Origin of the sequence: Blautia pseudococcoides (assembly GCF_001689125.2) — a bacterium.
GTDB classification, from domain to species: domain Bacteria; phylum Bacillota; class Clostridia; order Lachnospirales; family Lachnospiraceae; genus Blautia; species Blautia pseudococcoides.
The window spans coordinates 2,623,357-2,681,027 of record NZ_CP015405.2 but is presented as its reverse complement, the minus strand read 5'-3'; the positions used below and the strand labels follow the sequence as shown (position 1 = coordinate 2,681,027).

Below are 57,671 nucleotides of genomic sequence, written 5' to 3'. Positions count from 1 at the left end.
GATCGGAAACGAAGGGGAAGGCGTATCCAGGATGGTAAAGGAAAAATGCGATTTTGTGGCCTCCATCCCCATGAAAGGGGATATTGACTCCCTGAATGCTTCTGTGGCTGCAGGAGTATTGGCTTATGAAATTGTGAGACAGCGGCTTTTAGGATAAAATATGGATAATTACGAACGATTTACGGACGAAGAATTGATTGAACGGCTGAGAAGCGGCGAGCAGGAGCTGGAAGATTATCTCATGGAAAAATACAAGGGGATGGTCCTGAAAAAAGCCCATGCCATGTTCATTGTGGGCGGCGAGAGGGAGGATTTGATCCAGGAGGGAATGATCGGCCTGTTTAGGGCGCTGAGAGATTACCAGCCGGGGAAAAGCGCCACATTTGCAACCTTTGCCAACCTGTGTGTGGAACGGCAGCTCTATAAGGCCATTGAAATGTCGGGAAGGCTTAAAAATAAACCCCTGAATTCTTACATTTCCCTCAGCGAGGAGGAAAACCCTATCTTGGACAGCCTGGTCTTTGAGCAGCAGGATCCGGAGGCCATTGTCATTGACAGGGAGAATGTAAATGTCATACAGGAGAAGATCAGACAGCATTTAAGCCCCTTTGAAACCCAGGTGCTGGATTCTTATCTCAAGGGCATGACGTATACCCAGATTGCGGAGGCCATGGAGAAAAGCCCAAAATCCATTGACAATGCCCTGCAGAGAATCAGAGGGAAGATCAGAGAATTCTTAGAATAAAAATATGGAAAAAGGTGATCATGCATGGATTTTAGCGGTAACTGTAAGGGGACGGAACAGTTACGAAATGGTGATACAGGGTAAACACATGAGAAAATAATTATGAACAAGGGGCTGTCGGGTAATAGACAGCCCCTTACCTATAAATGAACTGCCGGATCGGATGTTGTAAAAGAAAAAGAACAGAGGCAGGCGGCTGCAGTCATGTTTGCCTATTATCTTCAGGTAGAAAGGAGTAATATGCCGATGAAAAAATTGAGTATCCGGCGGCAGGTGGCTGTGCTTGCAGGGATCATAATGGTCTTGTTGCTGGTTTCCTATATGATTACCGTTCTTTCCGCAAAACAGGTTATTCGTCAGAAAACAGCAGAAGCCAACAGAAAATTGGTTGAGCAGGTAGAGAACAGCATATCTGTATTTAACAAGGATATCGGAAAAATTGCGGATTCTCTCTTTTATAGTCCCACAATACTTGATTTTCTTCAGACTGAGGATTTAGGAGAAAGAATAGGGGAGTACAGCAGAGTTAAGAATGTCTGCGCAAATACCATGTCTTTGCAGGAAGGAATCGTGGGCATAGTGCTTCTTGGCAAAAATATGGAATACTATGGTGATGTGGGAGAATACCTGAGACCAGAAAAGCTGCCTGGAAAGTTTGAGGGGCCGGTATATTCAGGAAAAGAATTATCAGTTGTCAACAAAAGGCAGTTGTATCAGATTGCGTTTCCAATCTGGGATACACAAAGCCGTCAGAAGGGAAAATATCTTGGGGTTGGTATTTTTACCATGCAATGTAAAGGTCTGAAACCTTTTCTCAGCAACTCTCTCGTGACAAAGAATGCCAGGATGGCGTTGCTGGATCAGGAGGGAAATGTTTTGGCAGGAGAAGGGGTTGAAGAGAGTGCAAAACTTGACAGCAGTCTTTTTGACAATAAAAAATACCAGATTACCAAATTAAAGATTCCTGCCACAGGCTGGACATTGCTGAATGTGGTGCCGCAAAACGAACTTCTTCCGGAGATAAATACTATCCAAAAGTACAGTGTCGTGGCATACTTGCTGACAGCCTTATTTTTGGCAGTTTTTGCAGTCAGTATCAGCAAAGGTATTCTTGAGCCTGTCTGGAAGATTACACAGTTTGCCAAGAAGTTTCCCAAGGAAAAGGACGCTGACAGATTATCTGTAGATTATGAAAATGAGATGGGAGATCTGGCAAATAGCCTGAATCAAATGCTGGATGAGATTGAGAAGCAGGAATCACATATCCGGGAATCCCAGAAACGTATGTACGAAATGCGGCTGGATAAAAAGCAGGCAGAAATTATTTCTTATCGCAATCAGATCAATCCTCATTTTTTATACAATACTCTGGAATGCATTGGAGGTATGGCATCCTATTATCAGGCTCCCCGGATAGCTGAAATTGCGGAATCTCTCTCCTATCTTTATCGGTATGCCGTAAAAGGGGAACCTTTTGTTATGGTAAAGGATGAGATTGACTACATTATGGAATATGCGAAAATCATAGACTACCGCTTTATGGGAAAGATAAAAATCTGTGTGGATGCAGAGAGAAATACACTATGCTCTGACATGATCAAAATGCTTCTTCAGCCCCTGGTAGAAAATGCAGTTTTTCATGGCCTGGAGAGAAAAGTAGGAGATGGACAGGTGGATATTAGGATTACCATGGGTGATGGAGATAGGATCCAGGTTGAGGTCAAAGATAATGGTATTGGCATATCGCCTCAGGAACTGGGGAGTTTGATGGATTCCCTTGAACATTCAGAAAAGAAATGGCCCGCGTCCCAGCCGGGCAGGGGCATTGGAATGCATAATGTCTATCACCGCCTTCATCTTTTCTATAATGAGAAGGCTGAATTTTCCATGAAAAGCAAGTTGGATATTGGAACAGTGATCACTATGAGATTTCCGGCCAGACTGGAGCAGGAGGTTAAAAATGTATAGGGTAATGCTTGTGGACGATGAACCTTGGGTGATCTATGGACTGAAGATGATGCTGTCCTGGGAAGAATATGGATTTGAAATTGCTGCAGAGGCCGTCAATGGACTTGAAGCTTTGGACATCCTGCAAAATGAAAAGCTGGATGTTGTATTTTCTGACATCCGTATGCCTGGTATGGACGGGCTGAGGCTGACAGAAGAAGTTGCTATGGGAAATCTGGAGACAAAAGTAGTCCTTATCAGCGGTTACGGAGAATTTGAATATGCTCAGAAGGCTATTAAGTACGGGGTTTTTGAATATCTGCTGAAAAAAGTCAAGGCCGAGGATTTAAAAGCAGTATTAATCCGGCTGAAGCAGGAGCTTGACGCAAAAAATGAGAAGAAGAAACAGGATGAGGGACTGGAACGCCTGAAGGAGGCCATCAGTGTAGAAGAAAGAATATCTGCAGAGTCTCTTCTGACAGAGGCTGCAGGAAGGCATTTGGGTGATACTGTTACGCTTGCCTGTATAGATATGGGAACTTCACAGGCGGCAGAACATTTTATGAAATTTTCTGCTGGCAAATTATCATTGGCATATTTAGTGGGGGAAAGCAGGATATTATTGCTGTGCGGTGATGAATTTCCCGGTAGGTATATCCGGGAGAGCAGTACAGCCGGTTACAGCAGAAGAAACAGCAGCAGTGCCTGGCTTGCACAGATGTATCAGGAGGCTGATCTGGCATTAAAAACACAGCTTTTTACAGCGGAGCCAGGGTGCTGTCAGTATAGGATAGAGGATAATAACAGATGCGTTCTTGATTTTCTGCTGGAATGTGAAAGAATACTGGGAGAAAAGCAGAAAAGCGGTATGAGTTTGATCATAGATAATCTGGACAGAATGGTACGGGGAGGCAGGCTGTATATAAATCAATTGGCTGTTATCTATAATCAGCTGATAGCAATGTCCCATAAATTCTTCAAAACTTATATGACAGATGTTGAGCTGAACTTTATGACCACAGAACAAATGATCACAGAATACCACAATTGGGCAGAATTAAAGAAAAACCTGGAATTTCAGCTGGGGATTAGGGAAGAACAGGCTGTTGATAAAGTAAGCGGTCTGATTCACTATGTACTGGAAAACATAGATGAGAAATACGATTCGGATATCTCTTTGCAGGAACTATCTGAAAAGTATAACATTAGTACAGGACATCTCAGCAGTCTTATAAAAAGAGAAACAGGGCAGACTTATACAGAACATATTATCAGGCGCAGGATTCAGAAGGCCAAGGTGCTTCTGGAAAAAGGAAATATGTCTGTTAATGAAATTGCAGAAGCCGTGGGATACAGTGATTACTTTTATTTCACAAAACTGTTTACAAAGACAGTGGGACTAAGCCCAAGCAAATATAGAAGAAATTACATAAAGAAGCAATAACTGCAGAATATATTATAAAAGATGGGTTTCAGCTGGTACAGCTGGAACCCATTTTCCTATATAAAAAATAACACCAAAATAAAAAAATGCACACATAGAAGAACCATTCACATTTTCCTATAATATACTTATAAATTCGGTGCCAAAGCCAAAAGGCAGTGCATCACAAATGATATAACGGCCTGTGAGAAAAGAAAGAAGTTACAGACAGGCAAGAAGGAGGAACTAGAATGAAGGTAAGACAGTGTGCAGCCCTGCTTCTGGCAGGAACAATGGCAGCAGGAATGCTGGCAGGATGCGGAGGCGACAACGGGGAATCCGGAAAAACAACTGCTGATGGAAAGGTGAAACTGACGGCGTTGTTCAGCAAACACTCACTGACCCAGGATGTCAATGACATGCAGTGGCTGAAAGAGTTGGAAGAAAAATGCAATGTGGAGATTGAGTGGGAACAAATATCTGCAGACTGGGATCAGAAGAAAAGTGCAATGTTCGCCAGTGGAAATATCCCTGATTTGATTTTCAAAGGAACTGCAGATTCCGATTATGTACAATATAAAGGGTTATTTGAAGATATGTCCCCACTGATAGAAGAGCATGCTCCGAATATTCAGGCCATGTTTAGTGATCATCCTGAAATCAAACAGCTTGCCACCACCACTTCTGGAGAAATCTATGGAATACCGTCCTATAAGAGTGTATGGCCTTATTCCACAGCCAGTATGTTTATTAACAAGCAATGGCTGGATAATCTGGGATTGGAAGTACCTACCAACTGGGATGAACTGGAGCAGGTTCTCTTAGCGTTTAAAAATGAAGATGCTAATGGCAATGGAGATACCACAGATGAAATTCCTATGGATTTCAATATCTTTAACTGGGAGTATAGTCCAAAAATCCTTCTGGGAAGTTTGGGGATACAGCTTACCAACAACGCAACAGACGGATATTTTGCAGAAGATGGCAGAATTAAAAGTTACTTTACAGATGACAGGTTTAAGATCTTGCTGAAATATCTACAGAAGCTGAATAATGAAGGATTGATCAGCAAGGAGGCATTTACACAGGATTATTCCAAGTATCAGTCCGTAGCCAGAGGCAGCGGAACAGAAGCGAAGGTAGGATTTACCTGGGGCTGGGAAAGCGGAGACAGGTTTGGCAACGAAATAAAAGACCAGTATATCACCATGAAACCACTGGCATATTCAGCAGATTCTGACTATGACGTGAAGTATATCAATGACAAATACTATCAGAATTATCAGCCGAATGCAGTTGCTATGAGTGCTGACTGTAAAAATAAAGAGGCAGCAATGAAATTTATTGATGCTTTCTATAACCCGGAAGAGAGTATTCAAGTGCTTTGGGGAGGAATGAACGACACAGATAAAGGAATCAAGAAAAAGGATGACGGCTCTTATGAGGTACTTCCGCCGGCTGATTCCTCTCTGGATCCCGGTTCCTGGAAATGGACGAAAACCTTTGCAGATAATGGTCCTTACTATATCAAAGACGGAATGAATATTACTCTGGGGGAAGACATGCGTACCGTCACAGAGGAAAAACAGGTTTATGAAGAATATTGGGACAAGGTGGATTCAAAGAGTAATGAGTATCCCCAGACTTTTATGAAATACAGTGAAGAGGATACCAATACTCTGGCCATGAACCAGGCAAATATTATCAATATATTTGAACAGCAGACAGCAGGATGGGTAACGGGAAAAGGGGATATTGATAAAGAATGGGGGACCTATGTGGAATCCCTGAACAGCGCAGGAATGATTCAGAATTTGGAAATCAGGCAGAAAGCTTATGATGATTATCTGAAATCACTCAAATAAGCAGAAAGGTTTTTACAGCAGTGATGCGTGCCCTGATGTGCGTATCACTGCTGAATTTCATGACAGCAGAATATTTTGCTGTCTAAAACCAGATGGACGGGAAAGGAGATATAGATGGAAAAAACAAAGAATAGTTTACAAAGGGGATGGAAAAAAAACTGGCAGCTTTGGGTTATGATTTTGCCGGCAATCCTGTTTATTGCCATTTTCTGTTATGGCCCCATGTATGGAATACAGCTTGCATTCAGGGATTTTAATTTTCAAAAAGGATTAACAGGGGGAGATTGGGCGGGACTTAAATATTTCCAGCAGTATTTTCAAAGCCCTATGTTCTGGCCTACAATCCGCAATACGTTTCTGTTGGCAGTGACCAGTATCGTCTTCGGATTTCCCATTCCGATTTTGCTGGCACTGGTCATCAATCAGATTAAAAATAACAAATGTAAAAAATTAGTACAGACAACCATTTATATGCCCTATTTCATATCTACAGTTGTGTTGGTTGCCCTGATGAATATTCTCTGTTCCCCTACAACCGGACTTATCAGCCATGCCTTGCAGGCATTGCACCTTATTGGGCCGGATGCGAATATATTGGGGGATCCGGGCAAATTTATTCCTCTCTATGTGCTGTCGGGAATCTGGCAGTCCAGCGGATGGAACAGCATCATTTACATAGCAGCTCTGTCTTCTGTAGACACGCAGTTGTATGATGCGGCAAAAATTGACGGGGCAAACCGCTGGCAGCTGGTCCGTTATGTGGAACTTCCGGCCATTGCACCTACTATTATTATTCTGCTGATAATGAATATGGGTAATATTCTAAGTGTTGGGTTCGAGAAAACATTTTTGATGCAAAACAGTTTGAATAAAGGGATTTCGGAGGTTATATCCACTTATGTGTTCAACGTGGGTATTAAATCCAGCCAGTTTAGTTTTGGCGCTGCGGTAGGACTCTTTAATACTATGGTCAATTTTGTAGTTCTTATGGTTGTGAATGGCATTGCCAGGAAAAAATCAGATATCAGTTTGATGTAAGAAAGGAGTGGATTATAATGCATACAAAACAAACCAAACGTTTAAAATGGAAAGAGAAAACGGTATCTGATAAATTATTTGAAATAACTGTGATTTTTATTGCGGTTTTGGCTTTTGCCACAGTTGCCTATCCTTTATATTTTATCATTATTGCTTCTGTCAGTGATTCAACAATGGTGAATATGGGAAAAGTACTTTTGCTGCCTAAAAAGATAAATTTTTATGGATATGAACAGATCTTCGGTGACAGCCGTATCTGGAAAGGGTATTTGAATACTATTGTCTACTCTATCGGCGGAACGGTTGTCAACATGCTGATCACACTGCCTGCGGCATATGTATTGTCAAGAACAAGTTTTAAGCCCAGGAAAGTTATTATGCCGCTTTTTGTTTTTACCATGTATTTCAGCGGGGGAATGATTCCTACCTATCTTATGGTTAAAACGCTGCATTTAATTGATACTCCCTGGGCTATGATCCTGCCTACTGCACTGAGTGTCTATAACCTGATCATTGCCAGAACATTTATGGAGACATCCATTCCGGAGGATCTCTATGAGGCGGCGCGGCTGGACGGATGCTCGCATTTCAGGTATTTTTCTACCATTGTGCTGCCTCTGTCAAAAGCAGTGATATCTGTTTTGTTTCTCTATTATATGGTGGCGCACTGGAATGACTTCTTTACTGCCCTGTTATACTTGAACAAGGATTATCTGCAGCCTCTCCAGATGGTACTGAGAAATATTCTGCTGTCCAATCAGGCGTTTCAGGGAGGCGGAGGTTCGGTGGCGGGTGCCGGAAGTTATGCCCAGCAATATGCAGACCAGATTAAATTTGGTGTGATTATTGTATCTACTATTCCAATATTGTGCATTTATCCGTTTATTCAGAAATATTTTGAAAAGGGTGTCATGATTGGCGCTGTAAAGGGTTGATTTTTCAGGAGGAGAAACAGAATGAGATATATTTACAGACAGGGAAATACACTGCAGTATCGTCAGAACGGGGAATTGCTGCAGATTGAACCGTGGGGGGAGAACTCCCTGCGGGTGCGTAGTACTATGATGGGGAATCTGGAAGACACAGACTATGCTTTATTATGCGGGAAAAGTATACAGCCGGAAATAGAGGCAGATGAATGGACGGGAAGTATTACGAATGGAAAAATTACTGCATGTCTCCAAGTATCAGATTGGTCAAAGAGGTGCCGGGTACGTTTTTACAACCAGAATGGCAGACTTCTCCTTGAAGAGGCGGAAGATGGGGGATCGTTAAATCTGGACGCCAGGGAATTCAAACCTGTACTGGGAGGGGATTATAAGCTGACAGTCCGCTTTGCGTCCAAAGAACAGGAGAAGATCTATGGCATGGGGCAGTACCAACAGGATGTACTTAATATTAAAAACTGTACATTGGAATTAGCACATAGAAATTCCCAGGCAAGTGTTCCTTTTCTTCTGTCTGATCAGGGTTATGGATTTCTCTGGCATAACCCGGCAGTGGGCCGTGTCACATTTGCAAAAAATGAGACACGCTGGACAGCGGAGTGTACCCGTCAGATGGATTACTGGATCACAGCAGGGGATTCTCCGGATGAGATGGAACAGTCTTATGCGAAGGTTACAGGAACTGTGCCTATGATGCCGGAGTACGGGCTGGGATTCTGGCAGTGTAAATTGCGGTACTGGAATCAGGAACAGCTCTTGTCTGTGGCACGTGAATATCACAGAAGACAGATACCTGTAGATGTGATGGTGTGCGATTTCTTCCACTGGCCCAAGATGGGAGACTTTCGATTTGAAGAAGAATTCTTCCCAGATCCGAAGGCCATGGTGGAAGAATTAAAATCTTATGGTATGGAGCTGATGGTTTCTGTGTGGCCTCAGGTTGCCCTGGACAGTGAGAATTATGAGGAGATGAAGGAGAAAGGGCTGCTGGTAAAAACGGACAGAGGTGTGCCCATTGCTATGCGTTTTGGAGGTGAGAGTACTTTCTTTGATGCAACGAACCCGGAAGCGAGAGATTATGTATGGGAAAAGTGCAGACAGAATTACTATGAACATGGCATACGGCTGTTTTGGCTTGATGAAGCGGAACCGGAGTATACAGTTTATGATTTTGATAACTACAGGTATCACATGGGACCAAACGTGCGTATAGGAAATATCTACCCACAGATGTTCTCCCGTACATTCTGGGAGGGACAGAGAGCAGAAGGGCAGGAAAAAACAGTAAATCTGGTACGCTGCGCCTGGGCCGGAAGTCAGAGATATGGTGCACTTGTATGGTCCGGCGATATACACAGTGACTGGGAGACACTTCGCAGACAGGTATGTGCAGGGCTTAACATGGGAATTGCAGGTATATCTTGGTGGACTACGGATATCGGTGGATTTTCAGGAGGAAGACCAGAGGATCCGGCATTCAGACAGCTTTTGATCCGATGGTTTGAATGGGGGACCTTCTGTCCGGTCATGCGCCTTCACGGCGACAGGGAATGTGAAGACAGGCATGTATACCACAAGGATGGTACAGAGGCATTATTTACCGGAGGAGACAATGAAATATGGAGCTTTGGTGAGGAGAATACTCCCATATTTGAACATTATATCAAACTGCGGGAATCTCTTCGCTCATACACCAGGAATCTTATGGAAGAGGCACATACACTGGGCAGACCTGTGATAAGAACCATGTTTTATGAATTCCCTCAGGATACGGTCTGCTGGGAACTGAAAGAACAGTATATGTATGGAGGCGCTTTGCTGGTCGCCCCCGTTCTCTATGAAGATACTTACAGCCGAAAAGTATACCTGCCAAAAGATGAAACATGGTATTCCCTTTTGGATGGTAAGGTGTATGAGGGGGGCCGGTGGGTGACAGCAGAAGCTCCTATAGATAAGATTCCGGTATTTACCAGGGATGAAAATTTGAGGTTTTTGGAGATATAAAACAAAGGGAGTAACTGATGGACTTTTACATCAAGGAGCTGTCTGGTAACAGATAGACCTGAATCGGAGAGACAGTCACTCATGTGTTTGTCCTGAACGGTTATAAAAACAGCATTGACAGGCGCTCATTTTGGTGGTATTTTAATATACAATAAGGTGAAAGGATGTGATCGCGCACATGGAGGATAGCGGCGATAGTGATAGTGCATATAGCAGATTAGCTGCCCCATGTCGTATTATGGATAAGTAAGGCGTGGTCTGTATACGGAGAAATCCGGATACAGACTGTGCCTTTTTGTGTTTTTTTAAACCCCGCTTCCATGAGGGGAAATTCCATAGTACGATTTTAGGAGGTATATGAGTTATGATAGGAGCAATACTTTTACAAGTTATTTTGATTTTTTTGAATGCTACATTTGCCAGTGCGGAGATCGCAGTGATCTCCATGAATGAGACACGGCTGCGCAAGCTGACAACAGAAGGCGATAAAAGGGCTGTGAGGCTATCCGCCCTGACAGAACAGCCCGCCAGGTTTTTGGCCACCATCCAGGTTGCCATTACGCTGGCCGGACTGCTGGGAAGTGCGTTTGCTGCGGAAAATTTTGCCGGGCCATTGGTAGGAAAGCTTATAGCCGCAGGGGTGTCCATACCGGAATCAGTGCTGAAATCCATAGCTGTATTTCTGATCACACTGATACTGGCTTATTTCAATCTGGTATTTGGTGAGCTGGTACCCAAAAGGATCGCCATGAAAAAGGCCGATTCCATGGCGCTGTCCATGTCGGGCATGCTCTATACAGTGTCCAGAGCATTTGCGCCCCTGGTATTTCTGCTGACGGTCTCCACAAACTTGATTTTGAAACTTATGGGTATCAATCCGGAGGAAGAGGAGGAGAAGGTCTCTGAGGAGGAAATCCGTATGCTTCTCATGGAAGGAAATGCCCAGGGAACCATTGATACCCAGGAAAATGAGATGATCCAGAATATTTTTGATTTTGACGATATGGATGCGGAGCAGATCTGTACCCACCGCATTGATGTGGATGCCCTGTATCTGGAGGATGATATGCAGGAATGGGAGGACACCATATGCCGCAGCCGTCATTCTTTTTATCCGGTGTGCGGTGAGAGCTGTGACGATATTGTGGGAATCCTGGATACCAGGGACTATTTCCGCATGAAGGACAGGTCACGTGAGGCTGTCATGGAGCAGGCTGTGGATAAGGCGTGGTTTGTGCCGGATGGAATGAAAGCAGATGTGCTCTTTTCCAATATGAAAAAGAACAGGACATATTTTGCTGTACTGGTTGATGAATACGGCGGTGTTTCAGGTATTGCTACGCTTCACGACCTGATGGAAGCTCTTGTGGGAGAGCTTTATGAAGCGGAGGAGCCGCTGCGGCCGAAGGAAATTGAGAAAATCGGTGAGAAAGAGTGGAAGATACAGGGCTGTGCACCGTTGGATGACGTTGCCGAAGCGTTAGGGATCCACCTTCCCATAGACACTTACGACACCTTTAACGGATTTATCTGCAGTATTATCGGAAGGGTACCAAAGAACGGCGAGCGGTTTGAGTGCGAATTTTCAGGCGTACGGGTCAAGGTGCACTCTGTGGAAAACCATAGAATCGGCAATACCACACTCCATCTGATTGACGAAAATCCTCAGCCCTGTTAAAATAGAGGGAAGTAAAGTGTTACAGCAGAAAAGACGGGAGGTAGCAACATGAAGGAAAGAACAATTCTGGTAGTAATACCTGTGAGAGAAGATCATAGAGAGCTTTTGGAGGAGGCGGCACCGGGAAACCGTTTTGTGTATTCCTCCATCAAAGAGGTGAGCAGGGAGCAGGTGCAGGAAGCAGATATCATTCTGGGGAATGTCCCGGCAGATATAATCGGGGCTTCCAAAAAACTGGAGTGGCTGCAGCTGAACTCTGCGGGAGCTGATGCCTATGCCGGAGAAGGGATTCTGGATAAGAATACAGTTGTCACAACATCCAATGGAGCCTACGGAAAAACAGTATCAGAGCATATGTTCACCATGCTGCTGGCCATGCAGAAGAAGCTGCATCTCTACCGTGACAGCCAGAACAAGCATATCTGGGACGAACACGGAACGGTGACATCCATTGCGGATTCCACAGTGCTTATCTTTGGAATGGGGGATATCGGCCGTCATTTCGCCAAGATGGCACATGCCCTGGGAGCTTATGTGATCGGTGTTAAGAAGAATCCCGGAAATTGTCCGGAGTATATTGATGAGCCGCATCTGATGAAGGACTGCAGGGAACTGCTTCCCCATGCGGATGTGGTGGTTTCTTTTCTGCCAAGTACATCAGAGACGAGAGGTCTGTTCAATAAAGAGATGTTTCATCTCATGAAACCGGATGCGTTCTTTTTGAACGGGGGGCGCGGTGATGCAGTCTGTACGGAGGAACTCTGTGATGTGCTGGATGAGGGACGTCTGGCCGGCGTGGCCCTGGATGTGACAAAGCCGGAGCCTCTTCCTGCAGACCACAGGCTTTGGGATTATCCCAATGTATTTATAACACCTCATGTATCCGGCTTTTATCATCTTCCGGAAACCCTGGATAAGGTGGTGAATATCTGCACTGAGAATCTGAAGCGGTATATGCAGGGACAGAGACTCAGGAATGTCATGGATTTCCAGGCGGGATACTGCAGCGGAAATAAAAAATAAAGCGGAGTCGGTTTTGCCATAGAATACAGAAAAAATTCCTTGTTTTGAGCATGTTAAAGTTATGATCTATCAGCATTAGACATACCATAGAGGTTGGAGAAGATATGAAAATGGTCATTAATCCCTTTCTCGTCTCTGGTATGACTATGGAAGAAGTAGCGGCGGCGGGACAGGTGAAACCTATGCCGCCGCGGCCGGTTCCTGAAGCAGTAACTGGATACGACAAAAAAATTAAAAAGTTTTCAAAAATATCTTGACATTTGACACAACTTTTGATAAAATTCTTAATTGTGATGACGAGTTACACAGCGCATCACAAGGAATGCTGCCTTGGCTCAGTTGGTAGAGCGTCGCCTTGGTAAGGCGGAGGTCGGCGGTTCAAATCCGCTAGGCAGCTCGATGGAAACCCTTGAATTTTCAAGGGTTTTTTTGTTGTTTTGAGGGAAAGTGAAAACCGTCCGGGGTATTTAAAAGATAAAGTATGACATAAGAATCCCCTCTATGAGTATAAGTTCATCATAGAGGGGATTTTTTAATCCTGAAGCTTAAACCAAACTTCCACCGTCCTGTCCACAACCTCGTCAATCCTGTCTCTGTCCCTGTTCTCGATCACTTCATAGACCGCCATATGGGTATGATACACATACTCGCCGTTCTGGTGCTTATGGGTATTGGTAATGGATGCCTGCATAAAGTCCATGACAAAAGCATATATCCTGGCAGCGATCTGGTTATGGCAGGCCAGGCCCAGGAGACGGTGAAAATCCAGGTCATTTTCTGTTATCTTGGACTGGGCAGCTCCATTGTCGATCAGTGTCTTTAGTTCTTCCAGGTTTTCCGCAAGTTTTTTGCGTTCCACGGCATTCTCTTCGTAATGCTCCAGAACCAGTTGGAGAATATCAGTTTCAAAGATTTTCCGAAACTCATAGAGATTGGAAATGTCAGGGTTGGATACAAAAAAACTGAACAGAAGGGAATCAATCAATTCGTTTCCTGGTGTTTCACACACATAGGTCCCGTTTCCTACCCGAATATCTACCAGTCCGAACGCTGAGAGGATTTTCATAGCTTCCCTTACGGAGCCGCGGCTGACGCCTAAACCCTCGGAAATTTCCAGTTCATTGGGAAGCTTATCTCCCGGTTTCAGACGCCTTTCCATCAATAGCTGTTTGATGCTGTTTACAACTATATCTACAGCGGACTCGCGCTTGCTGGCCTCAAATAAATTACTCATATTTTCTACCACTCCGATTATCATTTATTTATTCTAATACTATCAAAAAAAAGATAAAACGTCAAACAAATGAATGGAAATCGTTATTTGCTGCCAGTCTCAGATAATATTCCGCCAGGTATTTTTCTTTATTCTCCCCAGAGATTCATGGCTGAGGATGGCTGTAGGATGGACCAGGTATCCACGGAATTGGTGATAACCTCATCAATCCTGCCGGCATCCCTGGATTCGATCAAATCCACAATATCACGATGAAGTTCATAAACAATTTCGCCGCTGCGTCCTTTATGGGTTGCGGCAATGGAAGGCTCCATAAAGTCTATGATGAAATTATAAACCCGTTCAGCCAGCAGATTTTTGGAAGCCTGACCTAAAAGTCTGTGAAATTCCAGGTCATTTTCTGACAGTTTTCTGCCGGAGTCAGCGACAGCCATCAGACACTCTAACTGCTCTAAATTCTCCCGAAGCGCTTTCCGCTCTTTTCCATTGTCATCGTAATGCTCCAGAACCATGGTGAGAATATCAATTTCAAAGATATGCCGGAACTCGTACAGATCATCAATCTGTGGATTGGAGATAAAGAAACTGAACAGAAGGGAATCCATGGTGGTATTTCCCGGGGTTTCACATACATATGTGCCGTTTCCCACCCGGATATCCACCAGCCCGAAGGCAGACAGGATCTTCATAGCCTCCCTGACTGAACCGCGGCTCACGCGCAGTTCCTCCGATATCTCCAACTCGCTGGGAAGCTTATCCCCTGGTTTTAATGTTCTTTCCATTAACAGTTGTTTGATACTGTTTACAACCAGATCGACAGCAGATTCCCGCTTGCTGGCCTCAAATAAATTACTCAAATATTCACCTCCAAACGGTTAGAAATTAGTAAGAGTCTCAAATAATTTAGCAGTTGTTAATATCTTATCATGGAGAAACATCATACGTCAAATATTAGATATAAGATATCTTGCATAATATTTCCTCGGTAAATTTATATAATTTTAACAAAATACACATATAAAACAAAAAAATTAAGGAATTTTATTGACAAATCAGTCGATAAATGATATACATAAAACATCAGATGTTTAACGAACGACAAATGAAATGAGAGAAAAGGAGATTCACTATGAAAAACAAGATTTTGGCAGCTCTGCTGACCATAACATTGGCAGGAGTTATGACCGGATGCGGAAACAGCAGCGGAGGAGGGAATACTGATACCTCTGCGGCACAAGCCTCAGGCAGCACAGCAGACAGCGGGACAAAAAGCGAAGACACCATGCTTGGGGCAGACAGTGCCACAGTGAGATTAAAGGTGGGAACCACCACAGCACCGGAAGGCCATTATGTAAAAGGCCTGCAGGAAATGCAGAAATTGCTGGAGGAATACAGCAGCGGGGAGATGACGCTTGATATTTATCCAAACTCTCAGTTGGGAAACGAAAGAGATATGATGGAAAATGTGGGAATGGGCGTACAGGAGATGTGTCTCATATCCACAGGCCCCATACCGAATTTTGTCTCTGATTTTGCGGTTCTGGACCTTCCTTACCTGTTTGAGGATGAGGAACATGCATATGAGGTGCTGGACGGTGAAGTGGGAACTTCCCTTCTGCAGCAATTGGACAGCCAGGGGATCAAAGGAGTTGGTTTCTGGGAAAACGGGTTCCGTGAGGTGACCAATGACAAAAAAGAAATAAAGACACCGGATGATCTAAAAGGCATGAAAATCCGTACCATGGAAAACAGCGTACATATGGAAACATACCAGTCATTAGGCGCAACAGCAACTCCAATGGCCTGGAGCGAAATATTCACAGCCCTTCAGCAGGGAACCGTGGATGGACAGGAAAATCCAATTGCCATCATTGAGTCGGCAAAAGTATATGAGGTACAGAAATACGTTTCCATGATTGACATTTTTTATTCCCCCTGTGTGCTGATGATTGCCCAGAGCACTTATGATGGATTTACGGACGAGCAGAAAGAGGCCTTCGACAAAGCAGCGGAGGAAGCGAAGGATTATCAGAGGGATTACAGCAGCAACTATAATAAAGAAGCAATAGAAAATATGAAAGATGCAGGCGTTACGGTTACAGAAGTGGATAAAGAGGTGTGGAAAGATGCAGCGAATGCTGTATACGACCGGTTAGACAGCCTGAAGCTGAACAAGGAACTGGTAGAAAAGATACAGTCATCTAATTAATATAGAAGGAGTGGACATTTTGGAAAAGCTGTTTAACGGACTTAAAAAGGCGGAAGAAGTGCTTCTGGTTGTGTTAATGATCCTCATGTGCGCAGTTATCTTTGTTGCCACGGTTGCGCGTTTCACTGGTTTGTTTGTGATTCCATGGGCAGAAGAACTTGCAAGATACTGTATGATCTGGGTGATCTTTCTGGGGATTGGCGTTGCGGCGTGCAATGGAGAGCATTTCTGCGTGGAAGCTTTGGAGCTGTTTTGCTCTAAAACGGTGCTGAAGGTGATATACATACTGGATTCGGTACTGGTAGTTGCATTTAGTTTCTTTGCCTCCTATTACGGGGTGACCATTTTGCAGAAGCAGACGGCAAGCGGGCAGGTTACGCCGAGTCTGCGCTGGCCTATGTGGATCATGTATCTGTCCATTCCTCTGGGACTGATTCTGATGGCCCTCTGTTATGCGTGGAATACATTTGTGAAGGTTACACAAAAAGAGAAAACAGAAGAGATTGGGCAAAAGGAGGAAAAGAAAGAATGATCATAGGAATGTTGTTCGGAGTTTTGTTTGTCATGCTGTTTCTGGGTATTCCCATTGCCATCTGTCTGGGTATTGCGGTATGTGTGGCGATTGTCGCCAGCGGGAATTTCAATCTGCTTCCAGCGGTTGCACAGAGAATGTTTACCCAGGCGGATAATTTTACCCTGATGGCGGTTCCGTTCTTTATACTAGCGGGTAATATTATGGAAAAAGGCGGAATTTCCAAACGGCTCATAGATTTTATTGAGATTTTAATGCGAAGGATTCCGGGCCGCCTGTCTTGTATCACAGTGGCCGCCTCCGCGTTCTTTGGAGCTATCTCCGGTTCCAATCCTGCAACCGTAGCCGCCATCGGCGGTATCACGGTTCCACGGATGAAGGAGAAAGGATATCCGGATGACGTGGCGGCAGCCGTGGCGGCCTCCGGCGGAACCCTGGGAGTTGTCATTCCGCCCAGTATTCCCATGGTAACTTACGCGGTGACGGCCTCTGTATCTGTGGGGACCATGTTCATGGCAGGTGTCATTCCGGGGCTTCTGCTTGCGGCAGTGCTGATCGCCACCAATATTGTCATCTGCAAAAAATACGATGCTGCGGAGAACAGCAAAGTTTCACTCAGAGCTTTTGCCCACTCTTTTAAAGAGGCACTTCTAGCGATTTTTATGCCGGTCATCATTCTGGGCGGCATTTATGGCGGCTTGTTCACACCAACGGAATCTGCGGCGGTGGCCTGTGTCTATGCATTTATCATAAGCGTATTTGTATATAAAGAGCTGACCATAAAAGACATTTATGAAATTTTCCGTAAGTCAACCGTGAGTTCAGCCGTTGTATTATTTGTAGTCAGCATGTCAGCGCCCTTTGCATGGTTTATGACCAACCAGAATATTCCAACTTTCATTGCATCCAGCGTACTGGGACTGTTCACCAATAAGGTGGCATTACTGCTGATGATCAATGTGATCCTGCTGTTCCTGGGATGTTTCCTGGAAACACAGTCCATCATTCTGCTGGTGACTCCTATTTTGCTGCCGATTGCAGCGTCACTGGGATTATCACCAATTGCATTAGGTATCATCATTATTATCAATACCTCCATCGGTATGATAACACCGCCGATGGCAGTGAATCTTTTTGTCGCTTCGGGTATTGCCGATACCAGTATAGGTAAGATCAGCAAACGGATCATGCCGTACCTGTGTATAGAAGTGGCAGCCCTGCTGGTCATGACTTTTATTCCGGCAATCATCACCTGGCTTCCCGGCATTATGGGAGTTTGATCGTAACTTATAAATATATAAAATTTAAGGAGGTTTTAGCATGAATAGCGCAGAACTGAAACAGGTGGCTGATCATCTTAGGATGACAGCCGTGGATATGGTATACAGAGGGAAGGACGGACATCCTGGACCCGCACTGTCCATTGCAGATATTATGGCAGCACTTTTCTTTGATGTGATGAGAGTGGACCCTGAAAACCCGGATTGGGAGGACAGAGACCGTTTTATCCTGTCAAAAGGCCATGCCTGCCCCATTTATTATGCGGCATTGTCAGAAAAAGGATATTTTGGAGAAAAAATAGAGGACTTCAAGCTGAGAGCACTGGGAAGCAGATTCCAGGGACACCCGGTTATGAACAAGACAAAGGGTGTTGATATGACATCCGGATCCCTGGGAAATGGCATTTCTATTGCCGGAGGCATGGCTATGGCCGGTAAATATAGAAAGAAGGATTACTATGTATATGCCATTGCCGGAGACGGGGAGCTTCAGGAGGGAGTATGCTGGGAGGGTATAAATTCCGCAGCAGCCCATAAACTGGACAATCTGATCGTATTTGTGGACAAAAACGGATGGCAGAGCGGTGCCTCTGTGCAGGATACCATTGGCTCCAATAATATAAAAGAGCGCTTTGAGGCTTTCCGGTGGGACGCGCAGGAGATTGACGGGCACGATTTTGACGCGATCAAGGCAGCCGTCGCAAAAGCGAAGGGAGCAAAGGGAAAACCAAGTGTGATCGTATGTGACTGTGTGAAAGGAAAAGGACTTTCTTTCATGGAAAATAACAATGCATGGCATAAGGGAGTACCAACAGAAGAACAGTACCAGCAGGCGGTAAGAGAATTAGGAGGTATGGAATAATGGCAGAATTTAAGGGGACGAGAGAGGCCTTTGCTGCTGCACTTATTGATCTGGCAGCAAATGACCATAAAATCATGTTTGTTTCACCTGACTCATTAAAAGCAATGCGTGCCACAAAGTTTGCAGAACTGTATCCTGACCAGTATGTGGAGGTGGGGATATCCGAGCAGAATGCAGTGGATACGGCGGCAGGACTGGCGGCAGCAGGATTAACCCCGTTTGTAGGCACTTACGCGGGATTTATGACCATGCGCGCCTGTGAACAGATGCGGACATTTGTGGCATATCCCAACCTGAATGTAAAGTTTGTGGGCATCAACTCCGGGCTTCTGGGAGGGGAGAGAGAGGGGGTTACCCATCAGTTTTATGAGGACCTGGGGATTCTCTCCAATATACCGAATTATACGATCCTGACACCGGCGGATGGATATCAGACATATAAAGCGGTACAGATGGCAGCAGAGATCAACGGGCCGGTATATGTCAGGGCCGGAAGCGGAAGAGAGGCAAATGTGTACGAAAAAGACGCACCATTCTCCCCGGAGGGAATTACTATCCTGAGAGAATACGGAGATGACACACTCCTTTTGTCCAGCGGTTTTGTACTGGAACGTGTTCTGGCCGCGGCGGACCTGCTAAAGGAACAGGGTGTGAATGTGACAGTGGGAGATATCAACATTTTATATGGAAAGAACCCGGAGAAAATAGTGGAAGCGATCAAAAAAGCGAAAAAGATCGTGACTGTGGAAGATCATAATGTGAACGGCGGTCTGGGGGCATACATAAGCAAGCTGGCAACAGAATATGCACCGAAATTTGTAATACGTATGGGGCTTACCACCTTCGGAGAATCTGGCCCTGCAAAAGAACTGGCGGATTTTTACGGATTCTCACCGGAGAATATTGCAAAAACGGTAAAAGAAAATTTATAACAACCATTGGTATAGTGATAATGGAATAATTGGAAAAGAGGAAAAACATGAGTAAGATCGTAGTAAGTGTGATTGGTGCAGGCGGTAAAATGGGAACAAGGACAAGCAACAATCTGGCAAAAAAACCGGATGCGTTTGAACTGCTTCTGGTGGAGGCCACAGATGCCGGAATAAAGAGCATCAAAGAACGTGGCTTTGAGCCGACTCCAGTGGAGGAGGCCCTTACAAAAGCTGATGTGGTGGTATTTGCCGTACCGGATACCCTGATCGGAAAGCTCTCGGCTATCTATGTGCCCCAGTTAAAACCTGGAACCGGATTTATCATTCTGGACCCGGCGGCGGCAGTTGCTAGGGAATTGACACTGAGAGATGATTGTACCTTTGGCGTGGCCCATCCCTGCCATCCATCTTATTTTCTGGATCAGGACACCTTTGAGGCACGGCAGGACCGTTTTGGCGGTATGGGCGGAAAACAGGATATTGTCATGTCTAAGATCCAGGGGAAGGATGACCGGTTTGCGCAGTGCGTGGAGGTTGCAAAACAGATGTATGCGCCGGTGGAACACGCGTATGTTATGTCCTCTGAACAGATTGCATTTTTAGAGCCCACACTTGTGGAGCTGCTGGGAGCCACCTGCCTGTACGCCATGGCAGAGACGGTGGAGGAAGCAGTAAAACGGGGAATACCTAAAGAGGCGGCAGTGTCTTTTCTCACCGGCCATATTTACAATCTGTCCGCCAACTTCCTGGGATACATTCCCGGAAAACCACCCGTATCGGATGCGTGCAAGGTAGCGATCGGACTGGGCAGCCGTCTGGTAATGAGGGAAAACTGGAAAGATATCTGGAAAGACGAAGTGCTGGACAAGGTCATTGCAACCATGCTGCATCCGGAGAATCCGCAGATTTAACAGGAATTAAAAGCTTTTGCAGAAAGGATAAAAAGAGAATGAAAATTGTTGTGTTAGACGGTTATACGGAAAACCCCGGAGATTTATCCTGGGGAGATATGGAAGCACTGGGAGAGCTGACGGTTTATGACCGCACATCCCTCACAGATATGCAGGAGGTGATTGACAGGATTGGTGATGCGGATGCTGTTATCACCAATAAAACACCCCTTCCCAAAGAAGTGTTTGATGCCTGCAGAAACATCAGATATGTGGGAGTCCTTGCCACAGGATATAACGTGGTGGATGTGGATACTGCCAGGGAGAGAGGCATTCCTGTCTGCAACATTCCAACATACGGTACCGCCGCGGTGGGACAGTTTGCCATTGCTCTGCTGCTGGAAATCTGCCATCATATCGGCCATCATGACAAAGCAGTCCATGAGGGAAGATGGGAAAAGAACTCTGACTGGTGCTTCTGGGATTATCCGCTGATTGAACTGGCTGATAAGACCATGGGGATCGTTGGATTCGGTAGGATTGGACAGGCTACAGGGCGTATTGCAAAAGCCCTGGGAATGAAGGTCATCGCCAATGACGAGTACCCCAATGACAGCGGAAGAGAGATTGCCCATTATGTATCCAGAGAAGAATTATTTGCCCGGGCAGATGTGATCGCCCTGCACTGCCCGCTGTTTCCATCCACTCAGGGGCTGGTGAATAAAGAGAGCATTGCAAAAATGAAGGACGGCGTGATCATTATCAACAATTCCAGAGGGCCGCTGATCGTGGAGGAAGATTTGAGAGATGCATTGAACAGCGGTAAAGTTGCCGGAGCCGGACTGGATGTAGTATCCACGGAACCCATCAGAGGGGACAATCCCCTTTTGCAGGCCAGGAACTGCATAATTACACCTCATATTTCCTGGGCCCCCAAAGAGTCCAGACAGAGGCTTATGGATATTGCAGTGGAAGATTTAAAAGCATTTACAGACGGTGCTCCAATCAATGTAGTTAATAAGTGAAAGTGAGTTTTTCCATGTTATGATACAGGAACATCAGCCTATATAGATTTATTATGATCACTCCCCTGGGTACTGCCATGTCCAGGGGAGTTTTCACCTGAATCAGTAGATACTGGATATTCCGCACGTGACCTGGGTGCTGCCATGACCAGGGGAGTTTTCGCCTGAATCATTAGATATTAGATATTCCGCACGTGACCTGGGTGCTGCCATATGTCCAGGAAAAGCAAAGGAGTTAAAGTATTTTATTGACTTTTTTTAAATACAGCCGTATAATATATTCATCGAAGCAGCCGACAGGTAGATGCACAATACCCGTCCCGGCAAATTAGTATAGTAAAATAGTCGTTCTATTCTTTGGCGGGAGCAGGACGGCTATTTTTTATGTATTTGAACCACCAGTGCTATGATACCTGTTATCATAATGATAGAGGTAAAGAAATCACCATATGTCATGTACATAAACAACACCCCTTTCCGCAAAACTCGGAACGGGATAGAGAGCCGCCTGTTCGGCTGCCTGGATAAATATATTCATTTTATGTCTTATTTGGATAATACAAGAAAGACAAAATGAGTTATTGGAAAGTATATGATGTAGAAGAGGCGATACCGAAATTGTTTATTGCAAGATTAAATTATTATACTATGCTTTTATGAAGAGAACAAGTATTCTAACGCTATTCTCAAATTTTCGGCATTATATACAAAAGACAGCGCGTTTTTTCAGACTGAAATTTAGTCCTGCAATTTTAATAAAATACCCGGCAGACTCAAAGCGGAGATGGGCCTGCCGGGTATTTCTATACTATTTTTATAGTTTATTGCATACAACAGTTCCTGTCTTGCCTTCAATTCCATCCTTTGCCTTTTGAAGGAGCGTGATCAGGGCTTTCCTTCCCGGCTTTGAGGAGGCAAAATCAATGGCTGCCTCCACTTTGGGAAGCATGGAGCCGGGAGCGAATTGGCCTTCCCGGGCGTATTTTTCAGCCTCGGATGTGGATATGGCAGACAGCCATGTCTCATCCTCTTTGCCGAAATTGATGGCTGCTTTTTCAACGGCTGTCAGGATGATGAGATAATCCGCGTCCAGCTCCTTAGCCAGAAGGCAGCTTGCAAAATCCTTGTCAATGACAGCGCTGGCACCCTTCAGATGATTTCCTTTCAGGGTGACGGGAATTCCGCCGCCGCCGCAGGCGATCACAACTTCGCCGGAGTCCACTAAGGAGCGGATAGCACCGATCTCCACAATCTCCTGAGGTTTCGGGGAGGCGACGAAGCGGCGCCAGCCTCTGCCTGCATCCTCACGCATAATGTGGCCGTATTTTTCTGCAATGACCTTGGCTTCCTCCTCACCTAAAAATTTTCCGATGGGTTTGGAAGGGTTAGAAAATGCCGGGTCATCTTCATTGACACGCACCTGTGTCACCATGGTGGATACCGGAATATTGTCAATTCCACGGTTCAGCAGTTCCTCCCGCAGAGCGTTCTGCAGGTCATATCCAATATATGCCTGGCTCATTGCAACACAGACGGAAAGCGGAGTGTTGGGCTGTGTGGTATCTTCCCTGGAAAGGGCAGCCATGGCATTGTTGATCATTCCCACCTGTGGTCCGTTACCGTGTGTGACGATAACCTGGTGGCCTTCTTCAATCAGGTCCACGATGGCCTTTGCCGTTACTTTTACGGCGGCCATCTGTTCCGGAAGCGTATTGCCCAGGGCATTGCCGCCCAGAGCGATGACGATTTTATGTTTCTGCAAAGTAAAAACCCCCTGTTCTTACATGAATGCGTATCTTATATTATTTGAATTTGCGCGGCTGGTCACGTTCTTCCAGTTTCTTTAAAACTTTAGCCGGGTCATCAAATTTGCTGAGCATGATCATGGCAGCAATAATGTATGGTTTGAAGCTGGCTTCCTTGTAAAGCGGTGTGCGGTAACGGTCAAATACAGAGGCGTCCACCTCACCGGATTCACAGCTCAGCCCTGTGATATCAGCAGGCAGGCAATGCAGATAGAGAGCTTTGCCGTCCTTTGTGGTCTTCATCAGATCTTCGGTGCAGGCCCAGTCTTTGTGCTGTGCATTCTGTGCCAGAAGCTCTTTCTCCAATTTATCAATACCTGCAAAATCGCCTTTTCCGTATAAATCGGTTCTCTCTTCCATAGCTGCAAAGGGTGCCCAGCTCTTTGGATATACAATATCAGCATCCTTGAATGCCTCTTCCATACTATTGGTGCGTTTGAAGCTGCCGCCTGTCTTTTCTGCATTTTTCTTAGCCACTTCCTCAACTTCAGGCATAACTTCATATCCTTCCGGATGAGCCAGCACCACTTCCATGCCGAAACGTGTCATCAGACCAATAACGCCCTGAGGAACAGACAGAGGTTTGCCGTATGAAGGAGAGTAAGCCCATGTCATGGCAAGTTTTTTGCTCTTTAAGTTCTCCACTCCGCCGAACTCGTGGATGATGTGGAGCATATCAGCCATACACTGAGTAGGATGGTCAATGTCACACTGAAGGTTTACAAGTGTGGGACGCTGTTCCAGGATGCCGTCCTCGTAGCCTTCTTTCACAGAATCGGAAACCTGATGCATGTAAGCATTTCCTTTTCCGATGTACATATCATCACGGATACCGATCACATCAGCCATGAAGGAGATCATGTTAGCTGTCTCACGTACGGTTTCCCCATGTGCGATCTGGGATTTGCCCTCGTCTAAGTCCTGTACTTCCAGACCCAGCAGGTTGCAGGCAGAGGCGAAGGAGAAACGGGTACGTGTGGAGTTGTCACGGAACAGGGAGATGCCAAGGCCGCTCTCAAAAACTTTTGTGGAAATATTGTTCTGGCGCATAAAACGCAGAGCGTCTGCCAGGGTAAATACAGCTTCCAGTTCATCATCTGTCTTTTCCCAGGTCAGAAAGAAGTCGTTTTCATACATTTCTTTGAAATTCAGTTTGTTTAATTTATCAATATGATCCTGTAATGTTTTCATGGTTTGATATTCCTTTCTATTTATGATCATAAATTCTTATTATTTGCAGTATTCAGTTGGAAGAGCAGCATACACAGCGGCGCATCTCACAAGGTCCTCTTTCCAGGTTTTCTCATTGGGGGCATGAGCCTGAGCCTCCTTGCCTGGGCCAAAACCGATGCATGGGATGCCGAAACGGCCCATAATGGAAACGCCGTTGGTGGAGAAGGTCCATTTGTCAATGCGGGGTTCTCCGTACAGTTCGGTGTAAGCGGCAGCCATAGCTTCTGTCACTTTATGGTCCTTTGGAATGACCCATGTGGGGAAGTAGCATTCTGTGGGATAGGAAAGTCCGGTCCAAGACGGGCGCTCGTAATTGTACATGGATACTTTTGCACCGTGTTTTTTCACGGACGGCAGGGCGCGGATCTCATCCAGACAGCTTTCCCAGGTTTCCCCTGCAGTCATACGGCGGTCAAGAGAGATGGCGCATGAGTCTGCAACTGCGCAGCGGCTGGGGGATGTGAAGAAAATCTCGGATGTGGTCACAGTACCGCGGCCAAGGAAACGGGCTTCCTTCCATTCTTTGTTGTATTTTTCATCCAGCATCTTCACAAGACCTTTGATCTTGGTGGAGTCCTTAGCGTCATTTTCATTGAGATCGCGCACTTCCTGGAGAATGTCGGCCATTTTATAGATGGCATTGTCACCACGTTCCGGTGCAGAACCATGACAGGAAACGCCTGTTACATCCACACGGATTTCCATACGGCCTCTCTGCCCTCTGTAGATGCCGCCGTCTGTAGGTTCTGTGGATACAACAAATTCAGGTCTTACTTTGTCTTCATTTACAATATACTGCCAGCACAGGCCGTCACAGTCTTCCTCCTGAACCGTTCCTGTCACCAGTACGGTGTAGCGGTCATCCAGAAGTCCCTGGTCTTTCATGATCTTGGCACCGTACACTGCGGAGACAATACCGCCGAGCTGGTCGGAAGTTCCGCGTCCGCCAATCTCCGTGTCAGACTCAAAGCCTTCATAAGGGTCAAACTCCCAGTTGCCGCGGTTGCCGATGCCTACCGTATCTATATGAGCATCAAATCCGATGAGCGTCTTGCCGCTTCCCATGTAGCCCAGAATATTTCCCATGGGGTCAATGACAACTTTATCAAATCCAAGAGCGTTCATTTCCTGTTCAATTCGTTTTACATGGCCTTCTTCGCCTACGCTTTCACCCGGAATCCTTACCAGGTCCCTTAAAAACTTTGTCATTGCCTGTTCGTAACCCTGTGCTGCTTCTTTGATCTTACCGTAATCCATAATGAAATCCTCCCAATACATATATTATTTAATTAAAATAGTTTCCTGCATCCGGCCCTTTTGGCAGGGCATCATTCATATTGTTTTCCGTCCCACACAATTTCTTTGTAGCGCTCCGGGTCTGTGTCGCCTTCTGTGGAGAAGAGGAGTACCTTTGCCGTGTCATCCAGCTTCAGGAAACTGCGCAGTTCCCTGTATTTATCCTGTTCCATGATGGCGCTTAAAAGCCCCATGCCCACAGCGCCGGATTCTCCGCTTGTCACCTGGGGGTCTCCTTTTACAGGAGCTGCCAGCATGCGCATCCCTCTGGCGGATACCCAGTCCGGGCAGGAGGTAAAGACAGATACATGGTTTTTCAGGATATCCCAGGAGATCGTGTTCGGCTCTCCGCAGGCAAGACCAGCCATGATGGTGGGCATATCGCCGTCCACAATTCGGATACCACCGTCGGCTGCTTTGGCTCCTTTATAGAGGCAGGCAGCGGTATCTGCTTCCATCACTACAACCATAGGCGGATTTTCAGGATAGCGGTTGGCGAAATAACCCTGTACCGCTCCTGCCAGGGAACCTACACCTGCCTGGATGAAAATGTGAGTGGGGCGGACGCAGCCGTATTCCCTTAGCTGCTCGTCAGCCTCGGAAGCCATGGTTCCATATCCCTGCATGATCCAGGAAGGAATCTCCTCGTAGCCATCCCATGCGGTATCCTGTACCATAACGCCGTTGGGTGTCTTTTCTGCCATGGTATTGGCACGGCGGACACATTCATCATAATTGACCTCTGTGATGGAGGCGTCTGCGCCTTCCTTTTGAATATTTTCAAGACGGGTCCTGGTGGAGCCTTTTGGCATGAGGACCACAGATTTCTGTCCCAGCCTGTTGGCAGCCCAGGCAACGCCGCGTCCGTGATTGCCGTCTGTTGCAGTGAAGAAAGTGGCCTGCCCGAATTCTTTTCTCAGTTCTTCTGAGGTGAGCACTGCGTAGGGCAGTTCGCTTACATCTCTGTGGGTCTGTTTGGCAATGTAGTTGGCCATGGCAAAGGAACCGCCCAGCACTTTGAATGCGTTCAGGCCGAAACGGTAGGATTCATCTTTTACATAGATTCCTCCAAGACCCAGGTGCTTTGCCATGTGGTCAAGCTTTGCCAGCGGTGTTTTGCTGTACTGCGGAAAGCTTTCGTGGAATGCTCTGGCTTTTGCTACATTTTCCAGTGACATAACCGGAAGAGACGTGTCTGCCGTCTTTGGCATTTTATTCTCTGCCCATTGGATTTCTTTCATTTTTTTTCTTCCCCCTTTTCTTTGTTCACATCGGTATAGCTATATAAAGTATATTTGGAAATGCCGAAATAATTTGCCACCTTGTCACCGGATTTGGTGATGAGGAATGCGCCGGAGTCATTTAAGAACTGGATGGCTTTTACTTTGTCTTCCTTGGTCATCAGCGCCACCGGTTTACCTACCAGACTGACGGACTCTTCAATAAGATGGTCCAGAAGGTCATTTACATTGTGGGTGATTTCCGGAGCCGCCTCTTTTTCCTTCTCCTCGTCTGTATCAGTCAGATTGTGGATGGCAGCTTCTAAGGTCAGGAGCTTGGTAATATCATAATTAATACCCAGAATGTAGTGAAGCTCCTCTGTTTCATCTTTTATGTAGAAGGTGGAAGACTTCAGAACTCTTCCGTCCGCTGTCCGGGTCAGGTAGCCTGCCCTGTCCGTCAGATTCTCCGGGTGAGTTTCTTTTAATGCCTTCAGTACCACGTTTGAGGGGCCGTCACCTAACTGTCTGCCGGAGACATGGCCGTTTTCCAGATAGACAATGGAGTGTTCCAGGTCCTGGGTCTTTAAGTCGTGGATCACGATCTCACAGTCCGGTCCGAACTGTCTGGCAAGACCGGCGGCCACCTGTTTCAGTAATTTTAATCTGCCCATAAGAAAGCTCCTTTCTGACAGGTTTTGTTTTTCTTGTTAATTCCATCATAGCATACTTTTTTGAGATTGCAAGAGGTTTTTACAAAAACTTTTAGGTTATCTAAATATTTTTTGGAAAAGTGCGTCCAATCCCTTGAAATAAGGGTCTGCAGGTGTTATAGTTAGGATATCAAGGAAGGCATGAATATGAGAGAGAGAACATTAAAGCTGGTGGTTACGTTCGGAACCACGACCAGGGCTATGGGGATGGAAAAGATGTGCAGGGAACAGGGACTTCCCGGGCGTCTGATCCCCCTGCCGAGAGCAGTGTCAGCCGGATGCGGCCTGTCCTGGTGTACGGAGGTTCAGGAGAAAGAGAGAACGGAGAAAATGATGCAGGAACACGGAGTCCTGTACGAGGGTATTTATGAAGTATTGGTGTAATGTATGGACGGATACCCGGAAACGACCAAGTTGATTGGATCGTTATGTATTGGTGTAGGAAAGGGGGACCATATAGATGGTTCCGGATGGGAGGGTTTTATGTATACGTTCTATGTTAATGGAAAAGAATGCGGAAGTGAGAAGGAGGGCAGGCTTCTGGACTATCTCAGGGATGAACTGGGACTTACAGCCGTCAAGGAAGGATGCAGTGAGGGGGCCTGCGGAACCTGCACGGTTCTGGTGGACGGGAAAAAGAGGAAGGCCTGTGTAGTCAAGCTGTCTAAAGTGGACGGCAGGCATGTGACTACAGTGGAAGGAATCCCGGAAGAGGAGATGAAAGTGTATGTACACTGTTTTGCTGAGGCAGGGGCTGTACAGTGCGGTTTTTGTATTCCGGGCATGATCATCTCTGCCAAGGCTTTGCTGGATGTAAACTTAAATCCAACCAGGCAGGATGTGAAGAAAGCGATCCACGGCAATATCTGCCGCTGTACCGGATATAAAAAGATAGAGGAAGCGATCCTCATGGCAGCGGATTTCTTTAGGGAAAAACGTGAGATTCCCGGGGAGGAAGAGGAGAGCGGAATCACACGCAGGTTCAAACGTGTAGATGCAGAGGAAAAGGTTCGCGGTACAGGCAGATATGTGGATGATATTGTACTGCCGGATATGGCTTATGCAAAGGCACTGCGCTCCCCTTATCCCAGATGCCGGATCAACCATATTAATATAGGAAAGGCACTGGCTCACCCTGACTGTGTGGCTGTCTATACGGCAAAAGATGTGCCGGAGAATATCTGCGGCCATATTAAAAAAGACTGGGACGTGATGATCCCGGAAGGCGGAATCACCAGATATGTGGGGGATGCGCTGGCGCTTGCAGTGGTGAACTACAGGGAGAACCTGGATGAAGTGTTAAGTCTGATCGAAGTGGATGCAGAAGAACTGCAGCCGGTGACAGATCCCAGAAGGGCGCTGGAAGAAGACGCGCCTAAGGTACATGAGGAGGGAAATCTGCTGGCTAAGAAGCAGTGTGTCCGGGGAGACGCAGATGCGGCCATCAGGAGTTCCAAATATGTGGTGACACGTCATTACAGTCTGCCTTTTACAGACCATGCGTTTATGGAACCGGAGTGTGCCATTGCCTTTCCGGAGGGGGAGGACGGAGTACATCTGTATACGTCAGGCCAGTCTGTTTATGATGAGCAGAGGGAGATATCCGGTATTCTACAGATTCCCCTGGAGAAAGTGAAGGTGGAATCCATGCTGGTAGGCGGCGGTTTTGGGGGTAAGGAGGACATGAGTGTGCAGCATCATGCGGCCCTGTGTGCCTGGCTGTTGAAGCGTCCGGTCAAAGTCCGCTTTTCCAGGGCGGAGAGCCTTATGTGTCATGTGAAGCGCCATGCCATGGAGATGGATTTTACCACGGCCTGTGATGAAAACGGATATCTGACAGGAATGAAAGCAGTGATTTACGCGGATACAGGAGCCTATGCCTCTTTGGGAAGTCCGGTGCTGGAGCGGGCCTGTACCCATGCAGCAGGGCCTTATAATTACCAGGATGTGGAGATTACCGGCTACGGTGTCTATACGAATAATATACCGGCAGGCGCATACAGGGGATTTGGCGTAACCCAGAGCTGTTTTGCTACAGAATTTAATCTGGACCTGCTGGCTGAGCAGGTGGGGATCACCCCGTGGGAGATCCGTTACAGGAACGCGATCCGTCCGGGACAGACGCTGCCAAACGGCCAGATCGCCACTGTAGACTGCGCGCTGGCGCAGACACTGGAAGCTGTAAAGGATATCTACGATGCCCATCCCTACGCAGGGATTGCTTCCTGCATGAAAAACAGCGGTATTGGTGTGGGAAACCCGGATGTGGGCAGGTGTAACCTGAGAATCCGGGAGGGAAAAGCAGAGGTACTCACCTCAGCCGCATGTATGGGGCAGGGCGTGGGCACTGTAGCCATACAGATCGTCTGTGAAACCACGGGGCTGAGAGCTGACCAGGTGGTACATAAGAAGGCCAATACCATGGACACACCGGACTCCGGCACCAGTACGGCATCCAGACAGACCTTGTTTACAGGGGAGGCCACGCGGAGGGCGGCACTTAAATTAAAAGAAGCCCTGCAGGAAAAGAAATCGCTGGTAGAGCTGGAAGGCAAAGAATTTTATGCAGAATATAATGGGGAGACAGATGCTATGGGTTCCCCGAAAAAGCATCCGGTAAGCCATATTGCATATGGATATGCAACCCAAGTGGTGATTCTGGATGAGTGCGGAAAAGTGACTGAGGTTGTGGCAGCCCATGATGTGGGAACTGTGATCAATGTACAGTCCTGTGAAGGACAGGTGGAAGGCGGTGTAGTCATGGGGCTAGGCTATGCGTTTACAGAGGATTTCCCTATGGTGGACGGAAGGCCTGTGCTGAGTTACGGAAAACTGGGACTTTTCAGAGCAACCGCCACACCGGAAATCAAGTCCGTTCTGGTCACTTCTCCCAAAGTGCTGACAGAAGCTTATGGCGCAAAGGGTGTGGGAGAAATCTCTACGGTACCGACAGCGCCTGCGTGTGCCCATGCTTATTACAGACTGGATGGGGTGGAGCGGAGAAAACTGCCCCTGGAAAATACATTTTACAGGAAAGAAAAGAAGAAAGGGTGAGGTCATATGAAACTGCTTTTGCAGAATGGAACCGTTGTGAATGGACAGGAGAGCGGAAAAAAGGATATTCTCATTGACGGGGAGACTATATGCAGGGTGGAAGAGAACATATCCCCCGAGGAAGCAGATGAGATCCTGGATCTGGAAGGAAAACTGATATTTCCGGGATTCATCGACGCGCATACACATTTTGACCTGGAGGTGTCCGGTACCGTGACAGCAGATGACTTTGCCAGCGGGACCCTTGCCGCCATAGCCGGAGGGACGACCACCATTGTTGACTTTGCCACACAGAATAAGGGGGAGACTCTGAAGGAGGCGCTTGCCAACTGGCACCAAAAAGCGGATGGGAAAGCCTCCTGCGATTACGGGTTCCACATGGCCATATCAGACTGGAATGAGCAGACCTTTGCCCAGATCGAAGATATGATCGCAGCGGGTGTGACTACTTTTAAACTGTATATGACATATCCCGCCATGAAACTAAATGACGGTGAAATATATGAGGTGTTGAAACGACTGAAGGATATGGGCGGAATCGCAGGGGTGCACTGTGAAAATGCGGATATGATCGACGCGCTGATTCGGGAGGCGAAAGCACAGGGCAGGATGGATGCGGATACACATCCCCAAGTACGTCCTGCCCAGTTTGAGGCTGAGGCTGTACACCGTCTGCTTGTGACTGCCCAGACTGCCGGTACGCCCATTATCGTGGTGCATCTGACCTGTGAGGAGGCATACCGGGAAATTGAGGAGGCCAGAGCCAGAGGGCAGGAAGTGTATGCAGAGACCTGTCCCCAGTATCTGCTTATGGATGACAGTCTCTATGAACAGGGTGGCCCGGAGGCGGCAAAATATGTGATCTCTCCTCCACTCAGGAAGAAAAAAGATCAGGAATGTCTTTGGAAGGCACTAAAAGAAGAGCGGGTACAGACAGTTTCCACGGACCACTGTAGTTTTACTACCAAGCAGAAAGCTATGGGAAAAGAGGATTTTACAAAAATACCCAACGGTATGCCGGGTGTGGAGACAAGGGGAACCCTTCTCTATACCTATGGAGTCAGGGAAGGCAGGATCTCCCTGGAACAGATGTGCCGTCTCCTGTCTGAAAATCCGGCGAAGCTTTATGGGATGTACCCGGAGAAGGGATGCGCTGCCCCGGGAAGCACTGCGGACCTGGTTGTTATAGATCCGGAGAAGGAGGCTGTGATCACAGCGGCCGCCCAGCATTATGCTATGGATTATGCTCCCTTTGAGGGAACAAAAATAAAAGGATGTATTGACAAAGTCTATTTGCATGGTACTCTTGTAGTAGACAAAGGTGCAGTACAGGTAGAAAAAGCGGGCAGATATGTGCCCAGAAAGAAATATACGGCACCTCGGTAAAATATACAGAAAAGGTGATATTATGGAGCAGAATATTGATGCAAGAGGGCTTGCCTGCCCGAAACCGGTCATATTAGCAAAGAAGGCCATGGATACATGCAGCCGGGGAGATGTAGTCCTCATCACAGTGGATAATGAGATGGCAGTGGAAAATCTGCGTAAACTGGCAGGATCACAGAAGGCGGAGTATGCGTCCACAAAGCTTGGGGAAAAGGAATTCAGCGTAAGAATTACAGTGACCCAGGAAAATGAAAACCAGACAGAGACAGAAATACCGGTAAACTGTTCCGTTCCCTCCGGGGACAACACCGTTGTGGTCATCTCCTCAAATGAAATGGGTAACGGGGACGAGGTGCTGGGAAAGCTCCTGATGAAAGGATTTATCTATGCCCTGACACAGCTTCCGAAACTTCCGAAAACGGTACTGTTATATAATGGAGGTGCACATCTGTCCTGTGAGGGCTCTGAGTCATTGGAGGACCTGAAAACGCTTGACGGGGAAGGTGTGGAGATCCTCACCTGCGGGACCTGTTTGAATCATTATGGGATCACGGAAAAACTGGCTGTGGGCAGAGTGACCAATATGTATGAAATCGTGGAAAAACAGGCGGATGCCGTCAAGATCATACGCCCATAGGCGGCATAAGCAGGTTAGGAGAGAACAGATCATGAGACCAATTGTAGTAAGAGGCGGCGGCGACCTGGCCACAGGGACGATCCACCGTCTGGGCAGAAGCGGGTATCCTGTCATTATACTGGAGAATGACAGGCCTTCCGCAATCCGCAGGCTTGTGGCTTTTTCCCAGGCTGTTTACGACGGGGAGACAGAAGTGGAGGGTATGGTATGCAGAAAAGTGGAGAGCGCTGAAGAAGCGCTGGCGCTGGCGGCGCCCATGTCCCCGGTCCTCCTGGTGGACCCTGCATGCAGCTTACTTGGTGTACTGCAGCCGGAGATTCTGGTGGACGCAATTCTGGCAAAACGGAATCTGGGTACCCGAAGGGATATGGCTGAGCTGACGATTGCCCTTGGGCCTGGGTTCCAGGCCGGGCGGGATGTGGATTATGTGGTTGAGACAAAGCGGGGACACTATCTGGGCAGAATACTGAATAAAGGCTGTGCCATACCAAACACAGGGGTGCCGGGAAGGATTGGCGGCTATGGAAAAGAGCGGGTGGTCCACTCGGATCGTGCCGGTATTTTCCGGGCAAATGCCTCAATTGGTGACTGGGTGGAAGCCGGGAACCCGGTAGGATATGTGGAGACCCCGGATGGGCAGCGCTTTCCACAGATCACAGAAATCTCCGGTGTGCTCCGGGGGATTCTGCAGGATGGATACCAGGTGACAGAACATTTTAAGTCAGCGGATGTGGACCCAAGAGAGGAATCCGGGGCGCACTGTGCCTTGATTTCAGATAAAGCCAGGTGTATTGCCGGCAGCGTACTGGAACTGGTGAGTGCCTTTGAAAAGGGTATGCTGAAATGAAAAGAAGTTTATTGGATATGTTGAAACGTATGGGGAAATGGTCGGAAAAGCCGGTGATTTCCCTTGTGGGCGCAGGGGGAAAGACCACCTGCGCTTATCTGTTGGCTGAGGAACTGGCCGGAGAAGGAAAAAAAGTTCTGGTCACTACCACTACGCATATGGAGCATCCGGCTTTTTTAGGAAGAAATGGGGCCATAGACAAATCTCCGGAAGAAATAAAAGCCGCCGCAGAGAAGAGCCCTGTGGTGACCGCCGGGACATCCGGGCCGGGCGGGATGAAAATGAAGGCTTTGCCGGAGGCTGTCTTTAACGCAGTGCTGCCTTTTTTTGACGCGGTTGTCATAGAGGCCGACGGGTCCAGGCGTCATCCCTTTAAAGTGCCGTCTTCCTATGAGCCGGTGATCGTGAAGGAAACTACCCATATTATGATCCTGGCAGGCATGCCGGCAATGGGAAGGCCTCTGGAGGAAATTTGTTTCCGGATGGAGGAGGCAGAAAAGCTGGTTTGCGAAGCGGGGATGAATGGGGCCGCCTTTGCAGAAAATGGAGGTAAGGGCGGCTTATCCAATATGTATCTGACGCCCGGACTTGCAGGATACCTGCTGGAGGCAGGGTATGTGCAGCCTCTTAAAGCGAAGTTTCCGGATGCGGAGCAGATGATTCTGCTGAACCAGACAGATGACGGGAAAGTGGTGGCAGAAATGGGGGAGCATACCAGTGTACCTGTATTTTGCAGACCCCCGGACCCGGCTGCCGTCCCCTTAAAAATTCATTTGATTTTACTTGCGGCGGGATTTTCCAGGCGTTTTGGGGAGAACAAGCTGCTCTATGAGCTAAACGGCAGGCCTATGTATCAGTATCCCTTGGAAATTCTCAGAACGTTAAAAGAAATCAGGGAGGACATTGCATCTGTCTGTGTGGTGAGCCAGTATGAGACCATATTGGAGGAGACTGCCCAAAACGGCTTTTGTCCGGTGGAAAATAAAGAGAGTGCATTGGGCATTTCCTCCTCCCTTAAACTTGGAATCTTGGAAAGCAGGCGTGCGTGCGGCATGGATAAAAAAGGAGAAGATTTTTACTGCTTTTTTGTGGCTGACCAGCCGCATCTGAGAGCGGATACGGTGAACCGTTTTCTGGATGGTTTTTTGAGAAGCGGAAAGAAAATAGGGTGCCTCGCGAAGGGAGATACTACAGGCAATCCTGTAATCTTCCATGAAACATATATTCCGGAGCTGATGTGTCTTACAGGGGATACAGGAGGCAAAAGAGTTTTGAAGAGATATCCGGAAGATGTGTTCCTCTGTGATGTGGAAGAGGAACTTCAGCTTTATGATTATGACAGCAGACAGTCATTGGACAAGAGAAATATAGAATGAAAAAATGAGCAGTAAGTGTGCAGGAGCATACTTACTGCTCATTTTTGTGCCAAAAGCTTTGCCAGATTAAGAAGGGCCGCTGCCTGCTCCTTGTTTAGCCGGCGGGAGAGGCGGACCAGTTCGGCTTCATAAGGTGATGGGTACAGAATATCAGCCCCCTCCTTAAAAAACTCTGAGAGACGTATTCCAAGAGGAGACAGCAGAGCGGTCAGGATTTCTATGCTGGGAATGCTCTCACCCTTTTCTACCCTTCTGATATAGTTGATTGAAACGTCACTTAATTGAGAGAGTTTATAGACACTTATCTGTTTATCTTTGCGGAGCTGTGCAAGATTTTCACCGATGTTCATAAAAAACCTCCCTATATGCAGCATTGCACAAACCATAAAAGGCATGGCATATGCCATTCACTATACTGTGCAGATTTACCCTAATTTAGTATATGCACTATATTATGCCTTAATAGGGATAAAATTATAAGCCAACAATTATTGTTTACAATAGTGTTATATTGTTGTAATATAATAGATATTCGGTAACACTTCAGCAGCCAGGCAAAAATCCCATAGCCGGAGGCGGTTCGGCATGGATTTTCCAGCGTTACGGTGAGGGTATAGAACCGTTAAGATATTCGTTGATGATGAAAGGTGGTGGCAGGTTTGGTCTACACTGTGATTTTTGAGGTGGACATTAAAAATAACCAGATATTATTTTTTCATACAGGTTCCCTGTCGGTAAAGCTGAAAGCCGGGGTCCTGTACGATTATGAGGATTTCCTGGAACAGTTTATTATAGACAACGTTTATGAGGAAGAAAAAATATACATCTATCAAAATTTTAATATAGAGGTGCTTAGAAGTGCATCCATAAATAAGAGAGAGAACATTACCTGTGATTTCCGGCTTCGGCCGGAGGGAAACCAGGAATACCGCTGGTTTACCATGAGTTTGATGCTTCCCCACGGAGCAGGCGAAGCTGTGGGTGCTATTCTGGACATCCACGAAAAGAAAATCCATGAGATGGAGATGCAGCATCAGGCATCCCATGATGCCATGACAAACCTGCTGAACCGTCAGGCATTTGAAAGGACAGTGTTTTCCTATTTCATGCAGGGGGAGAAAACCGGCGCGTACTGCCTGATGGATGTGGATAATTTCAAGCTTGTCAATGATACAAGAGGGCACGCCTACGGAGATATGGTGCTGATGAAGATAGCAAAGATTCTCACGGAATATACTCCAAAAAGAACCGTTACCGCAAGGTATGGGGGAGATGAATTCTGTATGTTTTTTCCGGGGGTTGACAGGGAAGAACAATTGGAGCCTGTCCTGAAAAAAATTCTGGAAAAGGTCAGGAGAGCGGAGTTTGACGGAATGCAGCTTTCCGTGTCTGTTGGGGTGGCTTTTTATCCAAGGCACTATACAGAAGAAAAGAATTCTATAGGGAAATATGCGGATGTGGCCCTTTATAAAGCAAAAGAGTCAGGAAAGGACAGCTATTGTTTTTACCGCGAAGAGATGGGAGAATTTTGAAAAAAGAAAGCCCTTCCAGGCAGTGCTGCTGCTCCGAAAGGGCTTATAGCTGCAGGGAGTGGGTTCCTGCGCGGGAGTCCGGTGTAGACCGGGCTCTTTTTAAATGCAGGATCTCATGATCATGATCCTGGATATACAAGACGGTCCGGGCCTATATGGTTCAATACCCGGTCCAGATAATTTTTCGCCAGATAGTTTGCCATGCCCAGATTCATATCCAGGTAATTGCCGCAGTCTTTTGGGGAAGCGCCCGGAACCTCATCTTTGAAATCGCGGATAAACACAAACATTTCTTTTAATAGTTCTACAATATCAGAGGATTCATAATCCCCGGAAAGCAGAAGATAAAAACCTGTGCGGCAGCCCATGGGGCCAAAGTAGATGATCTTGCCGCCAAATTCACTGTGATTTCTCAGAAAAGTGGCTGCCAGATGTTCAATCGTGTGAACCTCCGCTGTGTTCATGACCGGTTCCTCATTGGGGGAAGTCATACGGATGTCAAATGTGGTGATCACTTCCTGCCCCACATGGTCTTTTCGGGATACATAGATACCCGGCTGCAGTTTTATATGGTCAATGGTAAAGCTTGCGATTTTTTCCATTCTGTTTCTCCTTTTTCCTGTTTTTTAGTTCCCGCTGCGGCTTGTCCGCCGGTAAAACAATTATAATCCGTATGCGAACAGGATGCAAGCAGAATCAGGCAGGTGAAGTCTTTAAAATGATAGTAAAGGTTGCCCCTCCGCCCGGCGTGTCGGACAGAACCAGACGTCCTTTGTGCATCTTCACGATCTCTTTGGCAATACTGAGTCCCAGGCCAAAATGTTCCTTACTGGTATGGGCTTTATCCTGCCGGAAAAAGCGCTGGAACACCTGTTTTTTCGCAGAGTCGGGAATGCCGGGTCCGTCATCGGAAACGGAGAGGGAGGCATGATTGGCGGTAAAGGACAGTGAAAGCGTAATATGTCCGGTGGAGGGCGTGTAGCTCAGGGCGTTGTCCATAAGGATGGAGAGCACCTGCGCAATCCGCTCCTCATCGCAGAGGATAAAGGGGCATTCCTCGTCGGGCAGCCGGATACGGAGCGCCAGCCCTTTTTCCCTGGCCAGATATTCGTATTTTTCGTAAAAGCAGGGTATCAGGGGAGACCAGGGCGGCCATGAAAGTCCAGGAACAGGCATCCGCGCCGGCAAGCTGCAGCATATCGTCAATCAGGCGTGACATGCGTTTCCCTTCAAGCTGGATCGTATCGGTAAAGCGTGCGGCCTCCTCAGGGGCGGCTTTCTGGGAGGCAGTCAGACAGGAGAGCATGACGGATAAAGGGGAGCGGAGTTCATGGGAGGCAGAGGCTATAAACTGGGCCTGTTGTCTGCGGTTTTCTTCCAGCGGTGCCAGTGTCTTTCCTGTAAAGATCCAGAAAAAGACGACTAGAAGGAGCAGTGCCGCGGTATCTGCCCCTAGAAAGACAAGGCGCTGACCGTAAATCTGATATTTCTGCGCATCCAGAGACTGAAGGATAACAGCGCTTAAATGACCGTTGGCCTTGGGCAGCAGTACAACAGAGGCATAGTATTCTTCCTTTTTGCCGGTTTTGAACCGGAATTCCACATGTTTTGACAGAAGGGAGTAGGCGTCTGCCGCGTCCAGGTATTTTTTCTTCCGCTGGTGATCTTTGTCAGAATAGCAGGGCGGATGGCAGGAAATATGAGAACGCAGAAGGTCTGCCGGATAAGGACAGCAGTTTTATGTGCAGGGATGATACTGATGACAGTCATATTTTTCATACTTTTTTGGAAGCCGCTTGGCTTGACCAGGGATGTGGTGCCTACAAAATGGTCTGACTTTTTGTTTTGGAAACAGATGACACAACAAATTCGGGAAAACTTGGAGCTGCTGCTTCAAACCCAAAAGACGAGCCTGGACTTTCTTGTGTTATCCCCCTTCTTTTCTTGTCTGAAATACTGTGTTATGACCTGGGGAGCATATGCTGTCAGGTGCAGAATACAGAAAAAGGCAGGGGCGTGGGAAACGGCGGCGGGGATACTTTTCTCCTGGATCTTGCTGCTGGCGGCCATCCGTTTCTCAGGGGACAGTGCGGTTTGGCTTGCGGGACAGAAGAGTGTGTGGTTTGGAGCCTGCTTTTGGCTGATTGGAGAATACGCAGCGGAAAGAATTTCATGCTAACATATTTGATATATCACTGCATTGAAATAAACTGTTGAAATGAAAAAACATCTGTGTTAAACTTTACATATAAATTCTGTTCTTCTTACATTCTTAACATCCCAAGAGATGTTCTTCCTTTCTCGATCATGGAAACCCTGAAATCAATACGAAATGAATGCAGTCACGGAACAGTCACACACAGATACACACGCATAGTATTAGTAGAAAAGAGGTGAATGGATGACAAAATTAAAGGAAAAGATCAGTGAGGCATTATCTTCCGTATTACCGATCACCTGCATTGTGTTTTTGCTGAGCATTACGATTACGCCCATGCCCATTGGGACGGTTCTGTTGTTTGTGCTGGGAGCTGTTCTGCTGGTGGTGGGGATGGGATTTTTTTCATTGGGTGCAGATATGTCCATGATGCCCATGGGAGACGGCATTGGAAATGCTCTTGTCTCCTCCGGGAAAAAGGTCATCATGTTTATGATTACCTTTGCCATTGGATTTATCGTCACCATTGCGGAGCCTGACCTGACGGTTCTGGCGCACCAAGTGCCCGGTATTCCGGACAGGGTGCTTATATGGACAGTAGCCTGCGGTGTGGGACTATTTTTGATGCTCTCCTGGGTTCGCATTGTCTTTCGGGTGGATTTGAAATATCTGCTGATTTTCTTTTATATTGTGGTATTTGTCCTTGCGTTTTTTTCTATGGACAGCTTTATGGCGGTGGCTTTTGACAGCGGCGGCGTTACTACCGGGCCAATTACCGTTCCGTTCATTATGGCCCTGGGAGTGGGTATGGCCAATGTGAGGCATGATCATGCGGAGGAGGATAGCTTTGGGCTTGTTGCCCTTGGCAGTATCGGGCCAATTCTGGCAGTCCTGATCCTGGGAATCGTCTATCATCCCAAGGGAGCTGCTTATACACCTTTTGAGATGGTACATGTGGAGACTACAAAAGATGTGGTAAAGACATTCCTGGCCGAGATGCCCTGGTATGTCTGGGAAGTGAGCAAGGCACTGCTCCCCATTCTTGGCTTCTTTATTCTGTTTCAGGCTATAACCAGGTATTTCAAAAAAAAGTCTGTCATTAAAATATTGGTGGGAACGCTGTATACTTATGTGGGGCTTATATTGTTTTTATGCGGCGTCAATGTGGGGTTTATGCCGGCGGGATATTTTATCGGTTCTGAGATAGCAGCCTTGTCCTATAACTGGGTCCTTGTGCCTATTGGCATGGTGATCGGATTTTATATTGTAAAGGCAGAGCCTGCGGTGCATGTGCTGAACCGCCAGGTGGAGGAAGTGTCCTCCGGAGCTATTTCTTCCAGGGGAATGCTTTACTCACTTTCTGTGGGGGTGGGAATCTCTCTCGGTATTGCCATGCTCCGTGTGCTGACCGGGATCAGTATCATGTATTTTCTTATTCCGGGTTACCTTATCGCGCTGCTGTTGAGCTTTTTTGTGCCAAAAGTATTTACAGGGATCGCCTTTGATTCCGGCGGGGTTGCCAGCGGTCCAATGACTGCAACCTTCCTGCTTCCTCTGGCAATGGGGGCCTGTGAAAGCCTGGGAGGGGATGTGATGATGGATGCTTTTGGTATTGTGGCAATGGTGGCCATGACGCCGCTTATAACCATTCAGGTTCTGGGTTTGATGATGAGGAGAAAGAGGAAAGCAGTATCCTTAACCCAGGAGGAGGATGAGATTCTTGCTTTTGAGGAGGTTTTGGATGAGTAGACAGAAAGTAAAATGTTTGGTCGCCATTGTAAACAGGGGAAAAGGCAGTCTGGTTGCTGATATCTGCAGGAGCTATCAGATCTATTTTACCTGCGGGACACTGGCCCTTGGCACTGCGGGAAGTGAACTTCTTTATTATCTTGGGATCGGAGAGACAGACAAGGAAATGCTGTTCAGCTTTCTGCCTGCCTGTCTGGAACGTGATGTTATGAATGAGATAGCAGGCAGGATCAATATTAGGAAGCCGGGGCACGGTATCATGTTTACAGTTCCGTTGAGCGGCATCAGTACACTATTCCAGCAAAAGGTTATGTGCGAAAGCGCAGATAAGGAGGCGTATATGGAGCAGGCAGAAAGAAAATATGAACTGGTGGTTGCAGTGGTGGATCATGGTTTCCAGGATCAGGTCATGGATGCCGCAAGAGCGGCGGATGCCACAGGTGGGACGGTATTTCATGCCCGTTCCCTGCACGATGAGGATGCTTCCTCTTTTCTGGGAATCCGGCTGCAGGGGGAGAAGGACGTGGTGATGATCTTATCAGAGACAGGGACCTATACCAGGATCATGCAGGCTGTCAATGCAGCCTGCGGTCTGAAGACAGAGGCAAAAGGACTGATATTTTCTCTGCCGGTGGACCATTTTATAGGGATTTGACTATAAAGATTTGACTTTGTACGGGCAGAATGATACAATTTATCGTAGTAAATTTCTGGAGGACATTAAGATGATTAACGATAAAAAAGTATTATTCAGCGGAATGCAGGCAACCGGAAACCTGACACTTGGAAACTACCTGGGAGCGCTGAAAAACTGGGTGACATTGAGTGATGAATATGAATGTTTTTACAGCGTTGTGGACATGCATTCCATAACTGTGCGCCAGGACCCGGCAACACTGCGCAAACGAGCCCGCGCACTTCTGACATTATATATTGCGGCAGGACTGGATCCGAAGAAAAACTGCATTTACTACCAGTCCCATGTATCAGGACATGCGGAGCTGGCATGGATCTTAAACTGCTTTACTTATATGGGTGAGCTGAGCCGCATGACACAGTTTAAAGACAAATCTGCAAAACATGCGGATAATATCAACGCAGGCCTTTTCACTTACCCGGTTTTGATGGCGGCTGACATTCTGCTCTACCAGGCAGATGTGGTCCCGGTGGGGATTGACCAGATGCAGCACTTGGAGCTGACACGTGACATTGCCACACGTTTTAACAATATTTACGGAGATGTGTTCACGATCCCAGAAGCTTATATCGGCAAAGTGGGTGCAAAGATCATGAGTCTGCAGGAGCCTTCCAAAAAAATGTCCAAGTCAGATGAAAATCCCAACGGCAGTATCTATCTCATGGATGATCCGGATACTATCATGCGCAAATGCAAACGTGCAGTGACTGACTCGGAAGCTTGTATCGCTTACAGAGAGGAACAGCCGGGACTTAAAAACCTGCTGGATATTTACTGTGCATGTACCGGCAGGACCACAGAGGAAGCTCTGCGCGAATTTGAGGGCAAAGGCTACGGAGACTTGAAGATGGCTGTGGGGGAGGCTGTAGTCAGCGTTCTGAAACCGCTGCAGGACGAGGTTGCCAGGCTGGAGAAGGACAAGGCATATATTGATTCCATCATCAAAGAAAATGCAGAGAAAGCCAGCTATTTTGCCAACAAAACGCTGCGCAAGGTACAGCGGAAAGTGGGATTTCCGGACAGGATCCGTTAGGCCGCGCCGCAGGCGGACTGCGGCATATATTTGAGGTTTCGTAACTGGGAAGATACGGAACAGTTACAAATTTTGTACAGGAGGGAATGTATATGACAATGGATGAAGTGATCACCGTACTCAGTATGCAGGAGGAAATACTCCAGTTTTCACATTTTACAAACGAGGATGCATGGGAATTGGGAATGATGCTTGTGGCGGAGAGCAGACGCAGAGGTCTGGACTGTGCTGTATCCATCCGAAGGAATAATGGCTATACAGTATTCAAATATGCGGGGAATACAACCAATCTGAACAATGACAGATGGATGGACAGGACATTTAATACGGTCCGTACACTGGAGAAGAGCAGCCTCTTGGTGTACAGTGAGCTGCAGAAGAATGAGGAGACCATGGTGGATATTGCCCTGGACCCGAAAGAGTTTTCCTGCATGGGAGGCGGTTTCCCTGTGCGTGTGGAGGAAGTGGGCGTGGTGGGGGCCATTATGGTGACGAACCAGAATCATTATATCAACCATGATATTATTGTGAAGACACTGGGAAGATACCTCCATATTGATGAAGTGCCCAGGATCAGAATGCTGTAAAGGTCAGGATTTAACCAGTCCTGTGACTGTGAGAGCCGGGTGGAAGTATAGTTCCACCCGGCTTTTGTGCGTCTATATCCGGCGCAGGGAATGGTGGTTTATTCAACATCCAGGAATGTTATGGAGGCATCTGCCTTCAGTGCAAGATTGGCTTCGGCTTCAATACATTTGGTGATTCCCGCAATAACAGGACATCCTGCGTGTACGGGAAAATTCTTGAGGGCATATGTAAAGAATGGGCCGGCACCTGGTTTGACAAGACAGACTTCATAAGCATCAAAGGTGCTGCCCAGTTCCTCCATCATCTTTTTTACACTGGGGCAGCCGCTTGCCACTTTTACGGTGACTTCGGTTTCCTCATCTTCCGTTGCAGTGGCAGTGACAAGAGTAGAAAATTTACAGATTCCCGGTTCGATTTTAACTTTAGTCATTTGAATTCCTCCCTTTTTAAGATAAACACATATATAGTTTATGATCGCAGCGGTGCAGTACCTTCACAGGAAAGGCGGACGTCTATGCAGGATCGTTTTTCGTGAGGAGATATTCCCCGGCTGCTGAACCATTTCTTATAATTTTTATTATAGCACTTCTTTGAGGGATTGAAATAGGAAAGTTACGGTTATTCCATCGGCAATTCCTGCCGGTGTAAATTTCTTTGCAGATCCTGCAGAATTCCTGGAATCCCAACATGCCGCTGCGGGGACTGCTGTATTTTGCGGATATGCTTCGCGGTTATATTGAAAAGAACGGGCCTTATATCTACTCTTCAGGAAAAAATAAAGCTTCCTGTTCCAAGATATATTATTTTCTATAATGGAACCAGGGAGGCTCCTGATAAATCGGAGATGCTGCTCTCGGATTCATTTATGGAGTATACAGGGGAAGTGTATAAAAAGACTTAACTGGATAAGTGAAGGGCTTTATCCATATCATCCGGAAGCGGTACGTGAAAACACATAGGTTTTCCGGTGATGGGGTGTACAAACTCCAGCGCGAAAGAATGCAGGGCAACCCTGGATATCCGGGTGAAATCCGGGTGATAGAGATAATCCCCCAAAAGAGGAGCGCCCAGGTATTGCATGTGTACACGGATCTGGTGGGTACGCCCTGTTTCTAAGTGAAGCTCAGCCAGTGTGATATTCCGGCAGGTCTTAAGCACTTTATAATGGGTGACTGCCTGCTCCCCTTTTTCAAAGTCCACACACCGCTCAATGGCAGAAGTCTCTTTTCTGGCAATGGGAGCCTCTATGGTTCCCAGGGGAGCGGGGAGGCTTCCGTCACAGAGCGCCAGATAAGTCCTGTGGATCTGCCGCTCCTTCATCTGGGCGGACAGGATGGAGGCGCTGAGGGCATTTTTTGCCACGATCAAAAGGCCTGTGGTATCCCGGTCCAGACGGTTGATACAGCGAAAGATAAATTCTTCCCCCGCAGACCGGTAATAGTGTGCCACAGCATTGGCAAGGGTATTGTCATAATTGTTGATGGAGGGATGCACGGGCATGTCAGCAGGCTTGTCAAGGACCAGAATATCCTCATCCTCATAGATAATGGAGAGAGGAAGGGGGACCGGAAGGATATGCTCTGAGGACTGAAGCTCCTCCATGAATATGATGAGTGAGTCCCCGGTGTGGAGCATGGTCTTTACATAGGCCCATCCGCCGTTTACCTTTATACTGTCTCTGTTCTTTTTTAACTGAATGATGATCTGCCGGGAATATCCTCTGGCTTTTAAAAAGGATTCCACCGTGCAGGGGGAATCCTTTTCACTTATTCTGTAAATCAATGTGCGGTTCATATAAACTCCTGTTTTTGTTTCCGATCCTCTTACTTGGATTTTACCTTATTCCAAAGTTCGTTGTAATAAGAATCTGCTTCATCGCCCAGGAACTGAAAGGTTTCGCTTCCCTTCAAATCCTCCGCTTCAGGGAAGAGTATTTTGCTGTTCCGGATACTGTCATCCTCGATCAGCTCCCTGGCAGCTTTATTGGGCGTTGCATAAGTGATATATTCAAAGTTCATCAGCGCAATGTCGGGACGGCAGAGAAAGTTAATGAATTTTTCTGCATTTTCCTTGTTCTGCGAATTGGACGGAATCACCCAGGAATCAATCCATACATTGGTACCTTCTTTGGGGATCACGTATTCCAAATCCGGGTTTTCCCTCTGGGTATAGAGCGCTTCACCGGAATAGATCACACCCAGCGCAGCCTCGCCTCCGATCATTTTGTCTCTTACCTGATCTACCACATAGGCCTGGACCAGCGGTTTTTGTGCGATCAGGTCGTCTGTGGCCTGAATCAGTTCATCCACCACAACAGAGTTCAGGGAATAGCCCTTGCGCTTTAGGGCAACAGCAAAAGCATCCCGGACAGAGTCCTGCATGAGGATACTGTCTTTATACTTTTCATCCCACAGGATATTCCAGCTGTCCACATTTTCCTTGACCATGGTTTTGTTGTAGAGGATACCAACCGTCCCCACGCAGTAGGGTACAGAGTATTTATTTTCCGGGTCAAAGCTCTTGGACTGCTCCATATAGGTGGGATCTATATTCTTGAGATTCGGTACATTGTCCCAGTTGATTTCCGCCAGCAGATCATTCTCCCGCATACGCTGGATCATATAATCTGAGGGGCAGACCACGTCATAAGCGATGGCTTTTGACATGATTTTGGGATACATGATCTCATTGGTTTCGTATTCCTCATAGGTGACTGTTATACCTGTCTCCTTCTCAAAGATGTCAATGACCTCAGGATCCATATATTCTCCCCAGTTGTAGACGATCAGTTTTTCATCGGACACACTTCCCTTGTTACCCAGATGGAAGAAAAAGCCGGCGCCGGCCACAAGGATGACAAGTGCTGCAGGGATGACTTGACGGAGAGGAAGCTTCTTCTTTTCAAGCTCTGTGGAGAGCTTCTTATCCGGCTCTTTTGGCGCTGAGTTCACCAGGATCATGATGACCATAACGGACAAAAAGAGCAGGGTGGAGAGCGCGTACATCTCCGGCCTTATGCCTTTACGCACCTCGGAATATATTTTGGTTGACAGGGTATCCACCCCCGGCCCCTTGGTGAAATGGGTGATGATGAAATCATCCAGGGACATGGTAAATGCCATGAGAAATCCTGACAGCACACCGGGCAGAATATCCGGAAACACCACTTTCATGAATGCCTGGAAAGGTCCTGCACCCAGGTCTCTGGCCGCCTCATAGGTACTCTTGTTTGTCTGTTTCAGCTTAGGCATAACGCTCAGAATGACATAGGGGATATTGAAGGTTATATGCGCCATTAAAATGGTGGAAAAACCAAGGGTAAACCTGCACGCAATGAACAAAAGCATGAGGGAAATACCTGTCACAATATCAGAATTCAATATGGGAATATTGGTAACTCCCATAAAAACCGTACGCCATTTGCTCTTCATGGCATTGATGCCAATAGAGGCGCAGGTTCCGATCAAGGTTGCCAGTATTGCCGATAAGAATGCAATGACCAGAGTGTTGTAAAGGGCACCCATGATGGCATCATCCCGGAATAGGGAACCATACCATTTCAAGGTGAAACCGCCCCATTTGGAACGTGATTTGGAGGCGTTGAAGGAGAGGGTCATAAGTGTCACAATGGGCGCGTACATGAGAATCAGAATAAGCGCCAGGTAAATATTTCTAGCTGTCTTCTTCATCAGAACATTCCTCCTTGCCCGTCTTTGTCATACTTGGTGGTAACTACCATGCTGATCAGGATAAAGACCATCAGCACCAGGGAAAGTCCGCTTCCTGTATGCCAGTTGCTGCCCTGCTTGAATTTCTGTTCAATAACATTTCCGATCAGCAGGATCTTGCTGCCGCCAAGCAGATCGGATATGACAAAGGTTGTGAGGGCAGGCACAAATACCATGATGACACCGCTCACAACCCCCGGCAGGCTCAGGGGAAAGATGATCTTTCTGAAAGTGTACAGTTCCGTTGCGCCCAAATCCCTGGCGGCGCTGATGATGTCTTTGTCAATCTTGGACAGCACATTGTAAAGGGGCAGCACCATAAAGGGCAGGAAGTTGTACACCATGCCCAGTATGATGGCATAGGGCGTATTGATGAGCTGGATGGACGGCAGATGCAGGAAATCCAACAGCTGATTGATCACACCGTTTTTCTCCAGCAAGGTCTGCCATGCCATGGTGCGCAGCAGAAAATTCATCCACATGGGAAGGATGAAGATCAGCACGATAAAACTGGTCTGATTTACCTTCATGCCGGATAAAATCATGGCAAGAGGGTAGGCTAACAACAGACATATGGCTGTGCTCACAATGGAGAGCAGCAAGGAGAGGCAGAGTGCCTTGAAATTCTCCACGGTTCCGATGGCCAGAAGATTTTCATAAGTCAGATGGCCGTCCACATCTGTCAGACCATAATATAGGACCATGGCAAGGGGGATCAGGATAAATGCCACGGCCCAGAAAAGATAAGGTCCGGTCAGTAATTTTTTTCTATTCATTCACTCCTATGGCCTCCTCGTCCTCCGATACCGGCTTGTGCATGATCTGGATGTCGAAGGGGTCCACGTGGATGCCCACTTTCTGGCCCACAGGGAACATGTCTGTGCTGTGCACCAGCCATTCAAACCCGTTTGCCTGGACCTCCATCTCATAGTGGACGCCTTTGAAGATCAGGTGGGAGACGACACCCTGGATCGTGCCATCCTCAGGCTTCACCAGGTCCACATCCTCGGGGCGGATGACAACGTCCACGGGTCTGTTGCGCCCAAAGCCTTCGTCCACACAGGGGAATTTGGCACCCAGGATCTTTACCAGCCTGTCCTCCAGCATGGTACCTTCTATAATATTACTCTCACCGATAAAATCGGCTACAAACGCATTCTGGGGTTCATTATAAATATCCTCAGGGGAACCCATCTGCTGGATATAGCCCTGGTTCATGACCACAATGGTATCTGACATGGTGAGGGCCTCCTCCTGGTCATGGGTCACGTAGATAAAAGTAATGCCCAGCTCGTTTTTTAAGCGGATCAGCTCGTACTGCATGTCCTGGCGCAGCTTCAGGTCCAGGGCTCCCAGAGGCTCGTCCAGAAGCAGAAGCCGCGGCTCATTTACAATGGCCCGGGCAATGGCCACACGCTGCTGCTGGCCGCCGCTCAGGGAATCGGGAAGACGGTTTTCAAAGCCCTCCAGATTTACCAGTTTCAGTGCGTATTTGATCTTGTCTTTGATATAAGCGTTACTCTTTCCGGCAATTTTTAAACCAAAAGCAATATTTTCTTCTATATTCATGTGGGAGAACAGGGCGTATTTCTGGAATACGGTGTTCAGATTTCGCTTGTTGGGCGGTAGATTGGTAATATCCTCTCCGTCAAAAATAACCTGTCCGAAATCCGGCGATTCAAAACCGCCCAGGATACGGAGAGTGGTTGTCTTACCACAACCGCTGGGGCCTAAAAGGGTAAGAAATTCATTTTCCCGGATGGACAGATTCAGCTTGTCCAGAACAATCTGATCGCCAAATCCTTTGGAAATGTCAATTAAATCCACCAGTGTATGGTTCATTCGCGTTCTCCTTTACGTGATATGAAATAATCCAGAACCTGTCCCATAAAACCGGCTCTGCCGGGGAAAGACTCTGAATTTCATTATACTAAACCCACAAACCTTGTCAACATAAATGTTGCGAATTTGGCGGGAATTGCATTGTATAAAGAAAAAGTTTGTGGTAGAATGTCGTTAGACCACGGATAGGGGCAGGAAATCCCTGCCAGCCGGGGAGAATCAGAATAAAACAGGAGGGTATTGCATAAATGAAAGAGAAGTATGTTGCATATGTTGGAACGTATACCCATGGAAGCAGTATCGGAATCCATTTATATGATGTAAATGTAGAAGAGGGGACACTTACAGAGAAAAAAGTTATTCCTGTAAATAATTCCTCCCACCTGGCCATATCATTAAATGGGAAATATCTCTATTCCATTGCCGACGAAGGAGTTGCCGTATTTTCAATTGATCCGGACGGAGATCTTACCTTTATTAATAAAGTAGACATTGACGGAATGAGAGGCTGCCACCTGTCCACCGACAAGGAAGGAAAGTATCTCTATGTGGCAGGTTATCACGACGGTAAGGTTACCGTGGTACATACCCACAGGGACGGACGCCTGGGAAGCGTCATGGACGGGGTATTCCACAGAGGACTGGGAAGTGTTGCGGAGAGAAATTTCCGTCCCCATGTGAGCTGTGTGCGGCCTACACCGGACGGAAAGTATCTCTGCGCGGTAGATAATGGCATTGACCAGATGAAGATATACCGGGTAAATGCCAGGACCAGTAAGCTGGAGCTTGTGGATGTCCTGCGCTGTGTAAGGGAGTCCGGACCGAGACTGATCAAATTCAGTCCAAACGGTAAATTTGCATTCCTGAATTTTGAGCTGAGCAATGAAGTGCAGGTATACCGTTACGACGGAAGCGGCAAGAATCCTGTTTTCGAGCTGATCCAGACAGAAAGCACATTGGTGTCCCACGATGATGAGACCCATGATGCCACATCCGGCATGTGTCTGTCACCGGACGGAGAGTATCTGTTCTGCTCCACAGCAGGGGAGGATACGGTGTCCATGTTCAAAGTGGATGAAGAGACAGGCAGTCTGGAAAAGCAGTTTATACTGCCGATCAGCGGTGAGTATCCAAAGGATCTGGAGATATTCCCGGATGGAAAGCATCTGGCAGTGGTGAACCACGAATCCAGTTCCATCACCACATTTACCATTGATTATGAGAACAAACTGCTGGTTATGAAAGGGAAACCGCTGAAGGTGGAGACACCAAACAGTATTATCTTCCACAAATGTGAGGAAGAATAAAAGAAAGGAAGTGTTATCATGGAAGGTGGGCCTTGTCCCGGGAAATCGAATCAAGACAATAAAATAAAGAGTAGAAACCCCATAGGCAGGCATGTCTGACACCTTTGCGCCCGTTTATGGGGCGTGAAGGGAGATAACATGATCAGAATTTTTAAAACAATAGACGGAAAAATGCATCAGGTGGAGGAAGCTGCGGAGGGATGCTGGGTTGCCCTCACGGATCCCACGGCAACAGAGATTTTTGAAATTTCCAACAAATACGGAATAGAAGTGGATGATTTGCGGGCGCCGCTGGATGAGGAAGAGCGTTCCCGAATCGAGGTGGAGGACAATTACACGCTTATCCTGGTTGACACCCCTATCATTGAAGAACGGGGGGACAAGGATTGGTTTGGGACCATCCCTCTGTCGATCATTGTGACAAATGAGATGATCTTCACGGTGTGTCTGGAGGATACCTCTGTACTTGGAAAGTTCATGGACGGCCGTGTGCGCAACTTCTATACTTATATGAAGACCAGATTTATCCTGCAGATCCTTTACAACAATGCCAGTATGTTCCTGCATTATCTGCGCATCATAGATAAAAAGAGTGAGGAAGTGGAGGAGAAGCTTCACGCCTCAACCAGAAACCAGGAGCTGATCGAGCTTCTGGAATTGGAAAAATCCCTGGTGTACTTTACCACGTCCCTGCGTTCCAATGAGGTGGTGCTGGAGAAGCTCCTGAAAGTGGAACGGATCAAACAGTATCCCGATGACACAGACCTTTTGGAGGATGTTATCGTGGAGAACAAGCAGGCCATTGAGATGGCTAATATTTACAGCGGTATTCTGAGCGGGATGATGGATGCCTTTGCATCTGTAATTTCCAACAATCTGAATATTGTCATGAAGTTTCTGGCAACCGTGACCATTGTCATGTCCATTCCCACCATGATATTCAGTGCCTACGGCATGAACGTGAATACTTCGGGAATGCCTTTTGCGGGAAGCCCTTATGGGTTTGTGATCGTGATCGTGCTGTCTCTGGTGTTAAGCTTACTGGTTGCATTGATCTTCTCCAAGAAAAATCTTTTCTAAAACAGGAAAGTTTCCCTGAGGGGGGAATATTGATATCAGAAACGAGGAGAATTTATGAATTTTTTGAACAAAATGGAAAGGAAATTTGGGCGTTTTACCATTAGAAATCTGACAAAGTACATCATCCTGCTATATGTGATCGGATATGTACTTTATTTTCTTGGTGACGTTACAGGAATTCCGATCAGCGCTTATCTAATGCTGAGTCCCGCCCACATTCTGCACGGACAGATATGGAGACTTGTGAGCTGGCTCTTGATTCCTCCATCCGGGCTTAATTTATTTACCATCATCATGCTTGCATTGTATTATTCCCTGGGAACTTCCCTTGAGAAGACATGGGGAGATTTCAGATATAATGTCTATATTCTGGGAGGTATTTTAAGCACGATCATCGGTGCTTTTCTGCTTTATTTCATACAGGGGCCAGTGAATTCCCTGTACGGGATGGCTGCTATCTCCACATATTATATTAACCTGTCAATTTTCCTGGCTTTTGCAGCCAGTTATCCGGATATGCAGCTTCTTCTGTACTTTATCATTCCGGTGAAGATCAAGTGGTTGGCATATCTGGATGTGGCATACCTGGTTTATAACTTTATAAAGACACCAATCTGGTCAATCAGAATGATGATCATTGCATCCCTGCTGAACTTCATTGTTTTCTTTTTTGCCACCAGGAATTACAACCATATCAATCCGAAAGAGGTGCACAGACGGCAGCAGTTTCAAAAAGCAGTCCACCCCAAAATGGCACCGGGTGTGACAAAGCATAAATGCGCTGTGTGCGGCAGGACAGAAAAGGACGGGGATAACCTGGAATTCCGTTTCTGTTCCAAATGCAACGGCAACTATGAATACTGCCAGGATCATCTTTTTACTCATGAACATATAAAGTGACGATATCATTAGGAGGAATTTATGCGCAAGACGAAGATTGTATGTACCATGGGTCCGAATACGGACAAAAAAGCCACAATGAAAGCGCTGGTCAGACACGGCATGGATGTGGCCCGCTTCAATTTTTCACACGGGGATTACGAGGAGCAGCGTAACCGTATGAACCTGCTGAAAAATGTCAGAGAGGAGCTGGATAAGCCGGTAGCCATACTCCTTGACACCAAAGGCCCGGAAATTCGTACCGGAGTTCTGGAGGATGGAAAGAAGGTAACTCTGACAGAGGGCGCAGATTTTACTCTCTATATGGAAGAAATGGTGGGCAATGAAAAGGGATGTTCCATCACCTATCCCGGCCTGGCAAGAGAAGTCAAACCGGGCAACAAGATCCTCATTGACGACGGTCTTATTGAGCTGGATGTCAAGGTGGTTAAAAGAGATCATATTGTCTGTACCGTTGCAAACGGCGGTGAGCTGGGTGAGAAAAAAGGCGTCAATGTGCCAAACGTACGAGTAAAACTTCCAGCCATCACAGAGAAAGACAAACAAGACGTTATCTTCGGCATTCAGCAGGATATAGACTTCATTGCCGCTTCCTTCATCAGAAATGCGGCAGGTATCAAGGAAATCCGTAAAATCCTCCATGAACACCATGCAGAGCAGATCTCCATCATCGCCAAGATCGAGAATGCAGAGGGTGTTGAGAATATTGACGAGATCATTGCGGCAGCCGACGGCATTATGGTAGCCAGAGGAGATTTGGGTGTGGAGATTCCGGCACAGGAAGTTCCGTATATCCAGAAGTTGATCATTAAGAAGTGCAACGAAAATTACAAACCGGTCATCACAGCCACCCAGATGCTGGATTCCATGATCCGGAACCCGCGTCCGACACGTGCGGAGGTTGCTGACGTGGCAAATGCCATCTATGACGGAACCGACGCCGTCATGCTCTCCGGGGAGACCGCAGCCGGAAAATATCCGGTGGAAGCTCTGACCATGATGGATGAGATCGCAGAGGATACAGAGAAACACGTGGATTATGACAAATACATTCAGCACAGGACTATGTACAAACAGACTTTGGTTTCCAGTGCCATCGGCATTGCGTCAGTCCGCACGGCCAGAAATATTGACGCTGACTGTATCATCACACCAACCATGTCCGGTAAGACAGCAAGGCTGGTATCCAGTTTCCGTCCCACCATGCCGATTTACGCCATCACTCCAAACGAGTTTGTACAGCATAAAATGCAGCTCTACTGGGGCGTAAAACCGCTGAAAGGCAATACAAAAGACACCACGGAAAACATCCTGACAAGTGCTATGGAGACTGTAAAACGTAAACGTCTCGTAAAAAAAGGCCAGCTTGCCGTCTTCACCGCAGGCGACCCGGCTACCAACAGCCGCAAAGATGAGCAGAATGTTACCAATATGCTCCATGTGATCGAAGTAAAATAAACAGAAAAAATGAGGCCGCAGAAATCAAATCTGCGGTCTTTCTAGTTAAATCATCACAGTGTTACCCAAAATCTAAGATCAGGAGCAGATTGCTGGCCGATTCTATTTTCCTGCCATTTTCTTCATGTACTCCGTAGGTGTCATCTTTGCATATTTCTTGAAAAGCTGGCTGAAATACTGGGGATTATTTCCGCACCCCACCTGTTCGGCAATCGTGTAAATTTTCTCTGTGTCGCAGTCTATGAGCAGGGATTTGGCCCGGTTGATGCGGAGTTTATTCAAATAATTAGAAAACTTCTCCCCGGTCTGGCGGGAGAATTGTTTGCTCACATAATCGACATTCATGTAAAGATAATTCTCAGACAGCCATTTCAGGGAAAGATTGGGGTCTGAGAGATGTTCTTCTGTGTAGGCCAGTAATTTTTCTATAAAGGGCTTGTACGCAGAGACGGAGGCAGCGGGGAAAAACGTGTCAAAGTTCCTAAAGAAGAGAGCTGTGATCTCGGGCACAGTCTTCGCCTCATTTACATGCAGCAGTAATTCTGTGACAATAAGTGATACCTGCCCTGACAGGTACTGTCCCTGCCGGATAAGTATTTTAGTCAGGAGATATACCAGGAAATCCCGTTCCTGGATAGAAGAAAAGAGCTCTTCCAATGCGGATTTAAGTGCAGTGCTGTCCATTCCTTTCTCCCAGTACCTGCTGCAGACGTCCGATAGATTTTCCAGGCAGCAGGAGTAGTTGTAAATAGGGATTTTTTTGCAGCCATCTATATAGTATATCCTGTCATACCGGCGAAGCTTTTGTATCAGTATACAAAACAGGGATTCCAGATTGGGATATTGGTCTTGACGATGCGTGGTCTGCACTGTCTGGCTGTCAAAATGCAGACCATCTATAAATTCAAACAGAGACGGTTTATTTTCCTCCCATCCTTTTATGAGTATGAGGAGAGTGTTTTTAACATAGAGGATATGGTACAGCATCCCGATGCACTTTACCGCCATATATTCGTCAATGAGGTATGTACATTCCAGAAGATTCTTTTCTTCCAGAAAATACAGGTAATGGATGCTGTAAGGGGTGTTCTGGAAATCAAGATAATTTACATAGGAATCTGAAAGTTCGGGGATTTGTCCGCCGCAAAAAATCCCTTCTGCCATCAGACTGTGGAAAAGGGTTTTCTCAAAGCTTTTTGGTATACTTTCCAGAGGATCCTTTAATAGCTCATGTTTCACGTCCTCCACAGCATCAATGATCTGCTGCTCGTTGCAGGGTTTCAGCAGGTAATGCTTGATCCCGTACCGCATGGCCTTCTTTGCGTATTCAAATTCCCCATACCCTGACAGGAGGATAAACTGGATTCTCTCATGGGTCTGAGTGAGTTTTTCAATCAAGTCAAGGCCGGAGAGTCCCGGCATCTTGATATCCGTGAGTACAATATCCGGATACTCGTCAATAATGGCATCGTAAGCCTCAAGGCCATTTTTACAGAGGCCGACAATCTGTATGCCTAGGCTTTCCCAGTCTATGAGGCGGCTGATCGTCTCCCGTATGATCCTCTCATCATCTGCAATGATTATTCGTAACATTAAAATACCCCTCCTTTATCTTCAGGATAGGGAAGCCGGATACTGGCTGCTGCAAGGTTATCCTGATTGTATAGTGTAAGTCCGTATTCATTTCCAAAGGTGAGCTTCAGCCGTTCATTGATGTTCAGCAGCCCGATACCAAAACCATTTGGCTTTATCCGCTCATCCTTCAGTTTATTCAGCAGGTTTTCCTCGAATTGGGAACCGCTGTTTTTCACTTCTATGTAGATAAGGTGATTCTCCCTGAAGATATTGATCTGGATATAGCACTCATCCATAATCTCTTCCAGTGCATAATGGATCGCATTTTCAGCCAGCGGCTGGATGATCAGTTTTGGTATCTGTATATCCATCAAATCTTCATCCGCCTCTATCCCAATGCGGAGCTGGTCAGCAAAGCGTATTTTCTGGATCGTCAGGTAGCAGTTTACAAATTCCAGTTCCTGGCGGATGGAAAATGTCTTGGATTTCTGTGATAAAGCGGCGCGAAGCAGATATCCAAGTGACTCTACCATCCGGGATATGTCCTGTTCTCCCAGATCTTTGGCCCTCCAGTTGATGGATTCCAGAGTGTTGTACAAAAAATGCGGATTTATCTGTGTCTCCAGGGCCTTGATCTGCGCATCCTTCATCAATAGCTCATTCTGGTAATTCACATGGATGAGATGATGTATCTGGTCCGCCATATTGTCAAAATTCTGATGGAGGATACCGAACTCATCGTTTCTTTTGGCATAGCTGCAGGTTTGGAAGGTATCCGGCAGTGTCCCGTCATTTTCTCCAAAGAGCCGGATCTTGTGTATCAGCCTGTCAAGATGGACCATAAGCGTCCGGATAAAATAGCGGGACAGGAAAATGGCTGCTGCCAGACTTGCTGCCAAAGCTGTAAAAAAAAGAATCTGGGCTGCCAGCAGAGAGTTAAAGACAGAATTATACGGTATCAGACTATAAAAATCCCATTCAAAAAAAGGTATCTTATTTTTGACAACAAAGTATTTTCCCTGAGAAACACTTATCATTCCGTAAGCAGCAGACAACTTTTCCTGAATCATGCGGATATCGTCCGCAGTAAGCTTTTCGCTGGCTCCAATCATGTCGCTGCCCTCTGTCAGGAGATAGGAGGCCTTGCCGAATTGACTGGAGTAGTGGGAACTGTTCTCAAGCAGGGACGAGGTATCCACATTGATGATAAGGGTTCCCAGGGTATCAAGCTTTACATCCTGTATCCTCCGTATTTCCCGGACCAGGAAAAGCCCGTAGCTGCTGCTGTATTCTGTGACCCAGACAGCTCTTCCCTGATGGCCCTGCGCACTTTTGAGCAGGTTTCTGTAAACAGGATCAGGGAATTTCTGGCTGCTTCTAATATATGTGTGCATATATGGTTCTGTCAGCAGACTGTTATTATCCAGTATCAGATAAGAAAGATGATTGTAACGGAATTGCTGAAAATACGTCTCCAGGGTATTATAAATGCTGAAATTCAGAGTTGTGGAGACTGAATGGGGGTCGTCTGTAACCTGACCAAGCATCTGCTGCAGAGATTTGTCCGATATCATGGAAGTGGACACCGCATTGATATTCTCCAATTCGTCACTGATTTTGGCGGCAGAGGAGGAAAGGGAATCTGCTACGGTCTTGTACAGGAGTTTATTGTAGGCGTTCATCAGTAGAAAAAAAGAGAACAGTACGGAAATGGACAAAATCCCAATGCTGATGATCACGATCAGATATAATTTCTTCCGCATAGCCATACTCTGGACTTTTTCTGTCATTTTCTGAAACATGGTAAAATCCCCCAGTTTAAATGAATTTAAAATCTAATTCAGATTATATAAAAACCAGGTTGGAAAAACAATAGATTTGGAGAATAACACGGTTTTTTGAACAGACAGGGCGGAATATTTGATTTTATTTCATCTGGGCGGAAGCTATAATAGATTTTAGAAAGAGGGCAGGGAGACAAACCTGTGAAATGGAGGAAAAGAGTTATGAATAGAAAAAAGATCGCATTATTTCTGACAATGACTGTTCTTGGGACAACCGTTCTCAGCGGATGCGGGGCCACCGGGGAGAGTAAAGAGACATCTAAAAAAGAAGAGACAGGTGACGGCAGGATTAATTTGTCCATTGCCTGGTGGGGAAATGAGACACGCCATGAATATACCCAGGAACTGCTGGACGCGTATACAGAAGAGCATCCAAATGTAACATTTACAGCATCGCCCACATCGTGGGACGGGTACTGGGAAAAGCTGGCTACACAGACGGCGGGGGGGAGCTGCCCGGACATCGTACAGATGGATTACTCCTACATCATTACATATGCCCAGAACAAAACACTGGCGGACCTGCAGAAATTCGTAGATGACGGGACCATTGATGTGAGCAGCGTGGAGGAATCTCTGGTGAAATCAGGAAACATAGGGGGAACCCTGGCCGGCATTCCCTTATCCACTTCCATGGCTACCATAGGATACAATCCGGATGTACTTAAAGAGGCCGGACTGGAAGTTCCGGATGCGGACTGGACCTGGGAGGATTTTTCCAATATCTGTAAAACAGTAAAGGAAAAGACGGGAAAAACGGGTCTTGCCAACAACTATGGGGACTGCCTTATCTTTAATTACTGGGTCCGCCAGCACGGTGAGGTGTTGTTCCGTGAAGACAACACTGCGCTTGGATATGAGGATGACCAGATACTCGTTGATTTTATGGATCTCCATAAGGATTTAGTAGATGCAGGTGCAATGGTGACCCCGGACGAATGGACCCAGAGCAGTGCCAATCCTGAGGAGGCAAGACTTG

The 57,671-nt window shown here is 46.8% G+C and carries 53 protein-coding genes and 1 tRNA gene (2 of these 54 only partly in view); 36 read left to right on the top strand and 18 right to left on the bottom strand.

Annotation, left to right across the window (positions count from 1 at the left end):
* From rlmB to A4V09_RS12705, 12 genes are all read left to right on the top strand, one after another.
* Positions 1-157 carry the final stretch of a 23S rRNA (guanosine(2251)-2'-O)-methyltransferase RlmB gene (gene rlmB, locus A4V09_RS12755; RefSeq protein ID WP_065542692.1) on the top strand. It extends 593 nt beyond the left edge of the window, so the window shows 157 of its 750 coding nt (coding positions 594-750); the start codon falls outside the window, past its left edge; the stop codon is at positions 155-157.
* Between the two features lie 3 nt (positions 158-160).
* Entirely contained in the window at positions 161-745 is a 585-nt protein-coding gene (locus A4V09_RS12750; RefSeq protein WP_065542691.1) for a sigma-70 family RNA polymerase sigma factor, read from the top strand.
* Between the two features lie 246 nt (positions 746-991).
* Positions 992-2,713: a cache domain-containing sensor histidine kinase gene (locus A4V09_RS12745; RefSeq protein ID WP_162291113.1), complete on the top strand. Its 1,722-nt coding sequence runs from the start codon at positions 992-994 to the stop codon at positions 2,711-2,713.
* A complete protein-coding gene (locus A4V09_RS12740) occupies positions 2,706-4,136 on the top strand; it encodes a response regulator transcription factor (protein WP_065542689.1) in 1,431 nt (476 codons plus the stop codon). The genes A4V09_RS12745 and A4V09_RS12740 overlap by 8 nt, the downstream gene beginning before the upstream one ends.
* A gap of 230 nt (positions 4,137-4,366) precedes the next feature.
* On the top strand, positions 4,367-5,980 hold the full coding sequence (locus tag A4V09_RS12735; RefSeq protein WP_065542688.1) for an extracellular solute-binding protein: 1,614 nt from the start codon (positions 4,367-4,369) through the stop codon (positions 5,978-5,980).
* Positions 5,981-6,094: 114 nt separating this feature from the next.
* Positions 6,095-7,018: an ABC transporter permease gene (locus A4V09_RS12730; RefSeq protein WP_065542687.1), complete on the top strand. Its 924-nt coding sequence runs from the start codon at positions 6,095-6,097 to the stop codon at positions 7,016-7,018.
* Positions 7,019-7,035: 17 nt separating this feature from the next.
* Positions 7,036-7,953: a carbohydrate ABC transporter permease gene (locus A4V09_RS12725; protein ID WP_065542686.1), complete on the top strand. Its 918-nt coding sequence runs from the start codon at positions 7,036-7,038 to the stop codon at positions 7,951-7,953.
* 21 nt (positions 7,954-7,974) lie between these two features.
* Positions 7,975-9,969 carry a glycoside hydrolase family 31 protein gene (locus tag A4V09_RS12720; protein WP_065542685.1) on the top strand — a complete coding sequence of 665 codons (1,995 nt, stop codon included), beginning with the start codon at positions 7,975-7,977 and terminating at the stop codon, positions 9,967-9,969.
* A 364-nt stretch (positions 9,970-10,333) separates the two neighbouring features.
* Complete coding sequence (locus A4V09_RS12715) at positions 10,334-11,647, top strand: hemolysin family protein (RefSeq protein WP_065542684.1); 1,314 nt, start codon at positions 10,334-10,336, stop codon at positions 11,645-11,647.
* Positions 11,648-11,695: 48 nt separating this feature from the next.
* The gene (locus tag A4V09_RS12710; RefSeq protein ID WP_065542683.1) at positions 11,696-12,670 is read left to right on the top strand and encodes a D-2-hydroxyacid dehydrogenase; all 975 of its coding nucleotides are present in this window, start codon (positions 11,696-11,698) and stop codon (positions 12,668-12,670) included.
* Positions 12,671-12,774: 104 nt separating this feature from the next.
* Positions 12,775-12,927, top strand: a complete 153-nt coding sequence (locus tag A4V09_RS25385; RefSeq protein ID WP_242963827.1) for a hypothetical protein — start codon at positions 12,775-12,777, stop codon at positions 12,925-12,927.
* A gap of 67 nt (positions 12,928-12,994) precedes the next feature.
* Positions 12,995-13,067 (top strand) — tRNA-Thr (locus A4V09_RS12705).
* A 135-nt stretch (positions 13,068-13,202) separates the two neighbouring features.
* Here A4V09_RS12705 and A4V09_RS12700 read toward each other — a convergent pair.
* Both A4V09_RS12700 and A4V09_RS12695 read right to left on the bottom strand, forming a co-directional pair.
* On the bottom strand, positions 13,203-13,904 hold the full coding sequence (locus A4V09_RS12700; RefSeq protein ID WP_065542682.1) for a FadR/GntR family transcriptional regulator: 702 nt from the start codon (positions 13,902-13,904) through the stop codon (positions 13,203-13,205).
* 128 nt (positions 13,905-14,032) lie between these two features.
* The gene (locus A4V09_RS12695) at positions 14,033-14,761 is read right to left on the bottom strand and encodes a FadR/GntR family transcriptional regulator (protein ID WP_065542681.1); all 729 of its coding nucleotides are present in this window, start codon (positions 14,759-14,761) and stop codon (positions 14,033-14,035) included.
* Positions 14,762-15,033: 272 nt separating this feature from the next.
* Here A4V09_RS12695 and A4V09_RS12690 point away from each other — a divergent pair, with 272 nt between their 5' ends.
* The 7 genes from A4V09_RS12690 to A4V09_RS12660 are packed head-to-tail and all read left to right on the top strand — an operon-like array spanning position 15,034 to position 21,634.
* The gene (locus A4V09_RS12690; RefSeq protein ID WP_065542680.1) at positions 15,034-16,113 is read left to right on the top strand and encodes a TRAP transporter substrate-binding protein; all 1,080 of its coding nucleotides are present in this window, start codon (positions 15,034-15,036) and stop codon (positions 16,111-16,113) included.
* 19 nt (positions 16,114-16,132) lie between these two features.
* Positions 16,133-16,645, top strand: coding sequence for a TRAP transporter small permease (locus A4V09_RS12685; RefSeq protein WP_065542679.1), 513 nt, complete (start codon positions 16,133-16,135; stop codon positions 16,643-16,645).
* The gene (locus A4V09_RS12680) at positions 16,642-17,925 is read left to right on the top strand and encodes a TRAP transporter large permease (RefSeq protein WP_065542678.1); all 1,284 of its coding nucleotides are present in this window, start codon (positions 16,642-16,644) and stop codon (positions 17,923-17,925) included. Before A4V09_RS12685 ends, A4V09_RS12680 begins: the two co-directional genes overlap by 4 nt.
* Before the next feature lie 40 nt (positions 17,926-17,965).
* The gene (locus A4V09_RS12675; RefSeq protein WP_065542677.1) at positions 17,966-18,787 is read left to right on the top strand and encodes a transketolase; all 822 of its coding nucleotides are present in this window, start codon (positions 17,966-17,968) and stop codon (positions 18,785-18,787) included.
* Positions 18,787-19,719: a transketolase family protein gene (locus A4V09_RS12670; RefSeq protein WP_065542676.1), complete on the top strand. Its 933-nt coding sequence runs from the start codon at positions 18,787-18,789 to the stop codon at positions 19,717-19,719. Before A4V09_RS12675 ends, A4V09_RS12670 begins: the two co-directional genes overlap by 1 nt.
* A 47-nt stretch (positions 19,720-19,766) precedes the next feature.
* Complete coding sequence (locus A4V09_RS12665; protein ID WP_065542675.1) at positions 19,767-20,630, top strand: phosphogluconate dehydrogenase C-terminal domain-containing protein; 864 nt, start codon at positions 19,767-19,769, stop codon at positions 20,628-20,630.
* A 38-nt stretch (positions 20,631-20,668) separates the two neighbouring features.
* Positions 20,669-21,634 carry a D-2-hydroxyacid dehydrogenase gene (locus tag A4V09_RS12660; RefSeq protein ID WP_065542674.1) on the top strand — a complete coding sequence of 322 codons (966 nt, stop codon included), beginning with the start codon at positions 20,669-20,671 and terminating at the stop codon, positions 21,632-21,634.
* Positions 21,635-22,448: 814 nt separating this feature from the next.
* On the opposite strand, the gene arcC is transcribed toward A4V09_RS12660, so the two are convergent.
* The 5 genes from arcC to A4V09_RS12635 all read right to left on the bottom strand — a co-directional run bounded on the left by arcC (position 22,449) and on the right by A4V09_RS12635 (position 27,862).
* Positions 22,449-23,396 (bottom strand): carbamate kinase, encoded by a 948-nt coding sequence (arcC, locus tag A4V09_RS12655; RefSeq protein WP_065542673.1) that lies wholly within the window; start codon positions 23,394-23,396, stop codon positions 22,449-22,451.
* A 40-nt stretch (positions 23,397-23,436) separates the two neighbouring features.
* Positions 23,437-24,630 (bottom strand): knotted carbamoyltransferase YgeW, encoded by a 1,194-nt coding sequence (gene ygeW, locus A4V09_RS12650; RefSeq protein WP_065542672.1) that lies wholly within the window; start codon positions 24,628-24,630, stop codon positions 23,437-23,439.
* A gap of 39 nt (positions 24,631-24,669) precedes the next feature.
* The gene (locus tag A4V09_RS12645) at positions 24,670-25,929 is read right to left on the bottom strand and encodes a YgeY family selenium metabolism-linked hydrolase (protein WP_065542671.1); all 1,260 of its coding nucleotides are present in this window, start codon (positions 25,927-25,929) and stop codon (positions 24,670-24,672) included.
* Between the two features lie 71 nt (positions 25,930-26,000).
* Positions 26,001-27,209 carry a diaminopropionate ammonia-lyase gene (gene dpaL, locus A4V09_RS12640; RefSeq protein ID WP_065542670.1) on the bottom strand — a complete coding sequence of 403 codons (1,209 nt, stop codon included), beginning with the start codon at positions 27,207-27,209 and terminating at the stop codon, positions 26,001-26,003.
* Entirely contained in the window at positions 27,206-27,862 is a 657-nt protein-coding gene (locus A4V09_RS12635; protein WP_065542669.1) for a helix-turn-helix transcriptional regulator, read from the bottom strand. Before A4V09_RS12635 ends, dpaL begins: the two co-directional genes overlap by 4 nt.
* Positions 27,863-28,048: 186 nt before the next feature.
* Here A4V09_RS12635 and A4V09_RS12630 point away from each other — a divergent pair, with 186 nt between their 5' ends.
* From A4V09_RS12630 to yqeC, 6 genes are all read left to right on the top strand, one after another.
* Positions 28,049-28,285: a putative Se/S carrier protein gene (locus A4V09_RS12630; RefSeq protein ID WP_065542668.1), complete on the top strand. Its 237-nt coding sequence runs from the start codon at positions 28,049-28,051 to the stop codon at positions 28,283-28,285.
* A 99-nt stretch (positions 28,286-28,384) separates the two neighbouring features.
* On the top strand, positions 28,385-30,955 hold the full coding sequence (gene xdh, locus A4V09_RS12625) for a selenium-dependent xanthine dehydrogenase (RefSeq protein ID WP_065542667.1): 2,571 nt from the start codon (positions 28,385-28,387) through the stop codon (positions 30,953-30,955).
* Positions 30,956-30,961: 6 nt separating this feature from the next.
* On the top strand, positions 30,962-32,341 hold the full coding sequence (gene hydA, locus A4V09_RS12620; RefSeq protein WP_065542666.1) for a dihydropyrimidinase: 1,380 nt from the start codon (positions 30,962-30,964) through the stop codon (positions 32,339-32,341).
* Positions 32,342-32,363: 22 nt separating this feature from the next.
* Positions 32,364-32,978, top strand: a complete 615-nt coding sequence (gene yedF, locus A4V09_RS12615; protein ID WP_065544765.1) for a sulfurtransferase-like selenium metabolism protein YedF — start codon at positions 32,364-32,366, stop codon at positions 32,976-32,978.
* 31 nt (positions 32,979-33,009) lie between these two features.
* Entirely contained in the window at positions 33,010-33,825 is an 816-nt protein-coding gene (gene yqeB / locus A4V09_RS12610) for a selenium-dependent molybdenum cofactor biosynthesis protein YqeB (protein ID WP_084043581.1), read from the top strand.
* Complete coding sequence (yqeC, locus tag A4V09_RS12605; protein WP_084043580.1) at positions 33,822-35,201, top strand: selenium cofactor biosynthesis protein YqeC; 1,380 nt, start codon at positions 33,822-33,824, stop codon at positions 35,199-35,201. The genes yqeB and yqeC overlap by 4 nt, the downstream gene beginning before the upstream one ends.
* A 38-nt stretch (positions 35,202-35,239) precedes the next feature.
* Here yqeC and A4V09_RS12600 read toward each other — a convergent pair whose 3' ends face one another.
* Positions 35,240-35,551 (bottom strand): helix-turn-helix domain-containing protein, encoded by a 312-nt coding sequence (locus A4V09_RS12600; protein WP_065542664.1) that lies wholly within the window; start codon positions 35,549-35,551, stop codon positions 35,240-35,242.
* 309 nt (positions 35,552-35,860) lie between these two features.
* Between A4V09_RS12600 and A4V09_RS12595 the strand changes: the two genes are divergently transcribed.
* Positions 35,861-36,733: a GGDEF domain-containing protein gene (locus A4V09_RS12595; RefSeq protein ID WP_065542663.1), complete on the top strand. Its 873-nt coding sequence runs from the start codon at positions 35,861-35,863 to the stop codon at positions 36,731-36,733.
* A 119-nt stretch (positions 36,734-36,852) separates the two neighbouring features.
* Here the strand turns inward: A4V09_RS12595 and A4V09_RS12590 are convergent, their stop codons facing one another.
* The 3 genes from A4V09_RS12590 to A4V09_RS12580 form a co-directional block, all read right to left on the bottom strand.
* A complete protein-coding gene (locus tag A4V09_RS12590; RefSeq protein WP_065542662.1) occupies positions 36,853-37,335 on the bottom strand; it encodes an S-ribosylhomocysteine lyase in 483 nt (160 codons plus the stop codon).
* A gap of 94 nt (positions 37,336-37,429) precedes the next feature.
* On the bottom strand, positions 37,430-37,732 hold the full coding sequence (locus tag A4V09_RS24935; protein WP_157766950.1) for a sensor histidine kinase: 303 nt from the start codon (positions 37,730-37,732) through the stop codon (positions 37,430-37,432).
* A gap of 31 nt (positions 37,733-37,763) precedes the next feature.
* On the bottom strand, positions 37,764-38,336 hold the full coding sequence (locus A4V09_RS12580) for a sensor histidine kinase (RefSeq protein ID WP_065542660.1): 573 nt from the start codon (positions 38,334-38,336) through the stop codon (positions 37,764-37,766).
* An 84-nt stretch (positions 38,337-38,420) separates the two neighbouring features.
* On the opposite strand from A4V09_RS12580, the gene A4V09_RS12575 reads away from it, so the two are divergent.
* The 5 genes from A4V09_RS12575 to A4V09_RS12555 all read left to right on the top strand — a co-directional run bounded on the left by A4V09_RS12575 (position 38,421) and on the right by A4V09_RS12555 (position 42,957).
* Positions 38,421-38,912, top strand: coding sequence for a hypothetical protein (locus A4V09_RS12575; protein WP_065542659.1), 492 nt, complete (start codon positions 38,421-38,423; stop codon positions 38,910-38,912).
* Between the two features lie 222 nt (positions 38,913-39,134).
* The gene (locus A4V09_RS12570) at positions 39,135-40,640 is read left to right on the top strand and encodes a DUF1538 domain-containing protein (protein WP_065542658.1); all 1,506 of its coding nucleotides are present in this window, start codon (positions 39,135-39,137) and stop codon (positions 40,638-40,640) included.
* Positions 40,633-41,295, top strand: coding sequence for a transcriptional regulator (locus A4V09_RS12565; RefSeq protein ID WP_065542657.1), 663 nt, complete (start codon positions 40,633-40,635; stop codon positions 41,293-41,295). Before A4V09_RS12570 ends, A4V09_RS12565 begins: the two co-directional genes overlap by 8 nt.
* 70 nt (positions 41,296-41,365) lie before the next feature.
* A complete protein-coding gene (trpS, locus tag A4V09_RS12560) occupies positions 41,366-42,370 on the top strand; it encodes a tryptophan--tRNA ligase (RefSeq protein WP_065542656.1) in 1,005 nt (334 codons plus the stop codon).
* 92 nt (positions 42,371-42,462) lie between these two features.
* Positions 42,463-42,957 carry a heme-binding protein gene (locus A4V09_RS12555; protein ID WP_018596306.1) on the top strand — a complete coding sequence of 165 codons (495 nt, stop codon included), beginning with the start codon at positions 42,463-42,465 and terminating at the stop codon, positions 42,955-42,957.
* 98 nt (positions 42,958-43,055) lie between these two features.
* Here A4V09_RS12555 and A4V09_RS12550 read toward each other — a convergent pair whose 3' ends face one another.
* From A4V09_RS12550 to A4V09_RS12530, 5 genes are all read right to left on the bottom strand, one after another.
* On the bottom strand, positions 43,056-43,388 hold the full coding sequence (locus A4V09_RS12550) for a DUF6951 family protein (protein ID WP_065542655.1): 333 nt from the start codon (positions 43,386-43,388) through the stop codon (positions 43,056-43,058).
* A 467-nt stretch (positions 43,389-43,855) separates the two neighbouring features.
* Entirely contained in the window at positions 43,856-44,752 is an 897-nt protein-coding gene (locus tag A4V09_RS12545) for an RluA family pseudouridine synthase (RefSeq protein ID WP_065542654.1), read from the bottom strand.
* A gap of 29 nt (positions 44,753-44,781) precedes the next feature.
* Complete coding sequence (locus tag A4V09_RS12540) at positions 44,782-46,647, bottom strand: extracellular solute-binding protein (protein WP_084043577.1); 1,866 nt, start codon at positions 46,645-46,647, stop codon at positions 44,782-44,784.
* A complete protein-coding gene (locus tag A4V09_RS12535) occupies positions 46,647-47,462 on the bottom strand; it encodes an ABC transporter permease (RefSeq protein ID WP_065542652.1) in 816 nt (271 codons plus the stop codon). Before A4V09_RS12535 ends, A4V09_RS12540 begins: the two co-directional genes overlap by 1 nt.
* Entirely contained in the window at positions 47,455-48,528 is a 1,074-nt protein-coding gene (locus A4V09_RS12530; RefSeq protein WP_065542651.1) for an ABC transporter ATP-binding protein, read from the bottom strand. Before A4V09_RS12530 ends, A4V09_RS12535 begins: the two co-directional genes overlap by 8 nt.
* Before the next feature lie 248 nt (positions 48,529-48,776).
* Between A4V09_RS12530 and A4V09_RS12525 the strand changes: the two genes are divergently transcribed.
* The 4 genes from A4V09_RS12525 (at position 48,777) to pyk (ending at position 53,273) form a co-directional block, all read left to right on the top strand.
* Entirely contained in the window at positions 48,777-49,835 is a 1,059-nt protein-coding gene (locus A4V09_RS12525; protein WP_065542650.1) for a lactonase family protein, read from the top strand.
* A 138-nt stretch (positions 49,836-49,973) separates the two neighbouring features.
* A complete protein-coding gene (locus tag A4V09_RS12520) occupies positions 49,974-50,915 on the top strand; it encodes a magnesium transporter CorA family protein (RefSeq protein WP_065542649.1) in 942 nt (313 codons plus the stop codon).
* A gap of 54 nt (positions 50,916-50,969) precedes the next feature.
* Positions 50,970-51,815 carry a DUF1751 domain-containing protein gene (locus tag A4V09_RS12515; RefSeq protein WP_065542648.1) on the top strand — a complete coding sequence of 282 codons (846 nt, stop codon included), beginning with the start codon at positions 50,970-50,972 and terminating at the stop codon, positions 51,813-51,815.
* 21 nt (positions 51,816-51,836) lie between these two features.
* Positions 51,837-53,273 carry a pyruvate kinase gene (gene pyk, locus A4V09_RS12510; protein WP_065542647.1) on the top strand — a complete coding sequence of 479 codons (1,437 nt, stop codon included), beginning with the start codon at positions 51,837-51,839 and terminating at the stop codon, positions 53,271-53,273.
* Positions 53,274-53,375: 102 nt separating this feature from the next.
* On the opposite strand, the gene A4V09_RS12505 is transcribed toward pyk, so the two are convergent.
* Positions 53,376-54,866 carry a response regulator transcription factor gene (locus tag A4V09_RS12505; RefSeq protein ID WP_065542646.1) on the bottom strand — a complete coding sequence of 497 codons (1,491 nt, stop codon included), beginning with the start codon at positions 54,864-54,866 and terminating at the stop codon, positions 53,376-53,378.
* Positions 54,866-56,650 carry a sensor histidine kinase gene (locus A4V09_RS12500; RefSeq protein WP_065542645.1) on the bottom strand — a complete coding sequence of 595 codons (1,785 nt, stop codon included), beginning with the start codon at positions 56,648-56,650 and terminating at the stop codon, positions 54,866-54,868. The genes A4V09_RS12505 and A4V09_RS12500 overlap by 1 nt, the downstream gene beginning before the upstream one ends.
* 204 nt (positions 56,651-56,854) lie before the next feature.
* On the opposite strand from A4V09_RS12500, the gene A4V09_RS12495 reads away from it, so the two are divergent.
* On the top strand, positions 56,855-57,671 hold the 5' portion of the coding sequence (locus A4V09_RS12495) for an ABC transporter substrate-binding protein (RefSeq protein ID WP_065542644.1). It continues 524 nt past the right edge of the window; only the first 817 of its 1,341 coding nucleotides appear in the window; it begins with the start codon at positions 56,855-56,857; the stop codon falls past the right edge of the window.

Bases quoted from the DNA above. Each gene is read 5' to 3' on its own strand.
- A4V09_RS12750 (WP_065542691.1), top strand. From the start codon at position 161: ATGGATAATTACGAACGATTTACGGACGAAGAATTGATTGAACGGCTG.
- A4V09_RS12745 (WP_162291113.1), top strand. From the start codon at position 992: ATGAAAAAATTGAGTATCCGGCGGCAGGTGGCTGTGCTTGCAGGGATC.
- A4V09_RS12740 (WP_065542689.1), top strand. From the start codon at position 2,706: ATGTATAGGGTAATGCTTGTGGACGATGAACCTTGGGTGATCTATGGA.
- A4V09_RS12735 (WP_065542688.1), top strand. From the start codon at position 4,367: ATGAAGGTAAGACAGTGTGCAGCCCTGCTTCTGGCAGGAACAATGGCA.
- A4V09_RS12730 (WP_065542687.1), top strand. From the start codon at position 6,095: ATGGAAAAAACAAAGAATAGTTTACAAAGGGGATGGAAAAAAAACTGG.
- A4V09_RS12725 (WP_065542686.1), top strand. From the start codon at position 7,036: ATGCATACAAAACAAACCAAACGTTTAAAATGGAAAGAGAAAACGGTA.
- A4V09_RS12720 (WP_065542685.1), top strand. From the start codon at position 7,975: ATGAGATATATTTACAGACAGGGAAATACACTGCAGTATCGTCAGAAC.
- A4V09_RS12715 (WP_065542684.1), top strand. From the start codon at position 10,334: ATGATAGGAGCAATACTTTTACAAGTTATTTTGATTTTTTTGAATGCT.
- A4V09_RS12710 (WP_065542683.1), top strand. From the start codon at position 11,696: ATGAAGGAAAGAACAATTCTGGTAGTAATACCTGTGAGAGAAGATCAT.
- A4V09_RS25385 (WP_242963827.1), top strand. From the start codon at position 12,775: ATGAAAATGGTCATTAATCCCTTTCTCGTCTCTGGTATGACTATGGAA.
- A4V09_RS12700 (WP_065542682.1), bottom strand. From the start codon at position 13,904: ATGAGTAATTTATTTGAGGCCAGCAAGCGCGAGTCCGCTGTAGATATA.
- A4V09_RS12690 (WP_065542680.1), top strand. From the start codon at position 15,034: ATGAAAAACAAGATTTTGGCAGCTCTGCTGACCATAACATTGGCAGGA.
- A4V09_RS12680 (WP_065542678.1), top strand. From the start codon at position 16,642: ATGATCATAGGAATGTTGTTCGGAGTTTTGTTTGTCATGCTGTTTCTG.
- A4V09_RS12675 (WP_065542677.1), top strand. From the start codon at position 17,966: ATGAATAGCGCAGAACTGAAACAGGTGGCTGATCATCTTAGGATGACA.
- A4V09_RS12670 (WP_065542676.1), top strand. From the start codon at position 18,787: ATGGCAGAATTTAAGGGGACGAGAGAGGCCTTTGCTGCTGCACTTATT.
- A4V09_RS12665 (WP_065542675.1), top strand. From the start codon at position 19,767: ATGAGTAAGATCGTAGTAAGTGTGATTGGTGCAGGCGGTAAAATGGGA.
- A4V09_RS12660 (WP_065542674.1), top strand. From the start codon at position 20,669: ATGAAAATTGTTGTGTTAGACGGTTATACGGAAAACCCCGGAGATTTA.
- ygeW (WP_065542672.1), bottom strand. From the start codon at position 24,630: ATGAAAACATTACAGGATCATATTGATAAATTAAACAAACTGAATTTC.
- A4V09_RS12645 (WP_065542671.1), bottom strand. From the start codon at position 25,929: ATGGATTACGGTAAGATCAAAGAAGCAGCACAGGGTTACGAACAGGCA.
- dpaL (WP_065542670.1), bottom strand. From the start codon at position 27,209: ATGAAAGAAATCCAATGGGCAGAGAATAAAATGCCAAAGACGGCAGAC.
- A4V09_RS12635 (WP_065542669.1), bottom strand. From the start codon at position 27,862: ATGGGCAGATTAAAATTACTGAAACAGGTGGCCGCCGGTCTTGCCAGA.
- A4V09_RS12630 (WP_065542668.1), top strand. From the start codon at position 28,049: ATGAGAGAGAGAACATTAAAGCTGGTGGTTACGTTCGGAACCACGACC.
- xdh (WP_065542667.1), top strand. From the start codon at position 28,385: ATGTATACGTTCTATGTTAATGGAAAAGAATGCGGAAGTGAGAAGGAG.
- hydA (WP_065542666.1), top strand. From the start codon at position 30,962: ATGAAACTGCTTTTGCAGAATGGAACCGTTGTGAATGGACAGGAGAGC.
- yedF (WP_065544765.1), top strand. From the start codon at position 32,364: ATGGAGCAGAATATTGATGCAAGAGGGCTTGCCTGCCCGAAACCGGTC.
- yqeB (WP_084043581.1), top strand. From the start codon at position 33,010: ATGAGACCAATTGTAGTAAGAGGCGGCGGCGACCTGGCCACAGGGACG.
- yqeC (WP_084043580.1), top strand. From the start codon at position 33,822: ATGAAAAGAAGTTTATTGGATATGTTGAAACGTATGGGGAAATGGTCG.
- A4V09_RS12600 (WP_065542664.1), bottom strand. From the start codon at position 35,551: ATGAACATCGGTGAAAATCTTGCACAGCTCCGCAAAGATAAACAGATA.
- A4V09_RS12590 (WP_065542662.1), bottom strand. From the start codon at position 37,335: ATGGAAAAAATCGCAAGCTTTACCATTGACCATATAAAACTGCAGCCG.
- A4V09_RS24935 (WP_157766950.1), bottom strand. From the start codon at position 37,732: ATGGACAACGCCCTGAGCTACACGCCCTCCACCGGACATATTACGCTT.
- A4V09_RS12575 (WP_065542659.1), top strand. From the start codon at position 38,421: ATGGCAGGAAATATGAGAACGCAGAAGGTCTGCCGGATAAGGACAGCA.
- A4V09_RS12570 (WP_065542658.1), top strand. From the start codon at position 39,135: ATGACAAAATTAAAGGAAAAGATCAGTGAGGCATTATCTTCCGTATTA.
- A4V09_RS12565 (WP_065542657.1), top strand. From the start codon at position 40,633: ATGAGTAGACAGAAAGTAAAATGTTTGGTCGCCATTGTAAACAGGGGA.
- trpS (WP_065542656.1), top strand. From the start codon at position 41,366: ATGATTAACGATAAAAAAGTATTATTCAGCGGAATGCAGGCAACCGGA.
- A4V09_RS12555 (WP_018596306.1), top strand. From the start codon at position 42,463: ATGACAATGGATGAAGTGATCACCGTACTCAGTATGCAGGAGGAAATA.
- A4V09_RS12550 (WP_065542655.1), bottom strand. From the start codon at position 43,388: ATGACTAAAGTTAAAATCGAACCGGGAATCTGTAAATTTTCTACTCTT.
- A4V09_RS12545 (WP_065542654.1), bottom strand. From the start codon at position 44,752: ATGAACCGCACATTGATTTACAGAATAAGTGAAAAGGATTCCCCCTGC.
- A4V09_RS12540 (WP_084043577.1), bottom strand. From the start codon at position 46,647: ATGAAGAAGACAGCTAGAAATATTTACCTGGCGCTTATTCTGATTCTC.
- A4V09_RS12535 (WP_065542652.1), bottom strand. From the start codon at position 47,462: ATGAATAGAAAAAAATTACTGACCGGACCTTATCTTTTCTGGGCCGTG.
- A4V09_RS12530 (WP_065542651.1), bottom strand. From the start codon at position 48,528: ATGAACCATACACTGGTGGATTTAATTGACATTTCCAAAGGATTTGGC.
- A4V09_RS12525 (WP_065542650.1), top strand. From the start codon at position 48,777: ATGAAAGAGAAGTATGTTGCATATGTTGGAACGTATACCCATGGAAGC.
- A4V09_RS12520 (WP_065542649.1), top strand. From the start codon at position 49,974: ATGATCAGAATTTTTAAAACAATAGACGGAAAAATGCATCAGGTGGAG.
- A4V09_RS12515 (WP_065542648.1), top strand. From the start codon at position 50,970: ATGAATTTTTTGAACAAAATGGAAAGGAAATTTGGGCGTTTTACCATT.
- pyk (WP_065542647.1), top strand. From the start codon at position 51,837: ATGCGCAAGACGAAGATTGTATGTACCATGGGTCCGAATACGGACAAA.
- A4V09_RS12505 (WP_065542646.1), bottom strand. From the start codon at position 54,866: ATGTTACGAATAATCATTGCAGATGATGAGAGGATCATACGGGAGACG.
- A4V09_RS12500 (WP_065542645.1), bottom strand. From the start codon at position 56,650: ATGTTTCAGAAAATGACAGAAAAAGTCCAGAGTATGGCTATGCGGAAG.